Origin of the sequence: Mesorhizobium sp. WSM3879 (assembly GCF_002294915.1) — a bacterium.
Classification (GTDB): domain Bacteria; phylum Pseudomonadota; class Alphaproteobacteria; order Rhizobiales; family Rhizobiaceae; genus Mesorhizobium.
The window spans coordinates 113632-170445 of the sequence record NZ_NSFZ01000010.1 but is presented as its reverse complement, the minus strand read 5'-3'; the positions used below and the strand labels follow the sequence as shown (position 1 = coordinate 170445).

Genomic DNA, 56814 nt, shown 5'->3' with positions numbered 1-56814 from the left:
CGTGGCTTGATCGTCATCCAACGCTCCCGGCTTTGACGGCCATCTGCCACAGGTCGGACGTGCCTGGCATCGCGCCCTCGGGGATGTCGGCGAGCGCGACCCACAGGCTTGAGGCGTGCACGACCAAATTCCCCTTACGATATGGCAGGCTGCGCTGGTGGACGCCCGCGAACTTCTGCTGATTGGCTTCCAGTTCGGCGACACGCTCCTCGAGTTCCTGCACCCGCCGCGATGTCCAGATGAAACCTGCCTTCTGAACTGCATGGATGAAGACGGTGTCCTCGATAGTTGCCGCATCGTCCGGCACTTGGCCTATTTCTTGAAAGACCTTAGCCAAGTGGTCCTGGTAATACTCCAGGTGAGCTTCAAACGCCTTGTCGATCCGCGCCTTGTCGCCAGCCTTGCGGGCGCCCCAGGGATATTCAGGCTCGGCGAGGCCCTTGACCTCCCACGACCGCGGCGGCTGCGCTGGCGCTGTGGCCTGCTTGGCTTCAGGCTCGATCCCGGTCTCAAGCTGGACTTGCTTCTCGATCAATCGCTGTGTCTCGGCGTCGACCGTCTTCAAGGCTGCAGCCATTGCGTCACGTTCGGCGCCGATGACTTGCCGATAGCGATTCGCGTATTTCTGGCGAGCCTTGGCCAGATCGCGCAGCCTGGTGCTGATGTCGCGTAATTGTGTGGCCTTGGTATCGACCACGACCGACTGATGGTGCTCGATCGGCGCATGCTTGGCCGTGTCGACGATCTCCCATCCCTCGACCATGGCATCGCCGTTGGCCGGCGCCTCGCAAAGCGAGATTTCGGCGATGGTCCACTCGTTCCAAATCATCTTGCCATCGATGCGATCGAAGTCGATCGGCTTCGATGAGACCGAAACACCGCGCAGCCCGCCGGCACGCATGTCGGCCCAAGCGTCGGCCGAGTCGATGCGAGCTTTGAACTTCAACCCGGCCTTGGTAGCCTTCAATTCGACGATGTGACCGAGAGGCTGGTTGGGGTCGTGCTCGCGAAGCAGCTCGATCGGCAAGGCATCCCAGCGCGCGCCTTCCGGGTGCAGCACGTGGCCGTGCGCATCGAGGCGCGATGTGCTGGCGATGCCGGTGACGAAATGCTCGGCGCCGCCCAAGAATTTGAGCTTGGAAGCGAGGACGGCCTTGAAGTTGCGGGTGTCAGTCATGCCGAATCGATATCTGATTTGAGCAAGGCGCGGCGTGACAGCGTCACACTTTCGTACGCCGCGGCGCATGTGGCTCGCGCAATCCATATCTCGGCCGCCGCGCGGATAGCTTCGCGGTCCTCTGCCAGGTCCGCGGCGAGGTGGCCGGCAGCGACCAGGAAGGCGGACAGGTTCACAGCGTCGACGTCGATGACGATCGGCATCGTGCCTTCCCGAAGTCGCTGACGGTGCTTGCGCATGCGTTCGGCGCCGGTCATGGCAGCGCCCCGACGACGGCGGCCAGGATGACGCCGACGGCGGCGATGGTGAGGGCGAGGGAGAGCGCGCGCGCCGCGGTCATGTGCCCCTCGATACGGCTGCATAACCGTTGGCAAGGCCATCGCGCGTAGACGCTGGACTCTCTTCGTTCAGAGCTTCTTTTCTCTGATCTCTGTTGTTCCCCTTCTGATAAGGCGCTCTATCGTAGGGCGGTGTATACCGCTCTACCGTAGGGCGGTCGTTGCGCTCTACCGTAGAGCGGTCAACTAGAGCCCTTGCAGCCTTGGCCGCCAATCCGTATCTCAGTTGTTTCGGCATCCTCGGCAGCGGCTTTTGCGAGGCCTCAAGCGTCTCGAATGCCCACATCACATTGAGCCGATAGGCCACGCCTCGTTTGTTGCGCGTGACCTTCGCCTGGTCATCTTCCTGCAGGCTTGATATTCGGCCGCGGGTGATCGCCCCCGACTCGCACAACGCCAGCACGGCACGTCGGATCTGGCTTTCAGCGGCGACCCCGACATACTGCGCAAGCGTGCGTTGAGACGGCCAGGCAAGCATCGACTTGGCATCGGCATGCTGCATGATCGCGATCGCGACACGCAACTGCAGCGGGCTGTGCTTGTGGTCGTGCGAGAGGCCGACGGCGGTGAGCCAGTCGAACTTGGTCAGATCGACGAGTTCCTTCTCCCACGGCAGCGGCTTGCGTTCAGGCTTGGCCACCGGCGCCACCGCTGCCTTGCTGACCGCCCGGATCAGGTGTTATATTGTTACGGTCTTTGGTCATCCCCTCCGAAGGCATTTCTGAAGAGCCCGTCGTCTGGTCCGCGACGGGCTTTCGGTTTTCAGGCGGCCGCGTCATTGGCGCCTCCCGACCTGATGCGATTGGCAAGGGCGATCGCCGCACAAGCCTCTTGGGCGTCCAGAGGGAAGCGCGCCCGCAATTCAACCACGGTCGGCCGCGGGCGGAGAGCCTTGGGTGTCTCGATGAGCCACCTGGCGGCTTCCTGAATGACGAAGTCGGGTTCGCGATCTTCCTGGCCCATTACGCGGCCTCCGGAGAGCGTGCTGCGTCGGCCCGCGCGAGAACTGCATAGAGCTCGTCATCGCGCCAGCGGTTGCTTCCTGGGCCTATTTTGAGTGGCTTTGGGAATCGCCGGGCTGCGATGCCGCGGTGGAGTGTCGCGCGGTGAATGTTGCCGAGAATGCGACAGGCCTCGGGCTCATCGACCAAGGTGAAAGCAGGCTGCTGCATGACTTTTCCTTTCGTTGCGGGTTCGCGCAGAAAGGTGCAGCTTGACGCTTGTTAGAAGGAACTAGGCCGATCTACAAAAATGAGCCAAGTCGGTAACGAAGAGCAAAACATCATCCTGTGAATAGCTCAGGTCTCGAAACTCCTTCACTGCGAGGTCATGCGCTTGTCGTGCGCCTTGAGCGACCTGCCCGCCGCCTCGGCTGAGCCGATTACGGTGCTCGTTGATTTCCTTCCGATCAAACCCGGATACCTTCGACACCTTCGCCAGTGCGTCTTGTAGTGACACGCCGTGCCGTGTTTTCAGCGTTGTGACGGCTGCCGCGGCGAAAGCCAACGGAGCCACATGAGACGTGGGTTTGACAGTCCCGGCAGTTCCGGCTTCTCGGCGCCGCTTGCTCTCGAGGTCGTGGCCGATCTCGAGCATAAGGGCGTGCAGCGGATCCGCCAGCGAGCGATCGATGCCTATAGCCGTCAGATATTTGCCAAGCACGCCCACAAGCACCTTCTGCCAGCGCTCGTCCTGGCGATCATAGAGGCTTCGCACGACCTTAAGGGAGCCGACGAGATTGGCGGTGACCTCATCCATATCACGCGGACCTCATCATTGGCACGACGACGTCGCCCCTGCCTTCGATGATGCCGGACAGCCGATCGGCCCAAAGCTCCAGCGCCTCCCGTTTCTCCTTAGCGTAGTCGTAGTGGTCGTAGTGCTTTCCGGTGACCGTGGCTTTCGTCACCGAAACATGGCCCAGCACGTGCGCTACTATGAAAGGGGAGACGCCGAGTTTGGCCATGCCCGTCGCCGCGGATCGCCGTAAGTCATGAGGCGTCCAAGGCGCGATTCCCATGATGGTCGGGACGCCGCGCTTTACGACTTCCTCGCGCTTCACTGCCTTCGGCACCGACGCGCCGGTAACAGCGGCGCGGAAACCGGGTCCGGGGAAGACCCAGTTTGGCACGTCTCTGTCCTTGCGCTCGGAAAGCGCCTCGATGGCAGCGATCTGATCGCGGATGATGGCCACTGCCATGTCCGACAACGGCACGACATGCTCGCGCTTGTTCTTGGCCCGTGCCGACGGGATCGTCCAGACGCGCTTATCGAGGTCCAGCTCGTCGCGGACCATGCCGGAAATCTCCCCGACGCGTTGGCCGGTGACAAGGCAAAGCCGGAGGATGCGCCTCGTCGATTCCCGCATGTCGGCATCGGGCAGCGCCGCCCACATGGTCTTTATCTCGCCAGATGGCAGAACGCGGTCACGCTCGGTCGTCTCGGTCGGCCGCTTCATGCCCTCCACCAGGTTTTCGTCGAGGTCGCCACGCCCGCGCGCCCATCTCACCATGGCCCTCAGGTCTTCAAAGATGCGGTTTGCCTCGACGTGAGCGCCCCTGTCCTTCACCGCATCGATGCAGCGGGTTAGGTCTCGGCGATGAAGGTCTGCCAGCTTGATGGTGCCGATGACTTCGGAGACGTTCTTGCGCAGCCGCCGGCCAATCTCGTCGCCGCTGCGCTTACCTGTAGCGTGTCGGGCGATGTAGTTGTCGACGAGGTCGGCGACCGTCTGTGACGCCGCCAGCGCCTTCTTGTCGGCGACTGGGTCGCCGCCGTCGCCCACCTTCGCCCGGGTGTCCTTTGCCCTCTGACGAGCGCCCTTGTCGCTTCCGAGTGGGATCTCAGGATATGTCCCAAGCTTTAGCCATTGCCGTTTGGATGGCGGCCCATAAACAGCATACCAGGTCTTTTGCCCGCCCGACGACGATCGGAGCACCAGGCCCTTAACGACCGTGTCAAAATAGTCCGTCTTCCGGCCAGAGAGGCACTTGGCAGACTGGATGAATTTGTCGGTGAGTTCGACGGTCGGCATGCGGTCCCCCGAGAAACCGGTGCATGTTGATCTACAGGATGATCTACACAAAACCATGCGCTTTGTCGATACACCATGCGACGCGCGGCGACGGCGTGCAGCGACGTAAGCCTTGCAGGGCAAGGGTTTTGCCTATAACAGTACGTCGCAAGTCGATGCGTGAAGTTGCTTAGGAAAACCTCTGTTAACCGGTTGGTCGCTGGTTCGAATCCGGCCCGGGGAGCCAATTGCCATTGTTTCATTTGATTGAATGAACTTCCGATTCTGCAAGCGCGCGGCGCTGGATCCGGCAGCATGCGGCAACGGTCAAGCCGGGCCGGGCCAGTCTGAGGTAATTTCGTAGTAAAGGATTTCGGCGTCGTCGAGGGACGATCTGCGTCCAGGCGAGATGACGCCGGAGCCGAAGAGAAGAATATCTTCGCGGCGCACGAATACCTCATGGTCGGGTCCCATCGACACAAATGTGCCCGACGAGCTTCGCTCGATAAGCACCGCCTTGCCATTCGAAATGGTGAAGGTCGCGTGGTGCCTTGAGACCCAGGGCCGCTGGATGACGATGTTGCATTCCGGGGATCGGCCGATCGTCACCAATTCGTTGTTTCGGCAGGATCGCAACTGATCTCCATAGCGGATGACCAGATTGATCTGCCGCGGCGGGGCGGAGCGTCTCTCGATAACGGTGCCCCGGCTGACGATCTGCGTACTGAGGGCCCGATCCTCGCTCCCCAGGGTATAGACATCGAAGAGTTCTTGCTTTCCCTTGAAAGCCATTTTGTCGAGGAGCCGCAAGGCACTGCGGCTATCCGCACAAAGGGCTTCGAAGAAGCTCTGGCTGATCAGCACCTCCCCGGGGTTGGCCGTGGTGGACAACCTTGCGGTGACATTGATAACGTCTCCGAATACCGCGCCCCGCGCGCGAATGACCGCCCCGAAATGCAATCCGATCCGGGCGTGCAACGGCCCTTTCGTCAGTTCGCTGCTGATTTGGAAGACGGCCCTCAGCGCCGCCTCCGAACTGTCGAACAGGCTGAGCACGTCATCGCCCTTCGAGTAAATGAAGTCACCGCCGTGCCGGGCGACGATCTCGCGTATCGCGTCGAGGCAATCCGAGATCTGCTGCAGAGCGGCATCGTCGCCGATGCGCTCATAGAGCGGCGTGCTGCCCACGACATCAGCTAGGAGGACTGCGGCCAGAAGTCTTTCCTGATCCATCGGCTCGTATCCGACCAAGAACGCGACGTATATAGCATAACTCACCCTGCTTGCCCGCCTGGGAGCCGGTGCTGTGGTGTGACCATCTTGCACGGCGACAACCCGGCCTTGTTGCCGCCCCGGCAAATGCGCAAGAAACTTTCCACGGCTATGACCAAGGCTGCCAAGCGCACGTTGAAAAGCAAGCGGACGATGCGGTCCGGAACAGCATCCCGAAAGCGAGGACGAGGATAATAGGCGCGGCATACAGGCCGGTTCAGGGCAATGCTGGGTGGCGTGCGCGTGAGACGAGCGGGTGGAGTGTATCATTTTAATACAATCCTCAATTTGTAGACTCCTGCCATGCATCGGCAGCTAGTGTTCTGCGTCCAGGCTAGTGGAGGGAGCCGCGGACCGGGAGGAAAAAAATGTCCATCCAAAAGGAAGACTATCGCACGAACCGAGCCGACTATGCCCTTGCCGCGAAAGGCCAATCGGCCGTCGATGTGGGCCGCAACGAGATTCTAGAAAGAAGAAAGAAGACTGTCTGGCTAAGAGATCCGCGAATCGCCAGATTGGCCGCAAATCCGTGCGAAAGCCTACCAGGACCAAAACCCAGACCGCGCGGGAATTAGCGACGCTGCTTCACCTATGGATGCGTGCCCCATCATAGCGGCAGGAGCGTATATTTGTCGTCAGCCGGTGCCGTATTTCGTTTCCTAGCCCCCGCCGGCTAGCCCTGGCTCTGTCCGCCTGCTTTGTGAACACGGACGCTTTCCTTGCTGCTCCAAGTCCTCCGAGTTTTGTAAGTTGTCATGCTCTTTCGCTGCGCGATCGAGATGATCGCCAACGGTATAGCCGGTGGATTGGATGCGGTAGAGTCACGAACGTTCTGGTCTAAATCTCGGGCTTTGCATCAAAGGGGAGATGGTTCCAGGCCGAGACCTGTGGTCCGCGCCGGCGATCGCGCCTGCAGCGAACCGAGTCTGAGATAGATGGCAGGCACGACGAAGAGGTTCAGAAGCGTTGACGTGATCAGCCCGCCCAGAATGATGATGGCCATCGGATGTTCGATTTCCTGCCCGGGAATGTTGCCGGTGACAACCAGGGGGACGAGCGCAAGACCGGTCGCCAGCGTCGTCATGAGAATGGGCGAAAGGCGTTCACGCGCGCCGCGCAGGACAAGTTCCGGTCCGAAGGGCTCGCCCTCCTCGCGCTCCAGATACAGGAAATGGTGGATCAGAAGCACCCCGTTGCGGGCCGCGATGCCCAACACCGTCAGGAACCCCACGAGGCCGCCTAGCGAGATGATGCCGTCGCCCAGATACGCGGCGATGACCCCGCCGACCATAGCGGCCGGCAGTGACAGGAAAACCAGGGCAGCGAGCCTCCAGCTTCTCAAGGAGGCCTGCAGCAGCATGAAGATCACGACCGCGGCGACAACAGAGGCATAGACGAGCCTGCTTTGCGCAGCCCTGCGTTCCGCCGCCTCGCCCAGCAGCTGGGCATGATAGCCGAGCGGAAACTCGAACTTGGCCAGGCGCTCCTCAACCTCATGGACGACCGAGCCCAGGTCGCGGTCGCGCACGTTGGCATGCACGTCATGGCGGCGCGAGGCGTTCTCACGTTTTATGGTGCTGGCCACCGGGGCAATCTTGACTTCGGCAACGTCGCCGAGCCGGACCTGACCGCCGTCGGGGGTATCCAGGAGAACGTTCTGTACGTCGTCAAGGCCGCGCCGCGATTTGGGCGTCGACCATACCATGACGTCATACACCTTTCCGATGCGATGAACGTCGCTCACCTCGTGACCGGCGAAGATCACGGCAGCAGCGCGACGAACATCGCCGGGCTTGAGACCCCTGGAAGCCGCCTTGGCGATATCCACGGTGACCTGAATTTGCGGTACCGTCTTCTGCGGCTCCTCGTGTAGGTCAATCAGGCCCTCGATGCCGGTCAGGGCGTCGCGGACCCTCACCGCCTGCTCCCGCAACATCGCCGCGTCAGGCCCGAAAATCCGAACCACTATCGACTCGCCCGACCCGGTGAGCACTTCCTTCACGCGCTCGCGAAGGTAGGTCTGGACGTCGCGATAGATACCGGGATAGCCGCCGACCGTGTCCTGAACCGCTTTCAGGGTCTCGTCATAATCGACCTTCGGATCGACGCTGATCCAGTTCTCCGTGAAGTCGATGCCCACCACCTCGTCGGCCACCAGCGCCCGGCCGATGTGAGCGCCGAAGTTGCGCACCCCGGGAATGGATCTCAGTTCTTTGCTGGCAGCCACCGTCATCCGGTACATCTCTGCATGCGATGTCCCGGGCGGCGTCAGCCAGTGCATGAGGAAGTCACGTTCCTTGAAGGAGGGCAGGAGCGAGGTTCCGAGCAGCGGCCAAACGGCCAATCCCGCGACCACGACGACCGCGGTGATCCCAAAGATCGTGCGAGGAGCCGCGATGATCCGCGACAGCATGGCGGCATAGCCTCGCTGCAACCGCCCGACAAGCGGCGAGACGCGCTCGATCGGCGCTCCTTGAAGCAGGATAAGGCAGAGTGCCGGCGTCACCGTCAGCGCCACGGCCATCGAAGCGAGGAGCGCGATGGAATAGGACGTCGCCAGCGGTACGAAGAAAGTGCCCGACAGACCACCCATGAAGAACACAGGGACGACCGAGATGACGATGATGAGGGTCGCGGCGACGATCGGGCTGCGGATCTCGAGCGATGCTTCCAGGATAACTGATGCCACCGATTTGCCAGCGCCGCTGCGGCGATTCTCGCGCAATCGCCGCGTGATGTTTTCAACGTCGATGATAGCGTCGTCCACCACCGATCCCACCGCCACGACGAAGCCGGCCAGCACCATCGTGTTGATGGTCGTTCCGAGCCAGTAGAGAATAAGTCCCGCCGCGACCAGGGAGAGCGGAATCGCCAGCAGGCTGATGAGCGCCACCCGCCACTCGAACAGGAAGGCGCCGAGAACGCAGACCACCAGGACCGATCCCACCAGCAAGGCCATTGTCAGATTATGGATCGAGAGCTCGATGAACGTCGCCGGGCGGAAGATCTGCAGGTCGACGTCGATGCCCTTGAGGCCGTCCCTCATTTCGGCGAAGGCGGCCTCGACGCCGCGCGTGACCTCCAGCGTATTCGCCCACGGGAACTTCTCGACGATCAGCATCATGCCGGGACCGTCATTGATCACAGCGTCGCCGATCGGCAGCGGTTCCCCCCAGGTGACGTCGGCAAAGTCCGCCAGTACCAGTCGCTCGCCGGCTTTTGACTCGACCGGAATTCTCTTGACGTCCTCCAGCTTCACGCTGGACGCTATGTCGGCGCCGATATACAACCGCTGGTTGTCGGTGTCGATGAAGCCTACGGTTTGGCTCTTGGCTGAGCTCGACATCGGCAGCAGGCCGAAGTCCAGCGCATCGGCCGAAGCCTCCATGACCTCGTTCAGCGTCACGCCGTGTTTCAGCATGCGTGCGGGATCGACCTGGATCTGCAGCTGTTTGAGCTTTTCGCCCCACATCGCCACGTTGGCGACGCCGGGCACGCGCAGCAGGCGGAAGCGGATCTTCCAATAGGCGGTCATCGACAGGTCGAGCTGAGTGAGCTCCTTCGACGATAGGCCGATCTTCATGGTCCTGCTGGTCGACGACAAGGGCTGCAGCATGACGGGCGGGCTCGAGCCGAACGGCAGTCTGGCCGACGCAAGCTGCACGCGCTCCTGGACGAGCTGCCGGGCGTGCATGATGTCGGTTCCCCGCTTGAAGATCATGACAATGGAGGACAGCGACATCACGCTCTTCGAGCGGATGACGTCGAGTTCCGGTGTGCCGCGCAGTGCGTCCTCGAGGGGAATGGTGATCAGCTCCTCGACCTCGGCGGTCGACATGCCGATACCCTCGGTCTGAATCTCCACCAGCGGCGGGGAGAATTCGGGGAAGACGTCCACGGGCATCTTGCGGAACACGTCCAGACCCAGCAGCACCATCAGCGCTGCCGCGGCCAGTACCAGATACCGATATTTCAGATTCGTGCCGATGATCCAGCGGAACATGGCCCTGTCCTTTGTTCGGATGATTGGACGCCGGCTAACTCAGGCGTTCGCAAGCGACGGAATGTCTTTCACGCCCGCTCAGTGGCCGCCAAACTTCAATTCAACCCCCATCAGCTCGACCGCGCCGACCGACACGACCGGCGTACCGCGCGCTGGTCCGTCCGACAGCACTGCTATGTCGCCAAGGACGCGCTCGACAGCCACTTTTTGGCGGACGAAGACCAGCGGCTCCGGATTGGAGTAGAGCCAGCTGTCCCCGTGCTCGTCATAGACAACCGACGAGTAGGGCACGATCTTCGCCATGCTGCCGCTCTCCGGCGCCTTCATCGCCACGAACGCATGATCGCCTGGCTTGACGCCGCTGCTTGCCTCGAGGAATTCAAAGAACCGCCCGTCGTCCCGGTCCTTCACCGCCACCGGCCGCGCCGTGTAATATTTACCGGAGCGGCCTTGGCCGGTCAGCAGCACGACCACTAGACCGTCCTTATCCTCGTCCGCCGGGTTGGCGACGCCGAAAATCTCGGCAAACTCGTCGTGGTCGCCGGTCTCGTCCTCGTCATCCTCGTCGTCGACAACCGCGATCAACATCTGGCTCGCCGCGTCCACAGGCACCTTGATCAGGGATTGCCGTGCTTGGCCGCTTTCACCGGCCGGCGCGATGGAAGCCGTCTCCGTAATTGCATTCACCGACGGTTCACCGCTCGCAATCTCGACCTGGGCGTTCATCATCATCCACCGCTTGGCCGTCTCCTCCCGCAGCGCTTCGGTCTGGATGCTCAGTCGTTTGGCAGCCTGTTCGGTCAGAACCACGCGTGGAAATGGGGAACCTGCGACCTCTACCAGCTTGGCAGGCGCGCCTGCGGGCGACTCCGCGACCGCGAGGGGTCCCGTGGCAACCACGACGAAAGCCACACCGGCGACGAGGGATGACTTAAGAAAAAGCCTATTGCGAAGCATGTGCAACTCCTCCAAGGCGTCGTGAAACCGGGCCGGAATGGAGCATCATGGCCGGTAGGACGAACAGATTGATCAGGACTGAAATGACTGCGCCTGCGATCACGACCCATCCCATTGGATGCAAAATCTCCAGACCGGCGGCGCTGCCCATGACCACTGCGGGAAGGAAGGCGAGGCAGGTGACCAGCGTGCTCGTCAGCATAGGCGCAAAGCGCTCGCGCGCGGCCGCCGCGACACGGTCCGGCCAGGATTCGTCACCCTCCCCGGTCCGATCGACGCGGCTGGCCAGAACCAGACCGTTGCGGAGTGCAAGCCCGAGGACGGCGAGAAGTCCGGCAAGCGCCCCAACCGAAACGGTGCCCGTTACCGCCACGAGGATCGCCGCGACGCCACCCGACACTGCCACCAGCGAAAGGAACATGCCGGTCGCCAGTCGCCAGCTTTGCAGCGCCGCCTGCAGCAGGAAGAAGATCAGCACTGCCGCCGACGCTGCGAAGAGCGTCACCTGCAGCATGGCTGCACGGCTCTCGGCATACTCGCCCCGAACGTAGGCATGGTATTCGAAGGGGAGCTGCACCTTCTTGAGCTCTGCCGCCACGTCTTCCGCCACTGCCGTGACGCTGCGGCCTGCGACGCTGGCGTGAACGTCCATGCTGCGCGTGACGCCGTCACGCTCGATGGTGCTCAACTGCGGCACCATCCGCACCTCGGCGATATCGCCAAGGCGTGTATGCGGGCGATCAGGCGTTTCGATCAGAAGATTCTCGACGTCGGCGATGCTGCTTCGTGCGTTGGGAGCCCCCCAAACGACCACTTCGAAGACCTTTTGCTGCTCGAACAGATTGCCAACCTCGAGCCCGGCGAAGACCGTCGCTGCCGCGCGCCGGATGTCTCCCGGTTTCAGTCCACGTGCGGCAGCCTCCGCAACGTCGACCTTGACCTCGATTTCGGGCGAGAAAGCGTTCTTGTCGATGCGTACGGAGTTGATGCCGTCAACGGCGGCGATTCTCGCCGCGACGAGCTTTGCCTGCTCTTCAAGCACGGCCGTCTCGGCCCCTTCGATGCGGACCACCACTGGTTCGCCGGCGTCGGCGAAGATCCGCCCGGCCGTACTGGCCAGATAGCCTTCAACCTTCACCTCGAGGTCCGCGAAGCCTTCCATCGTGTCGCGAATTTGCGACAGTGCGGCGGCTCGGTTCCCCCGCTCGTCGAGCCCAATCCAGAGCTGCCCGGATTCGATGCCGGTGACCTGGTCGCCCGTGATGGCCCTGCCGAGATGGCCAGCGACAGAGCTGACTCCGTCGATTGCGCGGACTTCGGATTCCAGTCGCGCCATCGTGCGGATCATGGCGGGCAAGGATGCACCCGGCGCGGCCTTGAACGAAACGCGGACGGTGCCTTCGTCAAAGGACGGCGACGGCGACCACTTCAGGGCGGGCGTCGCCGCGAGCAGCGCCAACGCGCCGAGACCCACGATCGCATAGGCAGGACCGGTCGTCGCCGAGAACTTCCCCAGCAGCCGCCCGTAGGCCCCACCGAACAGCTGCGCCACCACAGGTTCGGACCTGTTTCCTGCTGCGCTGCCCGAGCGGAAAAAAACCATCGCGAGAGCGGGCGCCGCCAAGAGCACGACGATCATGGCAGCGGCCACCGTGACGACATAGGCCTGAGCCAGCGGCCGGAAGAATGCCGCGGTTTCGCCGTCGAGTCCGAGAATCGGAGCAACCGCCAGCAGACCGATCACCGCTGCATAGATCATTGGCTTGCCGATCTCGCCGATCGCATCGAATACAGGCGCGGCGATCGGACGGCCGCCACCGGCGCGGAGGCGCCGCCCGATGGCCTCGGCAGCCACTACCGCAGTGTCGACCACGAGGGAAAGCGCGGCCGCGAGGCCGGCCAGGTGGATCAGGTTGAAGATCGGGCTGCTGAAATAGAGAGCGACAAGTGCCGCGACATACGACAGGACGATCGCGACGACGGCGATGCTCGCCGCGCCGACCGGCGTCAAGGACAGGAAGAGGGCTACGGACACGACCACCATGGCGGCGATCACCATCCGGACCAGATTGGCCAAGGCGCTGTCGACATAGTCGGAGGCGCGGTAGAGGGAGGCGTCGATGTCGATGCCCGGCATACCTTGGCTCAACTCCGCGAGCGCAGCTTCGACCCCCGCTACGACCGCTTTGGTGTCGACGTTGGGAAGCTTCTCGACAACGAGGATGAGGCCAGGCTGTCCGTTGATCATCGCATCGCCGATCAGCGGCGGATGGCCTTCGACGACCTCGGCCACGTCTCCTAGCCTGAGCGCGGAAGACGGGACAGCAACCTTCGTCAGGTCGCTGGCCTTGCTGATCGGTTGCACATGCTGGATGCCGAGCCTCTGGTTCGGCGTGTCGATCCAGCCTCCGCTTCCGAGTACTGACGCTTCCAGATAACTGAGCGGCGAGACCCAGAGCGAATCCCCGGCGCTCTCTACGGCCTCATCGAGCGAGACGCCGGCCGATTCGAGGCGCTGAGGTTGGATTTGCACCTGAAGCTGGCGAGCGCGCTGGCCCCAGATCGCGACGTTGGCGACGCCCGGCACGCTGAGCAGCTTCGGCGTCATCGTCCATCGGGCCAGCACCGACATGTCGATCAGCGACACGGTCTTGGACGACAGTCCGACGATCATGGCACGGCCTGCCGCCGACTTCGGCTGCAGCATGGTGGGCGGCTTCGAGACATTGGGCAGGGCCCAAGCCATCGTAAGACGCTCCTGCACCATTTGTCGGGCTTTCATCGGATCCATGCCGGGCTCGAAGGTGAGCAACACCGAAGCCATCCCCGGCACCGACTTGGAATGAATTGATTTGAGGAAGGGCGTCGCGGTCAGAATCTCTTCGAGATTGATGGTCACCAGGCTTTCCACTTCGCCTGTCGACAAGCCGAGCGCCTCGGTCTGCACCTCCACGACCGGCGCCCCGAACTCGGGAAGAGCATCGGTTTTGGCTTTGGGAAGCAGAACGGCACCCGCCGCTACCAAGAGTAGCGCGGCTGCTAGGACCAGATGCCGAAATTCGAGACTCAGCTTGACGAGCGTTTGCAGCACGGCAACCCCCCGCGATTCCGCGGCGCGCGAAAGCGCGCCTGCGACAGATCAGAGACAGTCCCAAAGCGTATCATGCGGGAGGGCGCCGCATAATTAATCAATATTGCAAGGCGCTATTACCGTATATCCGGCGGGTCTCTAACTTTTGGAGTAGAGAAATAGTTCATACAAATTTATTAGGATAGCCACTCACGCCGTGAGTGCTCGCGTCGGTTGCATGCGCGTGTGTCTGTTTCCAGCGAAAGGCTGGACGTGCTCTGGCGCAATTTGCCTCGGTCGGGGAGTGCCCGAATATTGATTCGAGGAAGGCGAAGCGGGACCGCCAATTTGCTGCGCCGGCGGTCCTCGGGGGAGCGTACCGGGCGCGGAACAGCGAAGCAGTGTTGTAGGGATGCGACACTTTTGCGTTTGTATGAGACAAGTCGCGTTTGTAAGGGACAAAATGACGAAATCGCAGTTGCCACAGTGGAATCAGCGGATATCATCGACGCGTGGTGCATCTCATGGGGGCTCGCCGGTCATTCGCCTTTTTATCTTAGCGCTTAGTGGCATAGGGCTGCTGTACTCTTCGGCTTCTGCACTGGCGGAGGAGCACGAACGGGCTCTGGCCGAAGAAACGATACCGGCTCTGGCCGAAGAATGCGCCGCGCCCTGCGCGGGGTACGAGGCTACCGCGGAATTGCAGAACGACTGGATATTTGGCGCACATCCGTCTTTCCTGAGATCCAATGTGTTGTTTCCGAAGTTCGAGCTCGATCTTTTCTACGCGCCGACGGATTATCTTCGGTTCGTGAGTGCCATCGTTACCGAGCCCGTGGTCGACCCGGACCCCGGGGAGGATGCGGCCTTTCAAGGGATCGGCACCTATGTCGGTGAGCTCTACGCTCTCGCTAAGGTCGATCCCCTGACCGTGAGGGCCGGAAAGTTCGACACGGTGTTCAGCCTGGCCAGCGAAGCCCTGCCGGGGATACACGCCCCGGATCTGGCGTCTGTTTTCGACGCTGACGAACGTCTGGGTGGCGAAGCTGTTGTTGGCTTCGAGGGCTTTGGGCTGAACCATGCCCTGGCCGCGACGGTATTCACGACCGACCGGACGTTCCTCAGCGAGTCGCTCTTTACCAACCGTGGACGGCTCGCGCTGGCGGATGGCGGTGCCGGCAACACCACCGGTTTATCCTCATTCTCAGTTACCCTTGATGGCTGCAAAGGGGCGGAAAAGGGCGATTGTTACAAGGACGGTGAATTCGGCTATCGCCTTGGCATCCGATACCAGAAGCCCGGGCTGGCCGTCGACACAGGGGAGGAGGAGGAGGAAGAAGAAGAGGAACCGCTGCCGGGGACCGGCAATGAATTGGCCTACCTTGCTGCCGCCACTGGAAGCTTCGACCTCAACGGGAACACACTGAGGCTTCTCGGCGAATCGGCCTACCTCAAGCATTTCGATGGCGGTCCGGACGACGCTCTGCTTCTCACCGGATCTGTCGCGCTGGAAGTGCAACCTATGACCTACATAGCCACCTACACGCATCAGCGGAACTTTGTCGCCGACGGTCCGGACACCCGCGAGCAATTGGCGGATTTCGAAGTAATTTATGCGTCTGGGGAAGAAGAAGACGCGCCGTCCGGCGCGGCGAAATGGAACCTCGGCGCCGCCTACACATTCGCGGAGAATGCTGAGGACGAGAGAACGCACACCTTCAGTGTGCGCGCGACGCTCCAATTCGGCGGACACGTGAAGTTAGGCAGGTAGGTTCGATCGTCCGGATGTCCGGCGCTTGTTGACGGCTGCCTTCTGCTGAACTCGAGTGAGGTCCGCAAGCCCGTCTGCCTGCGCCGGACTTGTTTCTTCTCTCAGGCCGATTGAAGCTATGTCAGCGACCCTTCAGTGCAAGAGTTTCGCCCATCAGCCCTTCACTTCCTTTCCATCCGGATCGAAGACGGGCTGAACGTTCTTGCCCTTGTAGCTTATCTGGAACTCGTAACTCACCTTGCCGTCGCGCATCAGCTTCTCCGCAAGCTTGATCTTTCCACCTGCGAATTTCGTATCAACGGCCGCACGCACCGATTGAGGCACCGCTTCCATCGGAATTGATTCCTCGACGACGATGACCTTGCCGTCTTTATGGTAGAGCACATCGCGCGTCATTGCGCCCTCGACGCTTGCTATCTCGAAAACCAGTTCTCCGTTCTCGACCTCGCGGGCGCATGCCTTGACCTTGGCGACGGGAAAATCCTTGTGGAACATGTCCCGCACCACCAACGGCACCTTATTGCAGGCGATCGGCTGTTCCGCGGCCGACACGCCGGTCGCCCCGGCAAGCACGAGGACGAACGCGCCGGGCGCCAGGCAGTAACGAACAGGTTTCATGGGGGACCTCCTTCATATGATCTCATCGGCTTTCGGAGCACCAACACTGGACTCGACCAGACAAGCACGCAGTGCCGCTTTGCCGCCTCTGCCGCGGCGCCGAGTTCGCTTACTCCTAATGGCTCTGCGGCGGTGTGCGGCTGTACGTACTTGCGCGAGCTTCGCCTGCAGCAATGCGACCCACTAGGTTGACAAGTGTTGCGCAACCGACCCGCCGCGCTAGCCAGCGGAGCGTAGGCTGGCTAAGGGACCCAGCGCGACCGTTGCCCGACGTTGGAAACCTAAGATAGGACAAAGCGCGCCGGCGGACCGATAGCCCAAAACGGCTTTGCCGGCCTAACCGAAAGCCGTAGCGGCTCATGCGAAGTTCCGGACGCCCCCAGCGGGAGGTGGCGCCGTTCCGGGGACCGTCGTCGCTCCCGTCGCGATCATGCCTTTTTGCAGCCGCAGCTCCAGCGCCTGCTCGGCGACGACTTCCTTCAAGCGCTACAATGAGCCGAAATCCCGCTGTCGGTTAAGCCCACTCTGGCGTTGATGTCGGACATCACGGACGAGGCCCCTTCGCAAAAAGGGGTAATCCCGTCGCAAGCGAGTCAGCTCAACTGCCGAATCGTAAAGCCTAACGACTGCAGCGATAAATAGGCGCGTCAACCTGAAAGCGTGCTGGCAGGCACGAGGGAGCCTGCACTGAATGTCTCGCGGAAGTGTCGCCGTAGCGCCCGGCTCGTCTGCTCACGTCTTCGTGCCCGAAGACCCTAACAAGTCCTATGGGTCACGAAAGGCGTTTTGCCTGCAGCGCCGTTTGGGCCGAGGAAGCCAAGAACCCGGCCGGCGCGCAGGCGGAACGATCGACACAGAAGCGACCTCCATCCGCATCCTGACGACCATTCTGCAGCCTATCACGGGACATTTTGTCAACGGAGACGCGGGCTGGCTGCGCGTCGAACTTCTTGATCCGACCAAAACACCTCCAAGCCGCCATCTCAACAACGAAATCCCGAACGTCCTGATCCGCGCCGAGATGCCGATTCTCGCCTTCGAGGCCGAGGGCGGGCGGCTCCAGGACGTCTTCCTTCAGCTTACCGAGGAGACGATCCAATGATCGATACCCCTCCTGTTCAACCGCACGGCCAGCAAAGCCTGGCAAGCGCAAGCGAGCCGCATATCGGGGGGTGCCGTCAAAATGCGGAGCCCAGAAACGCGGCCTCTTCATTCCCGGGGGCCTCGATGAGAGTTCAGTCAGTCAATCAAAGGATGCGAATAAACGCCGCTCGGGCAGCGGGGCTGGTTGCTGCAACTGTTATCCTGTTTTCGCACCCCGGATTGGGTGGGGGCGTACATGAACTGATCCAGATGGCGGGTCTCGGCCTGGTCCTCACCTGCTTCGTTGGCAGAATGTGGAGCATTCTCTATATCGGTTCAAAGAAGAATCTGGAGTTGATTACCTCCGACCCCTACTCGTTGACCAGAAACCCGCTCTATCTCTTTTCTACGCTTGGAGCAGCTGGGATCGGATTGATCCATGGATCGATCGCCGTCGCTCTGGCGCTGGGATTTTTCAGCTATTGGATCTTGGTCATCACGGCAGCCAAAGAGGCCGAACACCTGAAGACGATCTTCGGCTCGCAATACGATTCCTATGCGCGCTATACGCCGCTGTTCTGGCCGAAACTGTCCCAATATACGGACTCTGCCGAAGTTGTCTTCTCCCCGAAAGCGCTCAAGCGCAACTTCCAGGATGGACTGTACTTCCCCGCAGCCTATCCCGCCATTGAAGCAATCGAACAACTGCGAGCAGGCAGTTACCTGCCGATCCTCATGACGATCTACTGAGATCCGCCAGATCCTCTCTCAGCAGCAGGACCAAATGGCCTGCCGATTTCGGCATCGTCACCAGTTCGTCGAGCTTGATGAGGTAGCCGCGGGAGTCTTGGCGCTCGTGCCGGGCACCGCGATGGCCATTTTGCATGGCCGAACTGTCCCCAGATGGTTGACCACCGAGGTCTGTGACCTAGCTTTACAATGGAGCGTCCCAGACTCCGAAATGGTGGCATGGCGCGCACCGTGGGAGAACTCCCCGGGACGTTGAGGATGGAGAGGCGCGAGCTGGCTTTCGACCGGCGCCCAGCCATGCATCGCCAAAATTCCCCCAGTACTGGGGCCGAAGCGATGACAACTTCGAAGGCAGGCAGTTAGCCAGGGCGAGGAGCCACACACCGCTTCACGAGCTTAAAGTTACATCGGAAACCGCGCAGGTACGGCGATGTCAGATCTTGCCGGGTTTTACGCAGACGACACAGGTCTCGCTCTCCTGGGCGGGATGACAATATTTGTATTGGTCGGCTTCTTCCTTGTGGTCCGGCGTATCCTCATCGCAGCGAGACGGCGTCACCAGTATGGCTACCTGAGCGAAAGTACGCCTATTCCCCTCGATGAGGCTTCTTGGGCCTGGGATCGCCCACGCAATCTTGCAGCCAAGGCGGCTTCTTCCCCGGCCGCCGTGCCCCCGCCCCCGGATGTTCAGGGTCTAAACTCCGGTAAGTCCGGGGTGCGAAAGGATTATCTCAACACGATGCCCGAAGCGGACGAGAACTCGCGCGAGGACCTGCCCGATGCTTTGGCCTTACCTCCCCGTGTTCGCAGGCCGACGAGCCCCTTGTTACGCTTGAGCGTCGCCGCAATTTGTCTGGCCGTGCCGCTTGGCTATGCGTTGACGAGACAAAAGCCGGTCGAAAGCGCCCCCGCTGTTTCGCGGGCCGATAGCTACTCCCTTCCCGATCTTTCACGCCCCTTGGAGATTCCTGCCAGCACGGCATTGGATATGCCCGAATCAGCCGACGCACCCACGAGCGGCGAATTGCCGAACCCGGATCTCAACGCTGCCGAAGCACAGGTCGAGGCAGCTCGTGCTCAGGCAGCAGCTGCAACGGAATTGGCTGGCCAGGAGCACCGAGCGATGGAGGAGGAGCGCGCCAGGAGTGCCTCTCTGGAGAGTGCGCTCGCTGAGACGCGCAAGCAGATCGAGGTGCTGAAGACAAGCATGGCAGCCGCCGCCGACGCCAGCGAGGAGCGTTTGCGCAACGAACGTGTGGCAGCCCGCACGCTCGAGGCATTGCGGTGGATTGCGCAAGATGTCCGCGCGCGGATCAGCGAAACCATCGACCATGTCTCTATACAGATGCCCGCTGCTCGCCTCGAACGGGAGCGAACCGAACGGATGGCGCGCGACCTAGCGCAAGCGCGAGCGCAAATTGAACAGCTGGAAGCCAAAGCCGCCGGGGATCGCGCCAGAGCCGAGGCTTCGCTGGCGCAAGCGAGCGGGATGCTTGACGAGGAGCGCCGGAAGTCGGAGGACCTTCGTGCCGACATCGCTGAAATGGAGCAGTCCAAGGCCGCGATCGCGGACACGGCTGAGCGGGAACGGACCGGTGCCGCCGCGACGCGAGCAAGGGTTGAGCAGACTGCTGCCGAGACGGCGCAGGCATTGGCGCGGGAACAGGCTTCGGCAGTCGCGGCCCGTGCGGACCTCGACAAAGCCCGGCTCGAGCGCGACGCGGCCGAACAGGAGCGAGCCAAGGCCGTCTTAGCCAAAGAGCGTGCCGAGCAGACTGCCGACGAGACGGCGCAGGCTCTGGAACGCGAACGCGCTTCAGCAATATCGGCCCAAGAGGACGTCACCAGAGCCCGCCTCGAGCGCGACGCGGTTGAGCAGGAGCGAGCTAAGGCTGTCACGGCGAAAGTGTATGCCGAGCAGGCTGCAACTGAAACAGCGAGGGCGCTGGAGCGCGAACGCGCTTCGGCAGTCGCGGCCCGTGAGGACCTCGACAAAGCCCGGCTGGAGCGCGACGCGGCGTTGCAGGAGCGAGACAGGGCTGTCGCAGCGAGAGAACGTGCGGAGCAGACTGCTAGCGAGACGGCGCAGGCGCTGGAGCGCGAACGCGCTTCGGCAGTCGCGACCCGGGAGGACCTCGACAAGGCCCGGCTGGAGCGCGACGCGGCGTTGCAGGAGCGCACCAAGGCGGCCGCAGCGAGCGAGCATGCGGAGCAGAGTGCTGCCGAGACGGCGCAGGCTCTGCAACGAGAACGCGCTTCAGCAGTGTCGGTCGGAGAGAACCTCAACAAAGCCCGCCTCGAGCGTGACACAGCCCGCCAACTTTTGGGACAGGCCGCCATGAGGCTGAAGGAGGCTCTGGACAAGCAACGTGAAGCGACGGTTTCCTTCGCCCGCGAGTTGGCCGCCGCGCGCGCCGATAATGACAAGCTTCGGGCTCAGCGCCGCGACGCTCAGATAGAGCCGCCGCTGAAGCCGCGCACTGGCCGCGCATCGGCCGGCGCAGGTCAGACGAAAGCTGTCAGCCAAAAGAAGTCTACGTCCAGCAAGGTTCGCAAACCGTCGCGCGAAATCCGTGTGCGTGCCATCACGCTTCCGTTTTCCCTCCGGCCAAGCCATTCGACGTTGGACTGAGCTGGAACGACTGCCCTTGAAAATCGGGCGCTGGGCGGCATGAACTCGGACGTCTACGGCGAGGGCTCGCACTGTGCGCTATGTCAGCCCGATCACGCTGCCTTTCGCGTTCAATTCGCAGCTGACCGGCGCCTGGCGCGTCTCGACGCCGTTTTGATATCCGTAGTCGATGCTGACCTGGACGGGAGCCGATATCCTCTGACGGCTCAACCGCCGTACGGAACCTGCACTGCTGACGCGCACACTGGTCGCGCCAAACTGAGCTGCGGCCTGCTCGATTGCCTCACGGCAAGCACGAACGATGTTGTCCGGGACACCCGGCAGCACTTCGAGTGGATGGACTGCCAGTGGAATGGCGCTGTCTTCGAAGGGCAGCAGGGCGGGCGGAAGGTCGAGCGACCTTCCGCCGTTGCCGGCTACGCCCGCCCTTGACGTCACTGACTCGGTTGTGGTGGGGCTGCTTCCGTCATCGTTAGACGGTGGGGACGGTGGGTCAGACGGCGGACTGCCGCCGGAGCCACCGGGATCGCCGCTAGTTCCGTTGTGCTGACCGTTGTTGCTGCCAGCGCCATGACCTCCGTTATTCCCGTGATCGCCACCAGCGTTATGACCTTGGCCGCGCTCGCCGGCGGCCGCGGCTCCCGCGCAAGCTATCGCGACAGAGCACGCGAACGCGAAACGGACCAAGCTGGATCCCAGATATTGACGCACGGCACCCTCCAAAGGCGCTTCGGCCAGCCGTCCTTCCGCCGCATGCCGTCAGAACGGCGCAGTACCCCCCCGGGCAACTCGCGACTACGCCAGGGAAATTAACTAGGGGATGATTCCGGTCTATCAAGGGACTGGGTGCGGCAGCACCCAAGTGCGGGGCAGATTTGAAGGACCTGGCAGCTGATAGTTCATACGGCCCGGGAAGCCCCAAAATCCTTTCTCCTTGCGAGTCGACAGCGCTTAGGCGATTTTGCCGATCATTTCGGGAGGAAATCGTGCGAAACATTCCGGCATCGGCGCTGCTGCTGGCGGCCGCTTTTTATGCAACCACCGCCGACGCTCTGGACAGTTCGGCCACACCTGTTGTCGTGACGCCATTGGCGTCCAAGACGACGACGGCATCCGGCCAGCCGATCAAGCTGCCCCAGAAGAATGTCGAGGTCCAGGTGTCGGCCTATCAGATCGCGCCCGGCGCGACGCTGCCGGTGCACAAACATCCCTTCCCGCGCTATGCCTATGTCGAGGCAGGCACCCTCAAGGTCACCAACGTCGAGACCGGCAACAGCAACACCTACAAGACCGGCGATTTCATCGTCGAGATGATCGGCCAGTGGCATCAGGCGACCAATATCGGCAGCGATCCGGTGAAGCTGCTGGTGATCGACCAGGTCGAACAAGGCGCCAAGAACACAATCCTGAAGCAGTAGCGAGGCAACGGGGCTCAGCTGTTCCGCGGTAGGGCGGGCGCTCCAAGGCTTGAGCAATCAATAACTGCGCGCCGAACAAAACCGAAAGTGCAAAGTGACGCTTTCGCTTGCTGGACCGATTGATGCGGCTTTCGCCTCGATCGCCCCAATGCTAGGGCTGCGCTTTCTCTTCAACACGGATGGATGATGGTGACCGACGCTCAAAGGCCCCTGATCGAACTCTGCGTCGAAGGCATTGACGGGCTGCTTGCCGCGCAGGCCGCCGGCGCCGACCGGGTCGAGCTTTGCGCCAGCCTCGTCGAAGGCGGCATTACGCCGAGCCTCGGCACGGTGCGCGTAGCACTCGAACGTGCGACCATCCCGTTTCATGTTATCGTGCGCCCGCGCGGCGGCGATTTTCTCTACAGCGAGGCGGAATACCAATCGATGCTGGCCGATATCGGCGCGCTGCGCGATCTCGGCGTCGCCGGCATCGTCGTCGGCTGCCTGACCGCTGACGGCGCAATCGATGAAGCGAGAATGAGCGAACTGGTGCGCTCCGCCGGTCCCCTCAATGTCACCTGCCACCGCGCCTTCGACATGACGCGTGACCCGGCCGAGGCGCTCGAAGCGCTGATCCGCTGCAAGGTCGGCCGCGTGCTGACCAGCGGGCAACGCGACACGGCGCTGGAGGGCGTCGATCTGCTCGCGCGCTTGGTTCGCCAGGCCGGCGCACGCATCATCATTCTCGGCTGCGGCGGGTTGGCGCCCGACAATATCGGCGAGGTTCGCCGGCAAACCGGACTGACCGAGATGCATTTTGCCGCGCTTGCCGACGTGCCGAGCGCCATGCGCTACCGCAACCCGCATGTCGGCATGGGCGGCACCGATCTCGATCGCGAGTACCGCAACACGGTGACCGACCAGGACTTGGCGGCGGCAACGATCGCGGCCGCGAGGGTCTGATGCCGGAAGTGACGATGTCGAAAGATCGCGCGCCGATCGAACGCGTTTCGCCTGCCGACGAGGCCGCCATTCTCGCTCTCAACAACGAGCATGCCGCCGAGTTGTCCTGGCTGGAGCCGGAGCGCCTGTCATTCCTGATCGGGCAGGCTTTCTACACGCGCCGCATCGGGACGCTCGAAGCCTTCATCATGTGCTTCGATCAGGATGCCAGCTACGAAAGCCCGAACTTCCTCTGGTTTCGTGAGCGCTATCCCCGCTTCGTCTATGTCGACCGGGTGGTGGTCGCGGCCGAAGCGCGCGGCCGTGGCCATGCCCGCCGTCTCTACGAGGATCTGTTCGAGCATGTCAGGCGCGCATGCCACACGATCGTAACCTGCGAGGTCAATGCCGATCCCCCGAACCCCACATCGGATGCCTTTCACGCCGCGCTCGGCTTTGCCGAGGTCGGCGATGCCGTGATCCACGGCGGCAGGAAGTCGGTGCGCTACTACGCCAAGCCGATCGACTAGCGCATGGTCCTGAAAGCCAGAGGCTTTCAACCATACGCCAAACAAGGTTCGTGCGGCCGCCGCACTGGCCACAAACAGAAGCTGCAGCTAATGTATCGCCTTCGCGTGCTGGGGGCGTGACATCATGCCAAGCAACGTCTTCCGCTTCGACGAGAGTTGGAACATTCCCGATGCCACGCCGCAGGAAGTGTGGGACGTTCTGTCCGACGCCGAGTTGCTGCCGCTCTGGTGGGGCGACGCCTACAAGGAAGTCGAGCCGCTCGACAAGAAAGGCAAGGCCGTTGTCGGGTCACGGGCAAGAGCCAGGGCGCGAGGCGCCCTGCCCTACGAGCTGAACTTCATCATCGAGGCCGCGGAGCTCGCACCTGGCCGGCTGGTGGTGGTGAAGACCTTGGGCGATTTCGACGGCATGTGGCGGGCCGAGCTGTCGCCAGCCGGAAGCGGGACGCATGTGAAGCTCACCTGGCAGGTCATCGTGGAGAGGCCGATCCTCAAACTCCTGGCACCCTTGCTCAGGCCGGCTTTCGCGTGGAATCACCGCTGGACCACACCTCGCGGCGAAGCCGGGCTTCGGCGCTATCTCGCCGCACAAAAAACCGGCAAGGCCTGACCTCCTCACCAATTGCGGTTGAGCCAGCCGCGCGCCGGTTTCTCGACGATGTAGTAGCTCGCCAGGGCGCAGGCGAAGACCGCGGCCAGCATCGGGATCGGCGCCACGTCGCGGTCATGGACGAATTTGTAGAAGGGCTGCTGCCACAGATAGAGCGAGTAGGACCACAGCCCCAGCATCACCATCGGCCGCGACGACAGTAGGCCGGTCAGATAGCCGCCGGCGAAGTCGAGAGTGTTGACGGCGAGCGCCAGCAGCGGCACGCCCAGCAGATAGTGCAAGGGCGTCGGCACCGGATCGAGGAACAGCAAGATTCCCCCGACCGCGGCCCCCAGCGCCAGATGCCGGTTCCTGAGGAATGCCGGCAGGTGTCCATCGGCCTTGAGCAGGCAGATCGCCGCCGACAGCAGGATCGAGGCGATATGCACGTCGGTTCGCCAATAGCTGGTTTCGTAGTCCATACCGAAGACCCAGTAGGAAATAGCGCCGTTGGCCATAGCGAGCAGCGACAGCATGACAAGCAAGCGCACGACATTCGCGCGCCTGGAAACCGCTACGCTGATCAGCGCCAGGATGACATAAGAATGCTCCTCGATGGCAAGCGACCAGATATGGTCGAGCGCGCCCGCGCGATTGATGAGAATGCCGGCATAATTGTAGGTGAATGTCAGCGCGGTAAGCGCCGCCTTCCATTTGAAGGCAATGAAGGTGCCGGAGAGCCCGATCATGACGGCAATCACGAACACCAGCAGGGCTGGATAGACGCGGGCGAAGCGGCGCTTGAAGAATTTCTTCAGCGGAAAGCGCTCGACGAACAGGATTTCTCCCATCAGCCGGCCGCTCAGCACGAAGAAGAACTCGACGCCGAGCACGCCGAGGTTGATGCCGCGAATCGGAAAGAAATGGCCGATCAGCACCAGGGCGATCGACAGGCCGCGCCAGCCGTCGAGATAGGCCAGCCTTGCCCGTGCCGCTTTGTCGGCTGCGGCCCGCGGCAGGACGCCGGCCGTCGCGGAGATGTCGGTCATGCCCGTCCCTCGCAACTCGAGGTCCCGGCAAGCCGTGCCTGGAACCGCTTCGTTTTCCCCGCCGCATTTAGTTTGCAGTGCGGAATAATCTTGTGCAAGTGCGAAGCAGCGAATTCACAGGCAGTTCCTGCCAAGCGATTGCGAACACAAAAAAAAGGGGCCGCGGGCGGGTCCTGCCGCCGCTTGGTGAAGCCGCCATAGTCGGCAATGTTTCGTGGCCTAATGCCTTGCCCGCCTGCCGAAATCGGCAGAATGTGCGGATCGATTCATATCCAACGCAGAGACCGCCTATGGCAGACTTCGTCCTCCCTCCGCCCGCGATCGCTTCGGTCGCGGTGGCCGGCTCGGCGGAACGGTTTGCCGTGCGCCGCATCTTCTGCGTCGGCCGCAACTACGCGGCGCATGCGCGAGAACTCGGCAATGACGAGCGCGATCCGCCCTTCTTCTTCACCAAGCCGGCCGACGCCGTGGTCGACAACGGCGCAGAGATCCCCTACCCGCCGCTGACTGGCAATCTCCACCACGAGATCGAGCTGGTCGTGGCGGTCGGCAAGGCCGGCTTCCGCATCCCCCTCACCGAGGCGCTCGCGCATGTCTGGGGCTATGGCGTCGGCGTGGACCTCACTCGCCGCGACCTGCAAGACCAGGCGAAGAAAGCGGCTCGCCCCTGGGACTGGTCGAAGGCCTTCGACTTCTCCGCGCCTTGCGGCCCGCTGCTTCCCGTCGCAAATTCCGGCCATCCCGAAAAGGGCCGCATCTGGCTAGCTGTAAACGGTGACATAAAACAGGACGGCGACCTCGCCGAGCTGATCTGGCCCGTCGCCGATGTCGTCTCGATCTGCAGCGAAGCGGTCGAGCTCCAGCCCGGCGACCTGATCTTCACCGGCACGCCGGCCGGCGTTGGTGCGGTTCAGGCGGGCGACAAGATCACTGGTGGCGTCGACGGCATCGGCGCCGTCGAGGTCACCATCGGGCAGCCGAAGCGATGAGCGACCTCGTCCTCCATAATTATTATCGCTCCTCCACCTCCTACCGGGTGCGGATCGCGCTGGAGATGAAGGGGCGTGTCTACACCTATGTGCCCCACCATCTGCGCCATGGCGAGCATCTCGAGCCCGCCTATCTCGCGGTCAATCCGCAAGGGCTGGTACCGGCGCTGGTGCTCGACGACGGAACGCTTTTAACCCAGTCGCTGGCGATCATCGAATATCTCGACGAGATCGAGCCCGAGCCGCCGTTGTTGCCCAAGGATGCGCTGGGACGCGCCAGGGTCCGGATGCTGGCGCAGATGATCGCCTGCGACATCCATCCGGTGAACAATCTGCGCGTGCTCACCTCGCTGCGCACCTTGTTCGGCGCCGGCGACGAGGATGTCGTCAACTGGTTCCGGCATTGGGTGAATGAAGGTTTCCACCCGCTTGAAAAGATTCTGGCCGCCTCGCCCGAGACCGGCGGGTTCTGCCATGGCGATACACCGGGGCTCGCCGATATCTGCCTCGCCGCGCAGGTCACCAACAATGCCCGCTTCGGCGTCGACATGGCGGCCTATCCGGTGATCTCGCGCATCCACGCCGCCTGCATGGCGCTGCCGGCGTTCCAGAAGGCTGCGCCGCAGAACCAGATCGATGCCGAGTAGGGAAGCCAGGGATCCCGACGAGGCTAAGACGCTCGCCGATATGGAGGAGTATGGCTGTCATATTCTCTACGTGCTGGAGGACGACGAGCACCCGCCATTCGCTTACTCGGTGGGGATAGAGTACAATTTCAAAGCCCCTGAGCTGGTCGTCATCGGGTTCAAGCCGGAGCTTTCGCAGACCATCATCAACGAGTATTGCCGACGAGTGCGCAGCGGCGAGAGGTTCAACGTTGGAGAGCAGGCGCCGGGTTTCCTGGGAGGTGGCTTCGACTGTCAATTCGGTGCGGTCCATCCCGACCACTACCCTGAATATTTCGGTTGGGACCTATGGTTTTACAACTGGCCCGTTTTCCGGATTCTGCAGCTTATCTTTCCGGCAACCTCCGGTGTTTGGCCATGGGATGCCGAAGCCGGCGAGTGGTTTTGCAAGCGGCAACCATTGCTCGACTAACCACCATGGCCGACTTAGCTTGGGACCTATTACCCAAAATCGCCCTGCCCTTTGAACTGGATAGAAAGCACTCCCATGAAAGCTGTCGTCTTCGAAAAATTCGGCGAAGCTCCCACGATCCAGACCGTGCCTGACCCCAAGCCGGCGGGGGATGGCGTCGTCATCAAGGTCGAGGCGACCGGTCTTTGCCGCAGCGACTGGCATGGCTGGATGGGTCATGACGACGGCATCACGCTGCCGCATGTCCCCGGCCATGAACTGGCGGGCGTCGTCGTCGCCGCCGGCAAGCAGGTGAGCCGCTGGAAGGCCGGCGACCGCGTCACCGTGCCTTTCGCCGTCGGCTGCGGCCGCTGCTTCGAATGCAACTCCGGCAACCATCAGGTCTGCGAGCACCAGACCCAACCTGGCTTCACGGGCTGGGGCTCGTTCGCCGAATATGTCGGCATCGAGCATGCCGACACCAATCTCGTACGCCTGCCGGACGAGATGGAGTTCGCCACTGCCGCCAGCCTCGGCTGCCGTTTCGTCACCTCCTTCCGCGCCATCGTCGACCAGGGCCGGGTGACGCCCGGCGAGTGGGTGGCGGTGCATGGCTGCGGCGGTGTCGGTCTCTCGGCGATCATGATCGCCAGCGCCATGGGCGCCAATGTCATCGCCATTGACCTGACCGACGAGAAGCTGGAGTTTGCGAAAAAGATCGGCGCGGTCGCGACCATCAACGCTTCGACCACGCCCAATGTCGTCAAGGCCGTCAAGCAGATCACCAACGGCGGCGCGCATATGTCGATGGACGCGCTCGGCCATCCAACCACGTGCTTCAACTCGATCGCCAATCTGCGCCGGCGCGGTCGCCATGTTCAGGTCGGGCTGATGCTGGGCGACCATGCCCGCCCGCAAGTGCCGATGGACAAGGTCATCGCCTTCGAGCTCGAAATCCTCGGCAGCCACGGCATGCAGGCCTACCGCTATTCCGCCATGATGGACATGATTCGCACCGGCAAGCTGAATCCCGAACTGTTGGTCGGCAAAAGGATCAGCCTCGATGAGGCGCCAGCCGCATTGATGGCGATGGGCGGCTTCGAGGGCATCGGCATCGGCGTGGTGACGAAGTTTTGAGTAGGCTTCCTACCTGGCGAACTTCTTCGCCCCGAACACGCAGGCCACCACGCCGAGCGTGACAACCACCATCAGCGGGCTGACCTGCTCGTGCAGCAGACTCGCCGCGAGCGCCAGGCCGAAGAAGGGCTGCAGCAGTTGCAATTGCCCGACCGCGGCGATGCCGCCCTGCGCCAGGCCGCGATACCAGAACACGAAGCCGATCAGCATGCTGAACAGCGAGACATAGGCGAGGCCGATCCATGCGCCGGAGCCGACAGCGGCAAAAGACGGCGGCAGGGTCGCAAAGCTCAACGCCAACATGACCGGCAGCGACAGCGCCAAGGCCCAGCAGATCACCTGCCAGCCGCCGAGCTTGCGCGACAGCGCCGCACCTTCCGCATAGCCCAGCCCGCAAGCGATGATGGCTGCGAGCATCAACCCGTCGCCGACCGGTGAGGCGGTCACGCCTTGCGACAGCGCGAAACCCGCGACGAGCGTGCTGCCCAGGCAGGAAAACAGCCAGAAGGCCGGGCGCGGACGGTCGCCGCCGCGCAGCACACCGAAGATCGCTGTCGCCAGCGGCAGCAGGCCGACAAAGATGATGGAATGCGCCGCAGTAACATGTGTGAGCGCCAGCGCCGTCAGCAGGGGAAAGCCGACCACGACGCCCAGCGCAACGACGACCAGCGAGACCAGATCCCCGCGATCCGGGCGCTTCTCGCGGAATAGGAACAGCATTGCGATGCCGAGCAGGCCAGCGATCGCCGCACGGGCCGATGTCAGGAAGGTCGGGTTGAAATCGACCACCGCCACGCGCGTCGCCGGCAACGAGCCGCTGAAGATCAGAACGCCGATGAAGCCGTTGAGCCAGCCGTTGAAACTCTTATCCATCATCCGCTCCGTTTGCGCTTCTGTACCGGCGCAGCGCATGGCCTTGCCAGAGACAATGGGGTACAATTCCGCAAAACTGTATTGGTCGACAGGGAAGTACAGATGGACACGCCCGACCCGAAGGCGACGAATGCCGGAACGCTCGTCGAAGCCGTCATGTCGGCAATCCGGCAGCGGATCGCCGCGCGCATCCTGACGCCGGGCGCGCGCTTGCCTTCGATCCGCGCCTTCGCCGGCACGATGCAGGTGTCAAAATCTACGGTGGTCGAGGCCTATGAGCGGCTTGCGGCGGAAGGCACGATCCGCTCGCGGCCGGGCTCCGGCTTCTTTGCCGCCGGCCCGCTTGCGCCGCTGTCGCTGGCCGAGATCGGCCCGCGGCTCGACCGCACCGTCGACCCGCTCTGGGTCTCGCGGCAAGCACTGGAGGCAGGCGACGATATGCTGAAACCGGGCTGCGGCTGGCTGCCGGCTTCCTGGATGCCTCAGGCCGCGTTGCGGCAAGCACTGCGCGGCGCCGCCCGAGCCGACGATGCGACGCTTGCCGACTACGGCACGCCGCTTGGCCTGCCGGCACTGCGGCAGCTGCTTGCCCGCCGCCTGTCGGCGCACGGCGTCGAGGCTTCGCCGGACCAGATCATGCTCACCGAGTCCGGGACGCAGGCGATCGACCTATTGTGCCGCTTGCTCCTCGAGCCGGGCGATACGGTTCTGGTCGACGATCCCTGCTATTTCAACTTCCATGCGTTGCTGCGCGCGCACCGCGCCAAAGTGGTCGGTGTCGCGATGACACCCTCAGGGCCCGATATCGACCTCTTCGCGCAAGCGCTCGCCGAGCACAAGCCGCGCCTCTACATCACCAATTCCGCGCTTCACAACCCGACCGGCGCGGTGCTCTCGCCGCTTATAGCGCACCGGCTGCTCAAGCTTGCCGATCAATCGGATCTTGCCATCGTCGAGGATGACATTTTCGCCGATTTCGAGCACACGCCGGCGCCGCGGCTCGCGGCCTTCGATGGCCTCGGCCGCGTCGTCCAGATCGGTTCCTTCTCGAAGACGCTGTCGGCTTCGGTGCGATGCGGCTTCATCGCCGCGCCCCGCGACTGGATGGAACGGCTGATTGACCTCAAGATCGCCACGACTTTCGGCGGCGGGAGGCTCTCCTCGGAACTGGTGCTGACTCTGCTGAAGGACGGCAGCTACCGCAAGCATGTCGAGCAGTTGCGCACCCGCCTGTCGCGCGCAATGGCCGAAACAGCCGGCAGGCTGAAAGCAATGGACGTTATGCCCTGGATCGATCAGGCGGCCGGTATGTTCCTGTGGTGCCGCCTGCCCGACGGCATCGACGCCGCCGATGTCGCCCGCCATGCGCTGGCGGATAATGTCGTGCTGGCGCCCGGCAACGCCTTCAGCCTGTCGCACTCCGCCGGCCGCTTCATGCGTTTCAACGTCGCCCAATGCGCCGATGAGCGCAACTTCAGAGTGCTTGAAAGGGCAATGGCGGCGTCCCGCCGCAAAGGCGCGACGCAGCCCGGCAGCGGCAGAGCTTAGGCGCCTGCCCGCTTGCGGCGCTCATACATCATCACCAGCGTCTCGGCAGTCAGCGCCGGCTTCTGCTCGCCCTCGATCTCGACGGTGTTCGCGGCCTTCATCAGATATTGGCCGGGGCCGCGGTCTTCCATGGTGAGCAGCGTCGTGCGCAGCCGGATACGTGCGCCGGACTTCACCGGCGCCAGGAAGCGCACTTTGTCGAAGCCATAGTTGAAGGCGGCTTGCGTGTTTTCCGGCACGATGCCCATCTCCAGCGCCAGCGCGCCGATGATCGACAGCGTCAGATAGCCATGCGCGATCGTAGTGCGGAACGGGCTCTGCCGCTTCGCGCGCTCCGGATCGACATGTATCCACTGGTGGTCGCCCGTGCATTGGGCGAACTGGTCGATGCGCTGCTGGTCGACCGTCGTCCAGTCCGAGACGCCGATCTCCTGGCCGGCCATTGTCCGCAACTGTTCGAAGGTCGGCGGCGTCCTCGGCCGATTTTCCGTCATTCCTGCTTTCCTGCTGGCTTCTGCCAATCTCCCGACCATGAACCGGCGGCTCCTGTCAATTCGCGGCGCCTCGATTTCACCCTCAGAGTTGACGGATTTACGGCAAGCCGCGAACGCGCAGCCGGACGCGCCGATTGCTCAGCCGCCTGAACCCGATCCGGGAAACCCGAATAGGCGTCCTGGATTGCTCACTTCCCGTCGTAGCCGGCCCGGATTTCCGCCATCGCGTCCTTGATCCTGTCGCGCAGGATTTCGACCGATTCGGTGCCGGATTTCCGAACCAGGTCGGCGACCTCGCCGGCATTCTTCAGCGTTGTCTCGAAGGATTTCCTGGCGAAATCCACCTGCTTCGTCATCAACTCCTGCGGATTGCCCGGAGGCTGGTAGTTGCGTGCCATCCGGGTAATTTCGCCGAGCGCCTCCTGCACCATTTCGTGCTGTCTCGACAGAATGGATGACGCGCCGGCGGCGCTTGCCCTGGCCGACTTCTCCAGAGCCTCGAGATTCCTGCGGTGGTGATCCAGGATCGCCTGGATGTCGACCTTCGGCAGCTTCAAGTCGCGGCCGAACCTGCTGAAGATGTCCAGAAACGAGTCGGATTCCGGTTGTCTTGCCATGTCGCCTCCCGATCTGCCGCTTTTACAGCGCCCACTAGGGAGAATAGTGCGCGCCCGGTCCGCGTCAATTGAGGAGAAGCAGCCGCTCCGCCGTATAGAGTGCCAAGCCGGCCAGACCGCCGATTACCATGCCGTTGAAGCGGATATACTGCAGGTCCTTGCCGATATTGATCTCGATCAGCCGCGTCAGCTGGGCCAGATCCCAGCGCTTGACCTGATCGGCGATGAATTTCGACACGCCGCTCTTCTGGCTTTCGACGAAGGAGGCGAACGCCACAACAAAACCCTGGTTCATGTCGGCCCTGATCTGGGCATCGTCGGCCAAATGTCGTCCGACCTCGACGAACAGATTGGCGAGGTGCTCGCGAATCGTCGAATTGGCCGCGTTGGCGTCCTGCTCGATGAACAAGCGCAGGCTTGCCCAAGTGTCGCCGGCGAGAGCCCTGACTTCCGGACGGCCCAGGAAATCGCGCTTCAGCTTTTCGGCGCGCCTTGCATATTGCTTCCAGGTCCTGAGCCGCTCGACGAAGCGAAGTACGAAACGGTCGAACTCGGCGCGCGCCGGATGATCGGGATCGGCCCGCACCTCCTCCAGCAGCAACCCGGCGGAAGCGACAATCTTCTTGAGCAGATAGGCGTCGGCGCGAAACAGGTTGAACAGCGACGGCAGTTCCTCACGGATCTTTTCGCGCATCGTCGCCAGCGCCTTCTCGTCGTTCAGGAAGCGCCCGACCACCCTGGTGAACTCGTCGAACAGTTTCTGGTGGCGCCGGTCGTCGGTGAGCGCCGACAACAGCTCCGCGGCTAAAGGCGCCAGCGGCACTTTTTCGATCTGCTCCAGCATGCGGCTGGTGACGAAGTCGCGCAGCCCGGACTGCTCCACGGCGGTCAGCGTCTGCGGCACCAGGCGGGCGACGAATCGCGACAGGTCGGCGGCGCGTTCGGCGTCGGCCAACCAGTCGGCGACGAGGGCCGCAAAGTCGACCTCGGCGAGCTTTTCCCGCACGGGCTCCGGCGCAAGGAAATTGGCCTCGATGAACCGGCCGAGATTGTCGGCGATGCGGTGCTGGTTCTCGGGAATGATGGCCGTGTGCGGGATCGGCAGGCCGAGCGGGCGCCTGAACAACGCCACGACCGCATACCAGTCGGCCAGCCCGCCAATGATCGCCGCCTCGGCGAACGCGGCAACAAAGCCGAGCCACGGATGGGTGACCTCTAAAGACTTGGCGAGCGCGAAGACAAGGATGCATAGGCCAAGCGCCGCGGCGGCGACGAACTTGGTCCGCCGCAATGCCGAGAGCTTTGCCTGCGCATCGGCGTCGAATCGAACCGGCGCGAGGGCCTGAGCTGATTGTGACATGGAAAGGTCTTCCCTATTGCACCCGGACTTATCTAGGGCCTGCGCCGGCGAAACGCTCGCTCAAAGCGCATTGCGGTGCGATGGCGGACTCGCACAAAAAGTTGACAAGATAATTCAGCTATGTAGCGGTCCAGTCTGGAATTGTTCCAAACTATGGGCCATATTCGGCCCAAGCTAATCTCGCGAGGATCACCATGCGGCTCACGCGCCAGACGAACTATGCGATGCGCATACTGATGTATTGCGCCGCGAACAGCGATCGGCTGAGCCGCATCCCCGAGATCGCCACCGCCTATTCGGTTTCGGAGCTGTTTTTGTTCAAGATCCTGCAGCCGCTGGTCGAGGCCGGCCTGGTCGAGACGGTGCGCGGCCGCAATGGCGGCGTCAGGCTCGGCCGCCCGGCAGAGCAGATCAGCCTGTTCGACGTCGTGCGCGTCACCGAAGAGAGCTTCGCCATGGCCGAGTGCTTCGAGAACGACGCCGCCGAATGCCCGCTGGTCGACAGCTGCGCCTTGAATTCGGCACTGCGCGAAGCGCTCAACGCCTTCTTCGCCGTGCTCTCCCGCTACACGATCGCCGACCTCGTCGCGGCGCGCCCGAATGTGCGCCACCTGCTTGGCATCGACCTCCTGGAGCAGCGCGCCCCGGCCGCCTAAGCTGCCGATTGCGGCAACACGAACGGAACGCTTCCAGCAGGCAGTGCGCCGACCTTGAGCCGACAGTCGAACACCTTTTCGATCAGCTCGTCATTGAGCACGTCTTGCGGTGAGCCGGCGGCAGCCAGCTGGCCACGAGAGAGCACGAAAATCCGGTCGGCATACATGGCCGTCAGATTGAGGTCGTGCAGGATCGCCACCACGCCGCCGCCGCGCCGGGCGAAATCGCGCGCGATATTCATGATGATGAGTTGGTGCTTGACGTCGAGGCTGGAGACAGGCTCGTCGAGGAAAAGGTAGCGCGGCCTGCCCTCGAGAACCGGCGCCCAGACCTGGCAAAGCACACGGGCAAGCTGGACGCGCTGCTGCTCGCCGCCTGAAAGTTCCTGGTAGAAACGGCCGGCAAAGCCGTCGAGATCGACACGCGCCAGCGCCCGCTCGGGCAAGCGCGCATCCTCGCCGGGCAGCACCCCGGAACGCCCGCCGATCAGGCCGAGACGAACGACCTCTAGCACCGTGAAGGGAAAGGACAGCGTGGTGGACTGCGGCAGCACGGCGCGATGCGTCGCTGCCTCCACCGGCTTCATGGAAACCAGGTCTCGGCCATTGAGGATGACAGTGCCGGTATAGGAGAGCTCGCCCGTCAGCGCCTTGAGCAGCGTCGTCTTGCCCGAGCCATTGGGCCCGACGATTGCCGTTACCTCGCCCGGCCGCGCCGTGAAATCGACATGCGACACGATGCGCCTGGAGCCGATCGCTACGGAGATGTCCCGAGCTTCGATCATCGGCTGCTCACAGATCAATGACGCCGCGCTTGCGCAGCAGGATCCACAGGAAGAACGGCGCGCCGGCCACTGCCGTGACGATGCCGATCGGCAGTTCGGCCGGAGCGACGATGGTGCGGGCGACCGCGTCGGCAAGCAGAAGCAACGAGGCGCCGAGCAAGGCCGAGGCCGGCAGTAGGTAGCGGTTTTCCGGACCGATGGCGAGGCGCAACAGATGCGGCACGACGATGCCGATGAAGCCGATGCCTCCGCTGACGGCGACCGACGCACCGACCGCCGCCGACACGCCAACGATGGCCGTGTATTTCAGCCGCTGGACCGGAATGCCGAGATGGCCGGCGGTCGCCTCGCCGAGCGCCAGCGCATCAAGGCCGCGCGACAGGAACGGCATCGTCGCCAGTGCCAGCAAGATCACCGGTCCGACCGTGCCGATTTTCGGCCAAGTGGCGCCGCCAAGCGAGCCGAGCTGCCAGAAGGTGAGGTCGCGCAATTGCCTGTCGTCGGCCACGAAGACCAGTATGCCGGTGAGCGCCATGGCAAGGGCGGCGATCGCCAGGCCGGCGAGCAGCATCGTGGCGACTGACGTCCGGCCGTGGCGCGTCGCAATGGCATAGAGCAGCAGCGTCACCGCCAGGCCGCCGAGGAAGGCTGCCAGCGGCAGGGCGAGCGTGCCAAGGGCGAGCGTGACAGGCGCAAGCCAGGTTGTGCCGAGCACGATGATTGCCACCGCGCCAAGGCTCGAGCCGGCCGAGACGCCGATCAGGCCGGGATCGGCGAGCGGGTTGCGGAACAGTCCTTGCATCACCGCGCCGGAGACGGCGAGCGCGGCGCCGATCAGCACGCCGAGCAGCACGCGCGGCATGCGGATGTCATAGACGATCAGCCGGTCGCGCGCGGCGAGCGTATCGGCCGGCACGCCTTCGGTCAGCCAGTCGCGTATGACGCGAACGGCGGACGCGTCCGAAGCGCCCGAGGTCAGCGACAGGAATATGGACAGCGCAAGCGCGACAGACAAAAGCAGGATGACGATCCTTGCCCGCGCCGAGCGGTCGCCATCGGATGCCCTCACCCTGCCCGCCGGCCCCGCAATCGACTGTTCGGCCATCCCGCTCAGTCCGTGACCTGATTGCCGTAAAGCGAGACGGCGAGGTCGTGGATGGCCGCGGCCGTGCGCGGCCCGAAGCCCAGCAGGTAGCCGCCATCCATGCTGATCAGCTTGCGGGCAGCTCCCGCGGGCGTTAAGGTGATCGATGGATTGGCCAACAGCTCATCTTCCGAGATCGGCGGACCGGCGTTTTTCATGGTCAGGATCACATCCGGCCTTGCAGTGACGATCGCCTCGTCGGACAGCTGCTTGTAGCCCGAAAAACCCTCGACCGCGTTGACGGCGCCGGCAAGCCTGATGATGCCGTCGCCAGCCGTATCGCTGCCCGCGGCCAGGATCTTGCCGCCCTGCATCGACAGCACGAACAGGACGCGCTTGCGCTCCTTGATCGCGGCCGTCTGCTTTTCGGCCGACTTCAGCTTCGCGTCCGTCTCCGCAGCGAGCTGCTCCGCCTTGGCCTCAACCCCGAGCGCCCTTCCGACGGTGCGGATCTTTTCGAGGATGCCTTCGTGGCTGTAGCGCTCTGGCACCTCGATAAAGGGCACGCTCGATTTCTTCAACACGTCGACGGTTTCCTTCGGGCCGCTGCCATGCAGGGCTAGAATCCCCGATGGATTGACCGACAGAACGCCCTCCGGCGACAGCGCGCGCATATAGCCAACATCAGGCAATTTCTGCGCGGCTTGCGGGAAAGAGCTGGTCGAATCACGGGCTACGAGATGACTTTCCTCGCCGAGCGCATAGACGATCTCGGTGATCGAGCCGCCGATGGAGGCAATCCGCGAGGTGTCGGAGAAGACGGCCCTACCTTCATCGGCTCCGGCAGGCAGAGCGGCGGCGGCAAGCAGAACGCCGATCAGCGGCGCAAGCGTAGAGCGGAAACGGTGAACGACACGCATCGAGTCTCGCCTCATGCAGCGGTCGGGCTGGGGATACGGGGCAGGTTCTCGGCCAGGAAGCGCCAGTCTTCGCGCTCGCCCTCGCCTTCATGGCGCTTGCCAAAGAACTGTATGATCATGCCCCCCTTGGCGTCATAAGCCTCGAGCGACGTGACATGGCCATCCTTGGTCGGCTTGCGCACCGCCCAGACTTCATGGATGTGATCGGTCCTCAGATGCAGGTGGAAGGTCTCGTCGAGCACGTTGATCCACGGCCCCATCGGCTTGACCGACTTGATCGGGCCGGAATGGATCTGGATGCACCCGCGGTTGCCGACGAAGCACATGATCGGCATCTCGCCTTCCGCCGCGTGGTGAAACATGGCGCTGACGGCATCATTGTCGAGCAGCCATGCATAGTCCTGGCCGACCATGCGCACCGCCTCACGGCGGCTGAGCTTCAGCGTCTTCAGCATGCCGAAGAACTGATGCACGTCGGTCATCCGGCTCCAGCGGTCGCGGAGGTCGTCGATGCTGGCTACCGAGGCTTGCACCTCCACTTCGTCCTCCGGCGCGCTTGAGGCGATTGCGATCGTCGGCTCCTGGTTCGACGACTCAAGGCTCGCCATCAGCTTCTGGTAAGCATAGAGGTTCGAGGCTGCCCGCAGATGCACCTTGTGAACGGCCTCGCCGGCCGCATCGAAGAACTGCAGGCTGCGGCGGATCTCGCCCCCGTCGCGTTTCTCGACGGCAAAGCCATGTGCCCACACTTTCGGGAAGATGCGCAGGTCGATGTTCTCGCCGAGCACCATGGCGTTGTGATTGCCAGTGACGACCTTGTCGTAGACGCCGATCTTTTCGTGCACGGCGCTTTCGTTGCGGGTCAGCGCCATCACTTCGCCGACCGCTTCGAGGCCGCTCAGCAAGTCATTGACGCACGGCTCGACGCGCACGGCGCCATGGCCGCAATGTGCCGCGACCAGCTCTGCTTCCGAAATGCCGAGTTGGGCCGCCAAATCGCGCTCGCGCATCTTCGGATTGTCTTCCCGCGAACCCCGGATCTCGTCCGGCGACGGCTTCACGCGTTGGTCCATATCGTCCACCTGCCCACTTTTTGTCTGCCCTGTTCGTCTGCCGATCGTGCTTACTTGTTGAGGATCAGCTTGCCCTGGCGGGTGATCTTCAGACGGTAGAGAGCACCATGATGTTCGATGCCGATCTCATGCTCGCCCTGGAACAGCGCGTTGCTGGAGAGCGTGCGCACTGACATCGCCACGCGGTCAAAACGCGCGGGCACGTCGTCGGAGCGGCGGCCGCGGTAGCGAAACTCGCTTGGGTTATGGCTGTTCATCTCATTCGGTCCCTTTTTCCTGTGCCGGCCACCGGGCCGGTCGCCTCGTCAAATGCCGATTAAATTCTTGACTCGATTTCTCATGTTTACTAGTCGTGCATTACCGGACTAAATGAGTCAACATTTAAGACGCCGGACGCGATCAAAAATGCGAGCGAGCCCCGCGCCAGCCAGCATCGAGCCTGAGAATCTGGGGTTGGGGCATGGGGTTGGTGAATTGGGGACGGCCGACAGATCGGCCGATGGCGAAGGAAATGGCGGCCTTGCTGGCTGGCGCGGCGGCAATCGCGCTCTGTATGCCGGCGGCCAAAGCGCAACAGGCCACCCAGCCGGCGGCTGACCAGCAGAGCGACCAGACAAAGAAGACTGACCAGAAAAGTGCAGGCGACTCGACGCTGCTCGACAAGATCCTCGTCATTAGCCGCACCGGCGAGACGGCGATCCAGTCGCTGGCCTCGGCCAGCCATGTCGACAAGGAACAGCTTGAGCGCCGCATGGCGACGACGCCGAACGAGATGCCGCTTGGCGTGCCGGGAGTTGCAGTGCAGGCCGACGCGCGACGCGTCAGCTCCAGCATCAACATCCGCGGCCTGCAGGATTTCGGCCGCGTGGCGGTGATCGTCGACGGCGCCAGGCAGGATTTCCAGCGCTCCGACCACGGCACGCAGTCGACCTTCTATGTCGATCCCGAGCTCATCAAATCGGTCGACGTGATCCGCGGCCCGGTCGCCAACACCTATGGCTCCGGCGCCATCGGCGGAGTGGTCTTCTTCGAAACCAAGGACGCCGGAGATTTCCTCAAGCCGGAAGAGACTTGGGCCGGATCGCTGACCGGTCGCTATGAAACGAATGGCAAGGGCTGGACCACCAGCGCTAGCGGCGCCTATCGCTTCAACGAGAACTGGGACGTTTTGGGCAACATCGTCTACCGCGACTACGGCGACTACAAGAACGGTGGCGGCGACACCGTTGCCGGCACCGGCTTCGACGTGCTGAGCGGCCTGCTCAAGACCACCATTCGCCCGACCGAGAACAGCGAGTTGAAGCTTGGCTGGGTCGGCTCGAAGGACGGGTGGACGGAGACCAGTGGCGGCGTTCCGGCCAACGATGTCGACCTGAAATCGAATACCTTCACTGCCCGCTACAACATCACCGACGATGCCAAAAGCTGGCTCGATCTCCACATCAACGCCTCTTACAACAAGACGCTTCTCGATCTGACGACGCTCGTCCCGCAGAACCGTTTCGATCCGACGACCGGCCTGCCCGTGGTGCTGCCCGCCGGGTCGCTCTCGACTTTCGATGTCGGGACGACCGGCATCGACATATGGAACACGTCGCGATTCGAGACCGCCGGCATTGCGCATGAGTTGACTTACGGCGGTGACTGGGTCGGCGACGACGTCGAAACCGGGGGCACAGCCGGCGGCGACAGCTTCTACACGCCGTCAGGTAAGCGCAACGTCTCCGGCGCCTATGTCCAGGACAAGCTGACCTGGGAATGGCTGGAGGTCATCACCGGCCTGCGCTACGACAGGTACAGCCTGAAGGACTCCGAGCACGAGACCTCGGGCGACCGGCTGTCGCCGCGCATCACCGTCGGCGTATCGCCCTTCGAAAGCGCTGGCTTCGCCGGCCTGCAGTTTTACGGCACCTTTGCGGAAGGCTACCGTTCACCCTCGCTGACGGAGACGCTGATCAGCGGTAACCATCCGGCCGGCGTCACCTTCCCCTTCCTGCCCAATCCAAATCTCAAGCCTGAGACCGGCAAGACCGTCGAGTTCGGCGTCAACTACAAGCAGAACGACATTTTCGAAGGCGGCGACGCTCTGCGGCTCAAGGCCGCCTATTTCAACAACAATGTCGAAGACTATATCGACGGCGTCACGCTGTCGGCCTTCGACCCGACCAGCGGCTGCCCGTCCGGCCCCGGCATCCCGATCTGCTTCCAGTACCAGAACTTCGCCAAGGCCAAGATCAACGGTTTCGAACTGGAAAGCGTCTATGACGCCGGCTGGGGCTATGCGGGCTTCTCGGCCTCGATCGTCAACGGCCACACCATCTCGTATGAGGGCGAGCGGGCCGACCTTGCCACCATCCCCTCCTCGCAGGTGACGGCGCAGCTCGGCCTTCGCTTCCTCGAGGACAGGCTCACCGTCGGCGGTGAGGTGCAATATAACGGCAAGCCCAAGGGCAATCCGGTGGCCAAGGACTATACGCTGGTCAATGCCTTTGCCAGTTACCAGGCGACCGACAACCTCAGGCTCGACGTCCGCGCCGACAATCTGTTCGAGGTCAAATACACCAATCCGCTCAACGCAAGCACGACTGCCGTCCTCTACGAACCGGGCGTCACGCTGAAGCTTGCGGCAACCATGCGTTTCGGAGGCTGAGAACCATGAACTTGACGACATCGCTCCGTCTCTTGACATCGGCGCTGGCGATGTCGCTCGGCCCGGTGCCGGCATGCGCCCAGTCCGCGCCGGCGCCGGCCCTTAATCTCGAACTCAACGCCGTGCAGCCTTCGGACAAGGGCTGCCGGCTGACCTTCGTCGTCAACAACGCGCTCGGCGCCGACCTGTCGAAGGCCGCTTTCGAGATCGCGCTGTTCAATGAGTCAGGCGTTGTCGACCGCCTCACCGTGCTCGATTTCAAGGACCTGCCGCTCGGCAAGACTAAAGTCACGCGCTTCTATCTCGCGGGCGCCGAATGCGGCAAGCTCGGCCGCGTGCTGATCAACAGCGCGACGGAATGCGCTGGAACCGGCGTCGAGCCGACGGCCTGCATGCGCGACCTGAAGACCTCGACTAAAACCGCCATCGCCTTCGGCGTATAGAGGTGGGGAGTGCATCCGGCCCGCCAAGGAGACGCCATGGCGTGGGCCATGGGCGGCAACCGATCTTGATTTGACAATTTCTTATCGCGTACGGCAGGTCTCGGCGCGAGACATGCAGGACATCAATCACTCCTCCGATGCAGGCAGCGAACCGGCGATCACGCCGGCCGAGCCGCTCATGCAGCCGCGGCACTCGGCCGGGCATCGCAAATGGCCGGTGGCGATCATCGCTTCCGGCCTGCTACATGGCGCTGCGGCGGCCGCGTTCCTGCTCGCGCCTGCCGGGATATTCGACTCCATGGACGCGATTCGGGCCGAGGGCACAGATCAGTCCGGCGCCAACGTCACCGGCAGCGCCCTGGACGACCAGTCGTCCGGCGCCGTGGATGTCACCTTGGTGCCCGATCTGCAGCCGGTGAAACGCCAGGCCGCGCAGCCCGCACCGCCGGTCGAAGCGCAGCAACCAGCAAGCGAACCCTCGACGCCTCAGCTTCCGCCGCAAGCCGTCAAGGAAGCCGCTTCCGCGCCGGATATCGTGGCGGCCACCAGCCCACGCCAGGATGACCAGACTGTCCCCGACGACAGCAAACCTACGCCCGCGACCGAACTGCAAAGCGCTGAAGCGCCCCTTGCCGAGCCTCAACAGCCACCGGTCCCCAGTGCGACATCGAGCGGCCCAGCCCCATCGGCAGCGGCAGACCAGACCAATGCAACCGGCGGCACGGCGGATGGCGATACACGCGACGCGCCTGTTGCCGCCAGCAAGGGCAAGAAACAGGCCGCTGCCGGCAATGCCCTGGAATCCCACTACAGCGGTGAAATCCAGAAGAAGCTTGCGCGCGCCAACCGTCGCGTTTCGAAATCGATCCAGGCCAAGGCTCGCAACAACGCCAGGGTGGTTTTCGTCGTCGCGGCCGACGGCAGCGTCAGCGACCTGCAGCTCGCTGAAAGTTCAGGGTCCTCCGAGCTCGATCAGTTCGCTTTGACGCTGGTGCGCAAGCAAGCCCCGTTCCCTCCCATTCCACCCGAGACCGGAAAATCAAGTTGGGTGTTCAAGGCGCGGATCGGCCCTTTTTAAAGCCTCCGCGATTTCATCGCCTGGACGAAGTCGGAGAACTTTCGCGCCGCCCATCGCAACGCCGGCACCGCCAAGGTGCATTATCTTGGCCACCCCGAGTTCGAAGGGTTTTTGGTCGTCGAGGGCGCCTGACCGCCGCTAACGCGGCGGCCTTCCGCACCTGATTAGGCCGCAGCAAGCAGGCTGGCATTGCCGCCGGCCGCCGTCGTGTCAACGCAGACCGCGCGCTCATGCGCATAAGCCGCCGGATTAAGCACTTCGCCGACCAGCGGCACGATCGGCCCGGCGCGCTCGGCAACCACCTTGCGCACGATGCGCGCCGCTTCCGGCGTGCCGGAGAAGGCAACGACGTCGACGCGCAGCGAGCGTGCCTCGACCGGGTCCGGCCGGCCGTCGATCGCCGCCAGCGGCAGGCCCTTGCCGGTCAGCGCCGACAGCGCCGCCGGCGCGCCTGGCGCCACTGCCAGAACGGCATTGCCGGCGGCTAAAGCCTGGATTGTCTGCGCAAGCAGCGTCTCGGCATCCGGCCCGAGGCAGAGCACCCGTCCGCGCGGCGCCAGCGACAGCGTGTTGGCCTCGCCGGTCGGGCCCGGCAGGTCGACCTGCCCGAAATCGAGGCTCGCTGCGGCGGCGATGGCCGCAGCCCCCTTGCCGCGCAGATGTTTTCTCAGAATCCCCACGCGATCTGGTCGCGTCGACCAGCCGCCAAGCGTCGGGTCCGGCAGATTGTCGGCGAGTTCCGTCGCCGTCACCTTGTGGCCGTCGCCGACTTCCGTGCCGGCTTGGGGGCCCTTGCGGAAGCGGCGCAGATAATGCGGCCCGCCGGCCTTCGGCCCGGTGCCGGACAGACCCTCGCCGCCGAAGGGCTGCGAGCCGACGACGGCGCCGATCTGGTTTCGGTTGACATAGATGTTGCCGGCATGGATGCCGTCGACGAAATGCTGGACGCGGCCCTCGATGCGGGTGTGCAGGCCGAAGGTCAGGCCGTAGCCCTTGCGGTTGATGCCGGCAATCACCGCGTCGATGTCGTCGGCGTCGAAGGTGGCGACATGCAGCACCGGGCCGAACACTTCGCGCTCCATCTCCTCGATGCCTTTGACCCGAAAGACATGCGGCGCGACGAAGCGGCCGGCAGCCGGCGCTTCGAGCTTGGCGATGAGGCGCCCCTCCAGCCCCTTTTTCTTGCAGTAGTCGCTGATCGAGGCCTGCGCCTCATCGTCGATGACCGGGCCGACATCGGTCGAGATCAGCCACGGATCGCCGACATTGAGGGCCTCCATCGCGCCCTTCAGCATGGCCAGCATCTTCTTCTCGACATCCTTCTGCACGTAGAGCACGCGCAGCGCCGAGCAGCGCTGCCCGGCGCTCTGGAAGGCGGAGGCGAGGATGTCGCGAACCGCCTGCTCGGGAAGCGCCGTGGAATCGACGATCATGGCGTTCAGCCCACCCGTCTCGGCAATCAGCATGGCATCGGGCGCCGCCGTTTCGGCCAGCTGTTTTTCGATCAGCTTGGCGACCTCGGTCGAGCCGGTAAAGCAGACACCTGCGATGCGCGGGTCGGCGGTGAGCGGCGCTCCGACCGACGCACCGTCACCCGGCAGGAGCTGGATGATATCCTCCGGCACGCCGGCCTCGCGCAGTATCTCGACGGCGCGGAAGGCGATCAGCGGCGTCTGCTCGGCGGGCTTGGCGATCACCGAATTGCCGGTGACGAGCGCCGCGGCGATCTGGCCGGTGAAGATGGCCAGCGGGAAATTCCACGGCGAGATGCAGACGATCGCGCCACGGGCTTCAGTGCCCGCTTCGGCATTCGCCGCCTCGGCCGCATAGTAACGCAGGAAATCGACCGCCTCGCGCACTTCGGCGACGCCGTCGGCCAACGACTTGCCGGCCTCTCGAGTGGCCAAAGCGAAGAACTCGGCGGCATTGGCCTCGTAGAGGTCGGCGGCGCGGTTGAGGATCGCGGCGCGCTCGGCAACCGGGCGTTTTGCCCAGGCCGGCTGCGCCTCCACAGCGATACGCACGGCGGTCGCGACCTGCTTGGCCGCCGCCTCATGCACTGTGCCGACGACCTCATCGGGCTTGGCCGGGTTGACGATCTGGCGCGGCTTGCCGTAGCCGGCGGCGCGCGTGATCGGCTTGGCATGCCAGCGATCCGCTCCCGCGAATTCCGCCCGTGCCCTGTCGATGGCTGCAAGAGTCACCGCATCACTGATGTCGAACCCTTTTGAATTGCGTCGGTGGGCGCCGAAGATCGCGGCGGGCCGCGCGATCGCCGGATTGGCGGCGGGGCCTTGTTTCTCTACAGCTTCCAGCGGGTCGCGGGCGATTTCTTCCGGCTCGACCTCCTCGTCAGTCAACTGGTGGACGAAAGAGGAGTTGGCGCCGTTTTCCAAGAGCCGCCGCACCAGATAGGCGAGCAGGTCGGAATGCGCACCGACCGGCGCGTAGATGCGGCAGCGCGTCCTTTCGGCCTTGCGCACCGTCTCGTGCAGCGATTCGCCCATGCCGTGCAGACGCTGGAATTCGAAGGAGTCGCGATCCTTCGCCATCGACAGGATGGCAGCCACCGTGTGCGCGTTGTGGGTGGCGAATTGCGGGTAGATGCGGTCGGTCATCGACAGCAGTTTTCGCGCGCAGGCCACATACGAGACGTCGGTGTTGGTCTTGCGGGTGAAGACCGGATAGCCGGCAAGCCCAAGCGTCTGTGCCCGCTTGATCTCGGTGTCCCAATAGGCGCCCTTCACCAGCCGCACCATGATCTTGCGGTCGTATTTTTTGGCAAGCGCATAGAGCCAGTCGATGACGAATGCCGCGCGCGGGCCATAGGCCTGGACGACGACGCCGAAACCATCCCAACCGGCAAGCTCCGGTTCGGCGAGCACGCGTTCGATGACGTCGAGCGACAGATCGAGCCGGTCGGCCTCTTCGGCATCGATGTTGAGGCCCATGCGCGAATGCCGCGCGGCAAGCGCCAGCGACAACAGCCGCTCGGCCATTACCGGCAGCATCTTCTCCTTCTGCGCCACCTCATACCGCGGATGCAGTGCCGAAAGCTTGACCGAAATGCCGTGGTTGTAGCGAATGTCCGGGCCATTGGACCCGGCGTCGAGCGAGGAAATCGCATCCGCATAGGCGCGGTGATAGCGCAGCGCATCAGCCTCGGTGCGGGCCGCCTCACCCAGCATGTCGAAGGAATAGAGATAGCCCTTCTGCGTCATCGGACGGCCGCGCTTGACCGCTTCGGCGATGGTGCGGCCGAGCACGAACTGCTCGCCCATTTCGCGCATCGCCGCCGCCACGGCCCTGCGGATGACCGGCTCGCCGAGCCTGCGCACCATGGCGCGCAGCGTGCCTTCGATACCGCCCTCGCCTTCATCGAGCACGCGGCCGGTCAGCATCAGCGCCCAGGTCGAGGCGTTGACGAAAATGGAACTCGAGCTGCCCGAATGCGCCGACCAGTCGTGCGGCGCGATCTTGTCGGCGATGAGATCGTCCATCGTCTCGGCATCGGGAACGCGCAGCAGCGCCTCGGCGAGACACATCAGCGCCACGCCTTCCTTGGTCGACAGGCCATAGGCCGAAAGAAAAACCTCCATCAGCCGAGGGTCGGTCGAGCCGCGCACCGCGCGCACCAGATCGGCCGCACGCGCCGAGATCGCCTTGCGCTCTTCCGCCGAAAGCCCGGCAGCCGCGGACAGTCGCTTCACCGCCTCGTCTTCGTCGGGCAAATAGTTGGCGCGGATATCCTGGCGGATGGCATCGAGCGGCATGTCGGATCCATGAGAGCAAGCGTTAGCGAGCGGGTCTGGCGGTCGCCGGACCGATTGGCGCAAGCTAGCACAGCTGGGAGCCCAGGTCGGTCCAAAGAAATCGACAAGATAGTCCATTCGAGCTATCGTAGCGGCTCAACTCCTGTCATTTTGACCATAAGATCGATGAGCGAAGACCAATTGGACCGCATTGACCGCAACATCCTGGCCGCGCTCGGGCGCGACGGCCGGCTTTCAATGTCCGAGCTGGCTTTGAAGGTCGGGCTGTCGAAGACCCCGGTGCAGGCCCGTGTGAAGCGTCTTGAGAAGGAGGGCTACATCAGAGGCTATCGCGCGATCATCGACCGGGAGCGCATGGGCGAAGGCCATGTCGCCTTCGTCCAGGTGAAGCTGTCGGATACGCGCTCGGCGGCGCTCGACGCGTTCAACCGCGCGGTGCACGGCGTGCCGGAGATCGAGCAGTGCCATATGATGGCGTCGAGCTTCGACTATCTCCTGAAGGTCCGCACCACCGATATCGCCGCCTACCGCCGCGTGCTCGGCGAGCGCATTTCGGCCCTTCCCCACGTGGCACAGACTTCGACCTTCGTGGCGATGGAAACGGTGAAGGATCGCTAGCGCAATTCCAGGAAAGGTGCGCAGCCGTTTTCCGTCCGGGAATCGCGCAAAATTAAGACTCTACTCCGACAGAGTCTTCAGGAACGCCACCAGAGCCGCGCGCTCGCGATCGGAAAGCTCGAGCGGGTGGATCTCCGAAACGCCTTCAACGCTGGGCGCCGCTTTCGAATAACGAGCCACCACCTCGTCGAGGGTCGAGAACTGCCCGGCATGCATATAGGGCGCACGCGTAGCTGCCCCCCTGAGCGACGGCGTCTTGTAGGCGCGCACGAGTTGCTGCCCGTCCTTCACCATGAAACGCAATTCGCGGCAGGCGCTTTCATCGCCGTCGCGGAACTTGCCGAAGCAGTTGAACGGGTCCGCCTGCACTTGAGCCACGGCATCGACCCGGCCGCGGTCGGGCGGCAGATCCTTGACCGGCGGCACGCCGGTGTTGTGGAACGAATTGTCGGTGAAGCGCGGCCCGTTATGGCAGGCCACGCAATTGGCCTTGCCGATGAACAGCTTCAGCCCGAGGATCTCTTCCGGCGAGAAGGCAGCATCGCCTTGCGGCTTGGTGCCGGTCGCGAGGTCGATCGCGAAGCGGTCGAAACGCGTCTGCCCAGGTTCGATCGAGCGCTCGAAGGCCGCGATTGCCTTGCCGATATTGGCAAAGACGCGGTTGACGTCTTCGGCCTGGCTGGCGGGCATGGCGTTCCATGCCGCCTTTTCGGCCTCGGTGCCGAGCGGGCTGGCATTGGCCGGCACGGTGGAAAGATCGGGCAGCGGCCCGAAAATGCGCTCATAGCGCTCGCCGAACCGCTCCTTGATGTAATGCGCGAAGGCCGCGCGGTTGCCGGCCTGCTCCAGCGGGTTTTCGAGCGGCGTCAGCGCTTGCGCCCACAAACTGTCGCGGCGTCCGTCCCAGAAGAACCAAGGATCGCGCGCCACGCCGGCCAGCGGCATGGTTCGGCGATTGGTGTGGCCGACGCCGACCGCCCGCGGCAGGTCGTCCTGGAACTGACGGTCGATCTTGTGGCAGGTCGAGCAGGACACCGTGCCGTCGCGGCTCATGCCGACATCGAAGAACAGCGTCGATCCGAGCGCCGCGGCGGCCGGCACATCGGCATACTGGTTCGTCGTGTCCGCTTTGAGCGCCGGCGGCGTGTTCAACGCCAGCGAGGCGATGGCCTTCTTCTCGGCGTCGCTGAACTCGGGCTCGCCGCAACCGCCAAGCCAAGCGAGCGCAGCCAGAGCGGACAGGCTTGCGAGGCGGAGAAGACGCTTCATCGGCCGCTCACAACACGATGTTGAAGACGACGGAATCGGAACCCGCCGCCGCCGAGATCGCGAAGCGCAATTGCCACCAGCCGCTCATGGTGAATTTCACGCCGTCGATGCGGTAGCGTCCCGCCCCCATATAGTCGGTCGCCTGCGGGCTGGTCGGCAGGCCGTGATTGTGCTGCGGCATGCCGCCGGAAACGGTGATCGCGGCGCCCTCCACCGGAGCGCCGGCGGAGGACTTCAGTGTCAGCAGCCAGGATTGCAGCTCGCCCTGCCGGATGACGCCGCGCTCCGGCTCGAAGCTCGCAACGAACAGGCCGCTCGCCGTCTTTTTCGAACGCGACGTATCGGGGCCCGGTGCCGAATGCGGCGCCGTCAGGTAGACGACGGTCAGAATGCCGACCAGCAGGGCAGCAAGACCGAGACCCGCAAGAATGTAACGCCATATCGATGCCAAACCGGCTCCTCTTCGGCTGATAACGTCGCGGGCTGCGCGCAGCATCCCTCCCGCCTGTGGGAAATCGCTTCTGGCGCAAAAATCGGCCTGCGCCAAGCATGGCGCTGCCGGCTGCAAAAAGCTACAGCACCAAAGCTTTAGGAGGACAAGTCATATGGAAGCCAATGGTGTCGCGTCGATCGGCGAATGCATGCTCGAACTGTCGGGCCAGGCAGGACCGAACTGGCGTATGGGCTTTGCCGGCGACACCTTCAATACGCTATGGGCGCTGCATGCGCTCAGCCCCGGCCGGCCCGCGACCTATGTCTCGGCCTTCGGCGACGACCCTTTTTCCCGCGATCAGATCGCGTTCTTAGCCCAGAACGGCATCGATATCGGCAGCAGCCCGGTCATTGCCGGCGCAAGACCGGGCCTTTACGCCATCACGCTCACTGGAGCCGAGCGCGCCTTCACTTACTGGCGAAGCGATGCTGCCGCGCGCCAGCTTGCCTCCGATGCAGCGGCACTGGCGAAAAGTCTTGAAAACCAGGCGCTTGTCTATTTTTCCGGAATCACTTTGGCAATTCTGGATGATGCCGCGCGCAAAACCCTGCTTTCGGCCGTCGCGACGGCACGCGCGGCGGGTTCGCTGGTCGCCTTTGACCCGAATTACCGTCCCAGGCTGTGGCCGAGCCGTGAAACCGCGCAGGCTGCGATCTTGGAAGCGCTCGCCGTCGCGGATATCGCATTGCCCACTTTTCCGGATGAGCAGATGCTGTTTGGCGATGAGGCGCCGGAAACAACTGCCAGGCGTCTCGGAGGAGTGGTCGGCGAGGTTGTCGTCAAGAACGGCGAGCAGCCGGCATTGATTGCCGTGGACGGCGCCTCGAAAACAATCGAGGCAGTGCATGTCGCCTCGCCTGTCGATACTACCGGCGCCGGCGATTCCTTCAACGGCGGCTATCTCGCCGCCCGGCTTGCCGGTCACGCCCCAGGCGACGCGGTTCGGCGCGCGCATCGGGTGGCTGCGGCCGTCGTACAGGTGCGCGGCGCGCTCGCGCCGTTCGAGATTCTAAGAACAGCCTTTGGGATCTAGCTAGGGAGCCGGAACCTGTATTCCGTCACCTGATGGTAGATCTGGCCCGGCCAAAGCGTGGCCTGTGGAAAATAGGGCCGGTTCGGCGCGTCGGGCCAGGTCTGAGCTTCGAGGCAGAAGCCTGAAAAGGCTTTGTAGCCGCGCCCGTCCAGCCCAGGGGAGGACGGCGCGACATACTGGCCGATATAGAGCTGCAGGCCGGGCTCGGTGGTCCAGACTTCCATTTCGACGCCGGAACTGGCGCCCTGCACCCAGGCTGCCTGGTGCAGCGGTCCACGGCTGGAGGCGAGGCAGTAATTCAGATCGTAGGGAAGCTGCTCTCCTTCCGATTCCATGCGCAGCGGCCGCGCCTGGCGGAAGTCATAGGGCGTGCCGTCGACAGGCTTCACCGCGCCGGTCGGGATCATCTCTGCGTCGACGGGCGTATAAGCGCCGGCATTGAGCATCAGCCGGTGGTCGAGAATGTCGCCCGCGCCCCCGTCGTCGAGATTGAAGTAGGAGTGCTGCGCAAGATTACAGAGCGTCGGCTCCTCGCATGTGGCGGTCAGTTCCATGCTGAGCGTGCCGGGGATCTTCAGCCGGTAGGTGCAGGTGACGTCCAGCGCGCCTGGAAAGCCCATCGTGCCATCGGGATCGTGCAGTGTCAGCGTCACGAAATCGCGCCCGTGCAGCGAGACCGACCATGGCCGGTGGAAATAGCCCTCCGAGCCGCCATGCAGCGTGTGTTTCCCTAGAAAATTGCGCTCGGTCTGGTAGCGCTTGCCGGCGATGGTGAAGCGACCGTCGCGAATGCGATTGGCGAAGCGGCCGACGACGGCGCCGAAATAGGCGCGGTCGGTCTCATAGGGCTCGAACTGGTCGTAGCCCATCACCAGCGGCGCATCATGGCCGGCGAGCCGCAGATCCTGGATGATCGCGCCAAGCCCGATGATGTTGGCCGTGAGACCACCGCCACGGATGGTGAAGCGGCGAACGGCCTCGCCCGCCTGCGTCGTGCCGAAGACCTCGCCGTCCTTCATCGCTGTGCCCGAAAACGTCAGTTCATTGATCTGTGGACTACGCCGGCCGTCTCCGGCAAGGGCAGGCCTGATGCCTGCCCCACCAGTCGAGCGGTGTCAGAGGCCGAGGCCGCCGATGCAGACATATTTGGTGTCGAGATAGTCCTCGATGCCCTGATGTCCGCCTTCCTTGCCGAGGCCCGATTCCTTGACGCCGCCGAACGGCGCCTCGGGCGTGGTGATCAGGCCTTCATTGACCCCGACCATGCCGTATTTCAGCCCTTCCATGACGCGGAAGGCGCGGCCGAGATCGCCGGTGTAGAAATAGCAGGCGAGGCCGAACTCGGTGTCGTTGGCCAATGCGATCGCTTCTTCCTCGGTCTCGAACTTGAACACCGGGGCGACCGGCCCGAAGATCTCTTCCTTCATGAAGCGCATCTTGGGCGTGGCGTCGGCGATGACCGTCGGCTGGAAGAACGAGCCGCCGAGCGCATGGCGATTGCCGCCGGCAACGACCTTGCCGCCCTTCGAGGTGGCATCGGCGATCAGTTCCTCGACCTTCTCGACCGCTTTCTCGTCGATCAGCGGCCCCTGCTGCACGCCTTCTTCCAGGCCGGAGCCGACCTTCAGACTGTTGCTGGCAGCGGCCAGCTTCTCGACGAACTTGTCATAGATACCCGCCTGGACGAGGAAGCGGTTGGTGCAGACGCAGGTCTGGCCGGAATTGCGGTACTTCGCGGTGATGGCGCCGGTGACGGCGCGATCGATGTCGGCATCGTCGAAGACCAGGAACGGAGCATTGCCGCCGAGTTCCATTGACACTTTCTTGACCGTCGTCGACGACTTCTGAATCAGGATCTTGCCGACCTCGGTCGAGCCGGTGAAGGTGATCTTCTTGACCAGCGGGTTGGCGCAGATCTCGTCGCCGATCTCGCCGGCCGAACCGGTCAGGATGTTGATGACGCCCTTGGGGAAGCCGACCTCTTCGGCGAGCGCGCCCCAGGCGAGGCCCGAATAAGGCGTCTGCGAGGCCGGTTTGACCACGGCCGTGCAGCCCGCGGCCAGCGCCGGTCCGAGCTTGCGGGCGAGCATCGAGGACGGGAAGTTCCACGGCGTGATGGCGGCAATGACGCCGACCGGCTCCTTCGTCACCAGGATGCGGCGGTCGCCCCAGGGCGACGGCACGATGTCGCCATAGGTGCGGCGGCCTTCCTCGGCGAACCACAGGATATAGCTCGCGGCCGAGCCGATCTCGCCCTTGGATTCGAACAGCGACTTGCCCTGCTCGATGGTGAGCAACTCGGCCAGCACGTCCTGATTGTCCATCATTGCGTCGTGCAGCTTGCGCAGAAGCTTCGAGCGCTCGAGCGCGGTGGTCTTGCGCCAGCTCTTGAATGCTTCATCGGCGGCCTCGATGGCGCGGCGGGTTTCGGCCTTGCCGGCCTTCGGCACGGTGCCGATCTTCAGGCCGGTCGCCGGATTGTTGACGTCGATGGTCTGCCCGCTGTCGGCCTGCACCCATTCGCCGTTGATGAGATTGGCCTGGCGCATGAAATGACTGGTTTTCTGAAGCATGGTCTGGCCTCCGTTTCGGCGCGCTGATCGGCCGTTTTTCTGGATATTCGGGGGCGTGCAAGGCTGCACGCCGGCGCATTGCTCTTACCTAGGGAAAGCCCGGCAAGCAATCACAAGATGGCATATGGGGGTTGGGCCAGCAAAAACGAGCGCTAGCCGAACACGTGCAGGACCACCGTCAGCCAGAAGGATGTGGTGAGCACCGCGCTGGCCGTGGCGATCGTCATCTGGTTGGACGCCAGCGCCTGGCCGGTGTTGAATTGGACGGCGATGAGATAGGAATTGATGCCGGAAGGCAGTGCCGCCACGACGACGGCGACCTTTGCCGTCAGCGGCGGCAGGCCGAGCAGCCAGACCGCGAGCAGCACCAAGGCCGGCATCAGGAAGAGTTTCAGCGCCGACAGCGCGAGCGCCGGGCGGATGTTGCCGGATATGCCGAAGCGGCACAGGCTGAGCCCCATCGCAAACAGCGCCACCGGCCCGGCCGTATCGGCCAGAGCGTCGACCAGCCGCCCGATCAGCGGCGGCATCGGCGCGCCGGTGAAGCGCCAGGCGAGCCCCGCGAGAATGCCAACGATAAGCGGGTTGACGAACAGCCGCCTGAGGAAATTCCGGATGACGCGCAACGGATGCACGGACTCCTCGCCGCGACGGCCGAACATCTCGAACAGCACGATTGACGCCATCATCATGACAGGCAGGTGGATCGAGACCAGCAGCGACAGCACCTCGAAGCCGCTGGTGCCGAATATGCCGAGGATGAAGGGCGCGCCAAGCAGCACGACATTGGAATAGGCCGAGGACACGCCGCCGACGATGCCGGCACGGGCATCGCGGCCGAAGAGCCGCGTCATGACCAGGTGCCCGGCGGACCAGGTGATGGCAACCGCCGCAAAATAGGCGCTCCACAGCGACCATGGCGCCACGCCATGGAAATCGGACTGCACCATCGTCTGGAACAAGAGCAGCGGCATAGCCACGTTGACGGCGAACTCGGATATGCCCTCACCACTCACCGGCTTCAGATAGCCGGTACGGCCGGCGAAATAGCCGAGCGCAACGAGACTGAAGACGAAGAGGACGGTTTCGGTGAGCGGCGTCATTGTTCGGGCGGAGACATCTTTCCCGTGATAGGCAAGCCCCGAGCGCTGTGCAATCGGCCGTTCTCCGGCCGACCGTTGGTCCTCTGCTTGTTTTTCAGCCGGCTTTGCGGTCCCTATATGCCGATCATGGCCCCGGCCTCTCCCGGCCGCCATAAGGACTTCACATGCTGCGACTTGCCCTGGCGCTTTTCCTGCTTGCCGTTCCCACCCTCGCCCACGCAACCGACGCCGGCTGGGCGCTGCTGCGCGATGGCGGCCATATCGTCCTGCTTAGGCATGCCTTCGTCACCGGGACCACCGATCCGGCGAATTTCGACATCGGCAATTGCGCCACCCAGCTCAACCTGTCCGAGCGCGGCAAGCAGCAGTCAAGCCGCATCGGGGCGCTGTTTGCGGCGCGCGCGGCGCCCATCGAGCGTGTGCTCTCCAGCCGCTACTGCCGCTGCCTTGACACCGCCCGCATCGCTTTCGAGGCCGAACCGAAACCATTTGCGCCGCTCGACTTGCTCAAGACCGATTCGGCTGAGAAGGCCGCTCAGATGGAGGCGGTGATGAAGGAGATCCGGGGCTATTCCGGCTCTGACAATCTGGTGCTGGTCACGCATCTGGAAAACATCCAGGCGCTCACCGGCGTCTCGCCGCGCGAGGGCGAGGCCGTGGTCGTGGCGCCTAATGGAGACGGCCTCAAAGTGCTCGGCCGCGTCACCTTCTGACGGCATAGGTCTGCCCAGCTCAGCACTGTGGCCGAAATGCCACAGCCGCAAGAAGCCGCAAGCCCCCGCGATAATGCCGCTTGCGACAAGCCGTCGCAGGGTCTATAGGCGCGCTCCCGGTCACGAAAACCGAAGCGAGCACAACGGTTGGAGCTTTCGTCTCCGCCCGCGCAGCCGGCTTTGCCGCGCTGTGTACGGCGCCGTTTCGGAGTGTTGGGATCGCCGATGTAGCTCAGAGGAAGAGCGCCGGATTTGGGTCCGGAGGTCAGGGGTTCGAGTCCCTTCATCAGCACCACGGATAGCTCAGTTTGGTTAGAGCGTCAGACTCATAATCTGATTGTCGAAGGTTCGATTCCTTCTCCAACGGCCTGTTAAGCCGACACCTTTGGGTGGTGTTATCCAAAACGGTCCGGGGACCGGAATGCAGAAGACCTGACGGACGGCTAAGCCTTCGGGCCGATGCCGTATCGAACGGTCCGATGCCATCGGCTCGCGGCCAGGCTCGCGGTGACGATCAAGGCGCGGCAATGCCGGCAAAGGAGCCTTCGGGCGCCGGCGCCCGCCTTGCCGCCCCGCGATCCGCTCCCGAAGGCCCGCCTCTGGCGATGCCACCGGTCTCCGGATCATCCGTGCCGGGAAACGAAACGAGAAACGAAAGGACGATCGACGCATGACGTGACGCCTCGCATGGGGCCATGCCCGACAGGAGTAAGACAATGAAGACCATTCTCGAAAAGGTTCTGGGACGCCAGCGCGTCCTCGTGAAGGAAAATGAACGTGCCGTCGCCCTCTACAAGGGCGAGATCCAGGCTGTCCTGATGCCGGGCGAACATTGGCTCGACAACCGGCGCGGAAACCTGGAAATCTCCAGGCACGACCTGAAGAACCCGGAATTCGTTTCGGCCTACGAGAAGGCATTGTTCGACAAGCTCCCGGATGCGGCCGCGCGTCACTTCACCGTGGTTCGCACCGGGCGCACCGACATTGCCGTGATCGAGCGCGACGGCGCCCTTCATGCCGTTCTCGCTCCGGATCGCAAGCTCGTGCTGTGGACGGATGCCGGCCCGTGGACGGTGACCTCCGTCGACACGGCGGCCGATCTGGCCGTCGATCCGGCCTTGATGCGCCGGATCGGCCAGGCCCGAAAGACGGAACACATGTTCCTGCATCCGGTCGTGGACGGTCAGGTCGGTCTGCTGTTCGTGGACGGCGTCTACACCCGCACGCTTGCCGCGGGTGTGCACGCCTTCTGGAATGTCGGGCGCATGGTCCAGGTGAAGGTCGTCGACCTCAAGCGGCAGTCGCTTGATGTCGCCGGGCAGGAAGTGCTGACCAAGGATCGCGTGACGATCCGCGTCAACATCGCCGCCGAATACCGGGTCGTCGATCCGGTGACGGCGGTGAGCACGGTGAAGGACTTCTCGGAAGCCCTCTACCGCGCCCTGCAGTACGCCTTCCGCAAGACGCTCGGCGCGCTCACCCTCGACCAGATCCTCGACAAGAAGATCACGGTCGATGAGGAGGCAGCCGCCAAGGTGCGTTCCGACATGGCCGCGATCGGCCTCGAAGTCAGCGATATCGCGCTTAAGGATGTGATCCTGCCGGGCGAGATGCGCGAGATCCTCAACCAGGTGGTTTCGGCCGAGAAGCAGGCCGAGGCAAACGTCATCCGCCGCCGCGAGGAGACGAACGCCACGCGTTCGCTGCTCAACACGGCCAAGGTGATGGCCGAGAATCCGGTGATGCTGCGGCTGAAGGAGCTTGAGGCTCTCGAGGCCATCGCCGGCAAGGTCGAGCGCCTGACTGTCCACAACGGGACGGGCGGGCTGCTCAACGATCTGGTCAAGCTCCGCGAAGGCTGAGCTTACGCCACGTAAAATGGGAAGGGCCGCCGGTTGCCCGGCGGCCCTTCTTGCGTCCACAAAGCCGGCATCCCATCTGCGCCCGGCGTGTCAGGCCTTTTCCTGCCCGGAAAAACCGATTAGACAGCGCCAAAACAAGATGCGGACAGATTCCGCCCGCAACCGAAGGAAGAGCCCTTGTCCACCACGTTCGAGAAAGTCGCCAAGATCATTGCCGACACCAGCGAGATCGATATCGACACCATCACGCCCGAAAGCCATACCATCGACGATCTCGGCATCGACAGCCTCGATTTCCTCGACATCGTCTTTGCCATCGACAAGGAATTCGGCATCAAGGTGCCGCTCGAGAAGTGGACGCAAGAGGTTAATGACGGCAAGGCTTCGACCGACGACTACTTCGTCATGCAGAACCTGTGCGCCAAGATCGACGCGCTGGTCGCGGCCAAGCCCGCCTGAAGAGCGCGACTTGCCCCGCCTCCAGCCTGACCAGCAAAGCCGCTCATGAGCAGCCCGCGCGACGTCGTCATCACCGGCATCGGCCTTGTCTCTTCCCTGGGAGAAGGACCAGACGCGCATTGGCAGAAGCTGACCCGGCCGGGCGTTGAGCCGGTGCTCGATGCGACGCGCTTTGCGCCCTACACAATTCATCCCCTGCCCGAGATCGACTGGAACCTGCAGATCGCCAAGCGCGGCGACCAGCGCCAGATGGAGACCTGGCAGCGGCTCGGCACCTATGTCGCCGGCCTGGCGCTGGACGACGCCGGCATCAAGGGCAATGACGAGCTTTGCGCGACCATGGACATGGTTGTGGCGGCCGGCGGCGGCGAGCGCGACGAGGCCGTGGACAGCGCGATCCTCGCAGCATCCGAGAGCCGCAACGACCGCGACGTGCTGCTCAACGAGAAGCTGACCACGGAATTGCGGCCGACGCTGTTCCTCGCCCAGCTTTCCAATCTGCTCGCCGGCAACATCTCCATCGTGCACAAGGTCACCGGCTCGTCTCGCACCTTCATGGGCGAGGAAGGCGCCGGCGTCTCTGCCGTTGAGACGGCCGCCGCGCGCATCCGCTCCGGCCAGTCGACCCATCTGCTGGTCGGCGGCGCCTTCCAGACCGAGCACTCAGACATGCTGCTCGGCTATGAGCTCGCCGGCTATCTGCATCGCGGCCCGTGGAGACCGGTCTGGCAAAGACAGGGCGCGGAAGGCGGCGGCGTGGTGACGGGCTCGGGCGGCGCTTTCTTGGTGCTCGAACAGCGCGAGCATGCGCAGAGCCGGGGTCGCAAGATCTATGCTGAGCTCGGTCCTGTGGTTTCCGGCCGGGCGAGGCGCCGGCGCGGCGAGCTGAATGCCGAAATCGCCGCTTTGCTGAAGCAGGCGGCGCTGCCCGCCGGCGAAT

At 63.5% G+C, this 56814-nt stretch carries 52 protein-coding genes, 2 tRNA genes and 1 pseudogene (2 of these 55 cut by a window edge); 26 read left to right on the top strand and 29 right to left on the bottom strand.

What is annotated here, in order from left to right; genetic code table 11:
• The 11 genes from CK218_RS22245 to CK218_RS22185 form a co-directional block, all read right to left on the bottom strand.
• Positions 1–17, bottom strand: the start of a protein-coding gene (locus CK218_RS22245) for a hypothetical protein (protein WP_095828899.1). 163 nt of this gene lie to the left of the window's left edge; the window shows 17 of its 180 coding nt (coding positions 1–17); the start codon lies at positions 15–17; the stop codon falls past the left edge of the window.
• The gene (locus CK218_RS22240; protein WP_095828898.1) at positions 14–1177 is read right to left on the bottom strand and encodes an HK97 family phage prohead protease; all 1164 of its coding nucleotides are present in this window, start codon (positions 1175–1177) and stop codon (positions 14–16) included. Before CK218_RS22240 ends, CK218_RS22245 begins: the two co-directional genes overlap by 4 nt.
• On the bottom strand, positions 1174–1434 hold the full coding sequence (locus tag CK218_RS22235) for a hypothetical protein (RefSeq protein ID WP_095828897.1): 261 nt from the start codon (positions 1432–1434) through the stop codon (positions 1174–1176). Before CK218_RS22235 ends, CK218_RS22240 begins: the two co-directional genes overlap by 4 nt.
• Positions 1435–1513: 79 nt before the next feature.
• A complete protein-coding gene (locus CK218_RS22230) occupies positions 1514–2155 on the bottom strand; it encodes a helix-turn-helix domain-containing protein (RefSeq protein WP_143749678.1) in 642 nt (213 codons plus the stop codon).
• Positions 2156–2277: 122 nt separating this feature from the next.
• Positions 2278–2478, bottom strand: a complete 201-nt coding sequence (locus tag CK218_RS22225; protein ID WP_095828895.1) for a hypothetical protein — start codon at positions 2476–2478, stop codon at positions 2278–2280.
• A gap of 270 nt (positions 2479–2748) precedes the next feature.
• Positions 2749–3273 (bottom strand): hypothetical protein, encoded by a 525-nt coding sequence (locus tag CK218_RS22215; protein ID WP_095828893.1) that lies wholly within the window; start codon positions 3271–3273, stop codon positions 2749–2751.
• Position 3274: 1 nt separating this feature from the next.
• Positions 3275–4672, bottom strand: a complete 1398-nt coding sequence (locus tag CK218_RS22210; protein WP_179294571.1) for a site-specific integrase — start codon at positions 4670–4672, stop codon at positions 3275–3277.
• A 183-nt stretch (positions 4673–4855) separates the two neighbouring features.
• Positions 4856–5761 carry an FHA domain-containing protein gene (locus CK218_RS22205; RefSeq protein WP_066999928.1) on the bottom strand — a complete coding sequence of 302 codons (906 nt, stop codon included), beginning with the start codon at positions 5759–5761 and terminating at the stop codon, positions 4856–4858.
• Between the two features lie 895 nt (positions 5762–6656).
• Positions 6657–9803, bottom strand: a complete 3147-nt coding sequence (locus CK218_RS22195; protein ID WP_095828891.1) for an efflux RND transporter permease subunit — start codon at positions 9801–9803, stop codon at positions 6657–6659.
• Positions 9804–9881: 78 nt separating this feature from the next.
• Positions 9882–10760: a hypothetical protein gene (locus tag CK218_RS22190; RefSeq protein WP_127214972.1), complete on the bottom strand. Its 879-nt coding sequence runs from the start codon at positions 10758–10760 to the stop codon at positions 9882–9884.
• On the bottom strand, positions 10747–13851 hold the full coding sequence (locus CK218_RS22185; protein ID WP_095828890.1) for an efflux RND transporter permease subunit: 3105 nt from the start codon (positions 13849–13851) through the stop codon (positions 10747–10749). The genes CK218_RS22190 and CK218_RS22185 overlap by 14 nt, the downstream gene beginning before the upstream one ends.
• Before the next feature lie 442 nt (positions 13852–14293).
• Here CK218_RS22185 and CK218_RS22180 point away from each other — a divergent pair, with 442 nt between their 5' ends.
• Positions 14294–15601, top strand: coding sequence for a hypothetical protein (locus tag CK218_RS22180; protein WP_245435152.1), 1308 nt, complete (start codon positions 14294–14296; stop codon positions 15599–15601).
• A 153-nt stretch (positions 15602–15754) separates the two neighbouring features.
• On the opposite strand, the gene CK218_RS22175 is transcribed toward CK218_RS22180, so the two are convergent.
• Entirely contained in the window at positions 15755–16219 is a 465-nt protein-coding gene (locus CK218_RS22175; protein ID WP_095828889.1) for a hypothetical protein, read from the bottom strand.
• 742 nt (positions 16220–16961) lie between these two features.
• Here CK218_RS22175 and CK218_RS30965 point away from each other — a divergent pair.
• The 3 genes from CK218_RS30965 (at position 16962) to CK218_RS22160 (ending at position 20684) form a co-directional block, all read left to right on the top strand.
• Positions 16962–17321 (top strand): hypothetical protein, encoded by a 360-nt coding sequence (locus tag CK218_RS30965; protein WP_210201076.1) that lies wholly within the window; start codon positions 16962–16964, stop codon positions 17319–17321.
• On the top strand, positions 17318–18052 hold the full coding sequence (locus CK218_RS22165; protein ID WP_245435151.1) for an isoprenylcysteine carboxylmethyltransferase family protein: 735 nt from the start codon (positions 17318–17320) through the stop codon (positions 18050–18052). The genes CK218_RS30965 and CK218_RS22165 overlap by 4 nt, the downstream gene beginning before the upstream one ends.
• Before the next feature lie 739 nt (positions 18053–18791).
• On the top strand, positions 18792–20684 hold the full coding sequence (locus CK218_RS22160; RefSeq protein ID WP_143749676.1) for a hypothetical protein: 1893 nt from the start codon (positions 18792–18794) through the stop codon (positions 20682–20684).
• A 78-nt stretch (positions 20685–20762) separates the two neighbouring features.
• Here the strand turns inward: CK218_RS22160 and CK218_RS30735 are convergent, their stop codons facing one another.
• Entirely contained in the window at positions 20763–21122 is a 360-nt protein-coding gene (locus CK218_RS30735; RefSeq protein WP_179294570.1) for a hypothetical protein, read from the bottom strand.
• Between the two features lie 548 nt (positions 21123–21670).
• On the opposite strand from CK218_RS30735, the gene CK218_RS22150 reads away from it, so the two are divergent.
• The 4 genes from CK218_RS22150 (at position 21671) to CK218_RS22135 (ending at position 24166) form a co-directional block, all read left to right on the top strand.
• Positions 21671–22102 (top strand): cupin domain-containing protein, encoded by a 432-nt coding sequence (locus CK218_RS22150; protein WP_095778447.1) that lies wholly within the window; start codon positions 21671–21673, stop codon positions 22100–22102.
• Between the two features lie 186 nt (positions 22103–22288).
• On the top strand, positions 22289–23047 hold the full coding sequence (locus CK218_RS22145) for a copper homeostasis protein CutC (protein ID WP_179294569.1): 759 nt from the start codon (positions 22289–22291) through the stop codon (positions 23045–23047).
• 14 nt (positions 23048–23061) lie between these two features.
• The gene (locus tag CK218_RS22140) at positions 23062–23556 is read left to right on the top strand and encodes a GNAT family N-acetyltransferase (RefSeq protein ID WP_095778548.1); all 495 of its coding nucleotides are present in this window, start codon (positions 23062–23064) and stop codon (positions 23554–23556) included.
• A gap of 124 nt (positions 23557–23680) precedes the next feature.
• On the top strand, positions 23681–24166 hold the full coding sequence (locus CK218_RS22135; protein WP_095828884.1) for an SRPBCC family protein: 486 nt from the start codon (positions 23681–23683) through the stop codon (positions 24164–24166).
• A 5-nt stretch (positions 24167–24171) separates the two neighbouring features.
• Here the strand turns inward: CK218_RS22135 and CK218_RS22130 are convergent, their stop codons facing one another.
• Entirely contained in the window at positions 24172–25194 is a 1023-nt protein-coding gene (locus tag CK218_RS22130; RefSeq protein ID WP_095828883.1) for an acyltransferase, read from the bottom strand.
• Positions 25195–25484: 290 nt separating this feature from the next.
• On the opposite strand from CK218_RS22130, the gene CK218_RS22125 reads away from it, so the two are divergent.
• From CK218_RS22125 to CK218_RS22110, 4 genes are all read left to right on the top strand, one after another.
• Positions 25485–26183, top strand: coding sequence for a fumarylacetoacetate hydrolase family protein (locus CK218_RS22125; protein WP_095778451.1), 699 nt, complete (start codon positions 25485–25487; stop codon positions 26181–26183).
• Positions 26180–26830, top strand: a complete 651-nt coding sequence (gene maiA / locus CK218_RS22120) for a maleylacetoacetate isomerase (protein ID WP_095828882.1) — start codon at positions 26180–26182, stop codon at positions 26828–26830. Before CK218_RS22125 ends, maiA begins: the two co-directional genes overlap by 4 nt.
• Entirely contained in the window at positions 26820–27281 is a 462-nt protein-coding gene (locus CK218_RS22115; protein WP_095828881.1) for a DUF4262 domain-containing protein, read from the top strand. The genes maiA and CK218_RS22115 overlap by 11 nt, the downstream gene beginning before the upstream one ends.
• 75 nt (positions 27282–27356) lie before the next feature.
• The gene (locus tag CK218_RS22110) at positions 27357–28397 is read left to right on the top strand and encodes a zinc-dependent alcohol dehydrogenase family protein (protein ID WP_095778454.1); all 1041 of its coding nucleotides are present in this window, start codon (positions 27357–27359) and stop codon (positions 28395–28397) included.
• 9 nt (positions 28398–28406) lie between these two features.
• On the opposite strand, the gene CK218_RS22105 is transcribed toward CK218_RS22110, so the two are convergent.
• Positions 28407–29270, bottom strand: coding sequence for a DMT family transporter (locus CK218_RS22105; protein ID WP_095828927.1), 864 nt, complete (start codon positions 29268–29270; stop codon positions 28407–28409).
• A gap of 102 nt (positions 29271–29372) precedes the next feature.
• Between CK218_RS22105 and CK218_RS22100 the strand changes: the two genes are divergently transcribed.
• On the top strand, positions 29373–30818 hold the full coding sequence (locus CK218_RS22100; RefSeq protein ID WP_095778455.1) for a PLP-dependent aminotransferase family protein: 1446 nt from the start codon (positions 29373–29375) through the stop codon (positions 30816–30818).
• Here the strand turns inward: CK218_RS22100 and CK218_RS22095 are convergent.
• From CK218_RS22095 to CK218_RS22085, 3 genes are all read right to left on the bottom strand, one after another.
• Positions 30815–31312 (bottom strand): MaoC family dehydratase, encoded by a 498-nt coding sequence (locus CK218_RS22095; RefSeq protein ID WP_066999871.1) that lies wholly within the window; start codon positions 31310–31312, stop codon positions 30815–30817. The two genes, CK218_RS22100 and CK218_RS22095, sit on opposite strands and share 4 nt — an antisense overlap.
• Positions 31313–31500: 188 nt before the next feature.
• Complete coding sequence (gene phaP, locus CK218_RS22090) at positions 31501–31929, bottom strand: TIGR01841 family phasin (RefSeq protein WP_066999869.1); 429 nt, start codon at positions 31927–31929, stop codon at positions 31501–31503.
• 64 nt (positions 31930–31993) lie between these two features.
• Complete coding sequence (locus CK218_RS22085; protein WP_095828880.1) at positions 31994–33289, bottom strand: DUF445 domain-containing protein; 1296 nt, start codon at positions 33287–33289, stop codon at positions 31994–31996.
• Positions 33290–33483: 194 nt separating this feature from the next.
• Here CK218_RS22085 and rirA point away from each other — a divergent pair, with 194 nt between their 5' ends.
• A complete protein-coding gene (gene rirA / locus CK218_RS22080) occupies positions 33484–33945 on the top strand; it encodes an iron-responsive transcriptional regulator RirA (RefSeq protein ID WP_066999863.1) in 462 nt (153 codons plus the stop codon).
• Here the strand turns inward: rirA and CK218_RS22075 are convergent.
• The 5 genes from CK218_RS22075 to hemP are packed head-to-tail and all read right to left on the bottom strand — an operon-like array spanning position 33942 to position 38064.
• Positions 33942–34730, bottom strand: coding sequence for a heme ABC transporter ATP-binding protein (locus tag CK218_RS22075; protein ID WP_095801905.1), 789 nt, complete (start codon positions 34728–34730; stop codon positions 33942–33944). The genes rirA and CK218_RS22075 overlap by 4 nt on opposite strands.
• Before the next feature lie 7 nt (positions 34731–34737).
• Positions 34738–35835, bottom strand: coding sequence for an iron ABC transporter permease (locus CK218_RS22070; RefSeq protein ID WP_095828879.1), 1098 nt, complete (start codon positions 35833–35835; stop codon positions 34738–34740).
• 5 nt (positions 35836–35840) lie between these two features.
• Positions 35841–36734 (bottom strand): hemin ABC transporter substrate-binding protein, encoded by an 894-nt coding sequence (locus CK218_RS22065; protein WP_095828878.1) that lies wholly within the window; start codon positions 36732–36734, stop codon positions 35841–35843.
• A gap of 11 nt (positions 36735–36745) precedes the next feature.
• On the bottom strand, positions 36746–37807 hold the full coding sequence (locus tag CK218_RS22060) for a hemin-degrading factor (protein WP_095828926.1): 1062 nt from the start codon (positions 37805–37807) through the stop codon (positions 36746–36748).
• Between the two features lie 50 nt (positions 37808–37857).
• Positions 37858–38064, bottom strand: coding sequence for a hemin uptake protein HemP (gene hemP, locus CK218_RS22055; RefSeq protein ID WP_095828877.1), 207 nt, complete (start codon positions 38062–38064; stop codon positions 37858–37860).
• Positions 38065–38318: 254 nt separating this feature from the next.
• Between hemP and CK218_RS22050 the strand changes: the two genes are divergently transcribed.
• From CK218_RS22050 to CK218_RS22035, 4 genes and pseudogenes are all read left to right on the top strand, one after another.
• Positions 38319–40457, top strand: a complete 2139-nt coding sequence (locus CK218_RS22050) for a TonB-dependent hemoglobin/transferrin/lactoferrin family receptor (protein ID WP_245435150.1) — start codon at positions 38319–38321, stop codon at positions 40455–40457.
• 5 nt (positions 40458–40462) lie between these two features.
• Positions 40463–40900, top strand: coding sequence for a hypothetical protein (locus CK218_RS22045; protein WP_095828875.1), 438 nt, complete (start codon positions 40463–40465; stop codon positions 40898–40900).
• A gap of 217 nt (positions 40901–41117) precedes the next feature.
• Entirely contained in the window at positions 41118–41978 is an 861-nt protein-coding gene (locus CK218_RS22040; protein WP_245435147.1) for a TonB family protein, read from the top strand.
• Positions 41979–41987: 9 nt separating this feature from the next.
• Positions 41988–42110 (top strand): annotated as a pseudogene (locus tag CK218_RS22035) (antibiotic biosynthesis monooxygenase); the annotation flags it as partial.
• Between the two features lie 32 nt (positions 42111–42142).
• On the opposite strand, the gene putA reads toward CK218_RS22035, so the two are convergent.
• Entirely contained in the window at positions 42143–45751 is a 3609-nt protein-coding gene (putA, locus tag CK218_RS22030) for a bifunctional proline dehydrogenase/L-glutamate gamma-semialdehyde dehydrogenase PutA (protein WP_095828873.1), read from the bottom strand.
• Between the two features lie 165 nt (positions 45752–45916).
• Here putA and CK218_RS22025 point away from each other — a divergent pair, with 165 nt between their 5' ends.
• Positions 45917–46369 carry an Lrp/AsnC ligand binding domain-containing protein gene (locus CK218_RS22025; protein WP_095780776.1) on the top strand — a complete coding sequence of 151 codons (453 nt, stop codon included), beginning with the start codon at positions 45917–45919 and terminating at the stop codon, positions 46367–46369.
• Positions 46370–46429: 60 nt separating this feature from the next.
• Here CK218_RS22025 and CK218_RS22020 read toward each other — a convergent pair whose 3' ends face one another.
• Together CK218_RS22020 and CK218_RS22015 are read right to left on the bottom strand one after the other, a co-directional pair.
• A complete protein-coding gene (locus tag CK218_RS22020; RefSeq protein WP_095828872.1) occupies positions 46430–47638 on the bottom strand; it encodes a cytochrome c peroxidase in 1209 nt (402 codons plus the stop codon).
• Positions 47639–47645: 7 nt separating this feature from the next.
• Entirely contained in the window at positions 47646–48089 is a 444-nt protein-coding gene (locus CK218_RS22015; protein ID WP_095828925.1) for a FixH family protein, read from the bottom strand.
• Positions 48090–48243: 154 nt separating this feature from the next.
• Between CK218_RS22015 and CK218_RS22010 the strand changes: the two genes are divergently transcribed.
• Positions 48244–49164, top strand: coding sequence for a sugar kinase (locus CK218_RS22010; RefSeq protein ID WP_095828871.1), 921 nt, complete (start codon positions 48244–48246; stop codon positions 49162–49164).
• Here the strand turns inward: CK218_RS22010 and CK218_RS22005 are convergent.
• The 3 genes from CK218_RS22005 to CK218_RS21995 all read right to left on the bottom strand — a co-directional run bounded on the left by CK218_RS22005 (position 49161) and on the right by CK218_RS21995 (position 52840).
• The gene (locus CK218_RS22005) at positions 49161–50183 is read right to left on the bottom strand and encodes an aldose epimerase family protein (protein WP_095778465.1); all 1023 of its coding nucleotides are present in this window, start codon (positions 50181–50183) and stop codon (positions 49161–49163) included. The genes CK218_RS22010 and CK218_RS22005 overlap by 4 nt on opposite strands.
• A 96-nt stretch (positions 50184–50279) precedes the next feature.
• On the bottom strand, positions 50280–51737 hold the full coding sequence (locus tag CK218_RS22000; RefSeq protein ID WP_095778551.1) for an NAD-dependent succinate-semialdehyde dehydrogenase: 1458 nt from the start codon (positions 51735–51737) through the stop codon (positions 50280–50282).
• A gap of 152 nt (positions 51738–51889) precedes the next feature.
• Positions 51890–52840, bottom strand: coding sequence for an AEC family transporter (locus CK218_RS21995; RefSeq protein ID WP_066999816.1), 951 nt, complete (start codon positions 52838–52840; stop codon positions 51890–51892).
• 164 nt (positions 52841–53004) lie between these two features.
• Between CK218_RS21995 and CK218_RS21990 the strand changes: the two genes are divergently transcribed.
• From CK218_RS21990 to CK218_RS21965, 6 genes are all read left to right on the top strand, one after another.
• Entirely contained in the window at positions 53005–53553 is a 549-nt protein-coding gene (locus CK218_RS21990; RefSeq protein WP_066999807.1) for a histidine phosphatase family protein, read from the top strand.
• 221 nt (positions 53554–53774) lie between these two features.
• Positions 53775–53848 (top strand) — tRNA-OTHER (locus CK218_RS21985).
• Positions 53849–53917: transfer RNA gene (locus CK218_RS21980), tRNA-Met, on the top strand.
• Between the two features lie 352 nt (positions 53918–54269).
• Entirely contained in the window at positions 54270–55415 is a 1146-nt protein-coding gene (locus CK218_RS21975; protein ID WP_095828870.1) for a slipin family protein, read from the top strand.
• Positions 55416–55592: 177 nt separating this feature from the next.
• Positions 55593–55874, top strand: coding sequence for an acyl carrier protein (locus CK218_RS21970; RefSeq protein ID WP_095828869.1), 282 nt, complete (start codon positions 55593–55595; stop codon positions 55872–55874).
• A 45-nt stretch (positions 55875–55919) separates the two neighbouring features.
• Positions 55920–56814: the 5' portion of a beta-ketoacyl-ACP synthase gene (locus tag CK218_RS21965; protein WP_095828868.1), read on the top strand. 296 nt of this gene lie beyond the right edge of the window; only the first 895 of its 1191 coding nucleotides appear in the window; the start codon lies at positions 55920–55922; the stop codon falls past the right edge of the window.

Coding starts and splice junctions, on each gene's coding strand:
- CK218_RS22240 (WP_095828898.1), bottom strand. CDS start 1,177: ATGACTGACACCCGCAACTTCAAGGCCGTCCTCGCTTCCAAGCTCAAA.
- CK218_RS22235 (WP_095828897.1), bottom strand. CDS start 1,434: ATGACCGGCGCCGAACGCATGCGCAAGCACCGTCAGCGACTTCGGGAA.
- CK218_RS22225 (WP_095828895.1), bottom strand. CDS start 2,478: ATGGGCCAGGAAGATCGCGAACCCGACTTCGTCATTCAGGAAGCCGCC.
- CK218_RS22215 (WP_095828893.1), bottom strand. CDS start 3,273: ATGGATGAGGTCACCGCCAATCTCGTCGGCTCCCTTAAGGTCGTGCGA.
- CK218_RS22205 (WP_066999928.1), bottom strand. CDS start 5,761: ATGGATCAGGAAAGACTTCTGGCCGCAGTCCTCCTAGCTGATGTCGTG.
- CK218_RS22195 (WP_095828891.1), bottom strand. CDS start 9,803: ATGTTCCGCTGGATCATCGGCACGAATCTGAAATATCGGTATCTGGTA.
- CK218_RS22190 (WP_127214972.1), bottom strand. CDS start 10,760: ATGCTTCGCAATAGGCTTTTTCTTAAGTCATCCCTCGTCGCCGGTGTG.
- CK218_RS22180 (WP_245435152.1), top strand. CDS start 14,294: ATGACGAAATCGCAGTTGCCACAGTGGAATCAGCGGATATCATCGACG.
- CK218_RS22175 (WP_095828889.1), bottom strand. CDS start 16,219: ATGAAACCTGTTCGTTACTGCCTGGCGCCCGGCGCGTTCGTCCTCGTG.
- CK218_RS22165 (WP_245435151.1), top strand. CDS start 17,318: ATGATCGATACCCCTCCTGTTCAACCGCACGGCCAGCAAAGCCTGGCA.
- CK218_RS22160 (WP_143749676.1), top strand. CDS start 18,792: ATGCCCGAAGCGGACGAGAACTCGCGCGAGGACCTGCCCGATGCTTTG.
- CK218_RS22145 (WP_179294569.1), top strand. CDS start 22,289: ATGGTGACCGACGCTCAAAGGCCCCTGATCGAACTCTGCGTCGAAGGC.
- CK218_RS22140 (WP_095778548.1), top strand. CDS start 23,062: ATGTCGAAAGATCGCGCGCCGATCGAACGCGTTTCGCCTGCCGACGAG.
- CK218_RS22135 (WP_095828884.1), top strand. CDS start 23,681: ATGCCAAGCAACGTCTTCCGCTTCGACGAGAGTTGGAACATTCCCGAT.
- CK218_RS22130 (WP_095828883.1), bottom strand. CDS start 25,194: ATGACCGACATCTCCGCGACGGCCGGCGTCCTGCCGCGGGCCGCAGCC.
- CK218_RS22125 (WP_095778451.1), top strand. CDS start 25,485: ATGGCAGACTTCGTCCTCCCTCCGCCCGCGATCGCTTCGGTCGCGGTG.
- maiA (WP_095828882.1), top strand. CDS start 26,180: ATGAGCGACCTCGTCCTCCATAATTATTATCGCTCCTCCACCTCCTAC.
- CK218_RS22115 (WP_095828881.1), top strand. CDS start 26,820: ATGCCGAGTAGGGAAGCCAGGGATCCCGACGAGGCTAAGACGCTCGCC.
- CK218_RS22110 (WP_095778454.1), top strand. CDS start 27,357: ATGAAAGCTGTCGTCTTCGAAAAATTCGGCGAAGCTCCCACGATCCAG.
- CK218_RS22105 (WP_095828927.1), bottom strand. CDS start 29,270: ATGGATAAGAGTTTCAACGGCTGGCTCAACGGCTTCATCGGCGTTCTG.
- CK218_RS22100 (WP_095778455.1), top strand. CDS start 29,373: ATGGACACGCCCGACCCGAAGGCGACGAATGCCGGAACGCTCGTCGAA.
- CK218_RS22095 (WP_066999871.1), bottom strand. CDS start 31,312: ATGACGGAAAATCGGCCGAGGACGCCGCCGACCTTCGAACAGTTGCGG.
- phaP (WP_066999869.1), bottom strand. CDS start 31,929: ATGGCAAGACAACCGGAATCCGACTCGTTTCTGGACATCTTCAGCAGG.
- CK218_RS22085 (WP_095828880.1), bottom strand. CDS start 33,289: ATGTCACAATCAGCTCAGGCCCTCGCGCCGGTTCGATTCGACGCCGAT.
- rirA (WP_066999863.1), top strand. CDS start 33,484: ATGCGGCTCACGCGCCAGACGAACTATGCGATGCGCATACTGATGTAT.
- CK218_RS22075 (WP_095801905.1), bottom strand. CDS start 34,730: ATGATCGAAGCTCGGGACATCTCCGTAGCGATCGGCTCCAGGCGCATC.
- CK218_RS22070 (WP_095828879.1), bottom strand. CDS start 35,835: ATGGCCGAACAGTCGATTGCGGGGCCGGCGGGCAGGGTGAGGGCATCC.
- CK218_RS22065 (WP_095828878.1), bottom strand. CDS start 36,734: ATGCGTGTCGTTCACCGTTTCCGCTCTACGCTTGCGCCGCTGATCGGC.
- CK218_RS22060 (WP_095828926.1), bottom strand. CDS start 37,807: ATGGACCAACGCGTGAAGCCGTCGCCGGACGAGATCCGGGGTTCGCGG.
- hemP (WP_095828877.1), bottom strand. CDS start 38,064: ATGAACAGCCATAACCCAAGCGAGTTTCGCTACCGCGGCCGCCGCTCC.
- CK218_RS22050 (WP_245435150.1), top strand. CDS start 38,319: ATGGCGGCCTTGCTGGCTGGCGCGGCGGCAATCGCGCTCTGTATGCCG.
- CK218_RS22045 (WP_095828875.1), top strand. CDS start 40,463: ATGAACTTGACGACATCGCTCCGTCTCTTGACATCGGCGCTGGCGATG.
- putA (WP_095828873.1), bottom strand. CDS start 45,751: ATGCCGCTCGATGCCATCCGCCAGGATATCCGCGCCAACTATTTGCCC.
- CK218_RS22025 (WP_095780776.1), top strand. CDS start 45,917: ATGAGCGAAGACCAATTGGACCGCATTGACCGCAACATCCTGGCCGCG.
- CK218_RS22020 (WP_095828872.1), bottom strand. CDS start 47,638: ATGAAGCGTCTTCTCCGCCTCGCAAGCCTGTCCGCTCTGGCTGCGCTC.
- CK218_RS22010 (WP_095828871.1), top strand. CDS start 48,244: ATGGAAGCCAATGGTGTCGCGTCGATCGGCGAATGCATGCTCGAACTG.
- CK218_RS22005 (WP_095778465.1), bottom strand. CDS start 50,183: ATGAAGGACGGCGAGGTCTTCGGCACGACGCAGGCGGGCGAGGCCGTT.
- CK218_RS22000 (WP_095778551.1), bottom strand. CDS start 51,737: ATGCTTCAGAAAACCAGTCATTTCATGCGCCAGGCCAATCTCATCAAC.
- CK218_RS21995 (WP_066999816.1), bottom strand. CDS start 52,840: ATGACGCCGCTCACCGAAACCGTCCTCTTCGTCTTCAGTCTCGTTGCG.
- CK218_RS21990 (WP_066999807.1), top strand. CDS start 53,005: ATGCTGCGACTTGCCCTGGCGCTTTTCCTGCTTGCCGTTCCCACCCTC.
- CK218_RS21975 (WP_095828870.1), top strand. CDS start 54,270: ATGAAGACCATTCTCGAAAAGGTTCTGGGACGCCAGCGCGTCCTCGTG.